The following is a 54,212-nucleotide window of genomic DNA, read 5'->3' on the forward strand; positions in this document are numbered from 1 at the left end:
CCGTGAAGGCGGCCGCACCGTGGGTGCTGGCGTCGTCGCCAAGATCATCGAGTAAGCGTAGCGGCTACGACGAAAAGCCCGGCCCAGTGCCGGGCTTTTTCGTTACTGGCGTTGCAGGTTTTTCTCGGATATCTGGCTGTTCAGCGTGAGAAAGTCATACAGGACACCGAGGCCCAGCAGGCCCAGGGTCAACAGGTAGATGAGTCCCGTAACAATCTTTCCCATATAGAAGCGGTGCACGCCGAACACGCCGAGGAAGGTGAGCAGAATCCACGCCAGACTGTAGTCCGTAGGGCCCTCCACATAACGGCGATCCGCGTCACGGGCCATCCCCGGGATCAGGAACAGGTCGATAATCCAGCCGATAAACAGCAGCCCTAGAGTGAAGAACCAGATCACCCCGGTGATCTGTCGCCCATAGTAAAAGCGATGGGCGCCGATAAAGCCAAAAATCCAAAGCAGGTATCCGATAAGGACCGAATGGGTTTCGTTGTCATTGCGCATGGCTGCTTTGCTCCGTGACGAATGTCCATGCATCGTCACTGCTCGCCGGCCCGGCGTCAAGCTCTGGTCGTAGATGACGGGGCGCGACCCGGGGCCCGCTTGTCATGATCTGGATCATGGCGCCGCACAGGGTGTCTGTTCTAGGCTGGTACGCTGCCGGCAGCTGCCGCTACCCGGTGGTTTCACCTCAAATAAGCAAGGAGTTCCCATGTCAGTAGAACACCACGACCTCGTCCACGAATTCCCGGAGTTTCGTGAGCGCATCCACAAGCTGAAAATGAACGATGCCCACTTTCGCAAGCTGTTCGATGAGTACCACGAACTGACGCGGGAAGTGGAAAACATGGAGAATGAAGTGACGCCGGTTGCGACCCACACGGAAGAGCAGGCCAAGGTGCGCCGGCTGCATCTCAAGGATGCGCTGTACTGCATGCTCAACGCGGCGGTTTGACATGACTTCAGACAGCACGGCCGAAGTACGCGCACAGCTCAACGCAACCCTGGCCGAGCTGGAGCGACGCCTGGCCAGCATCAAGCGCGACGTGACGCGCAGCCACTCCGGCGACTGGGCGGAGCAGGCCCAGGAGCGGGAGAATGACGAGGTGGAGGATGCCATCGGCGTGGAAACCAGGCAGTCGATTGCCGATACCCGCGCCGCCCTCGCCCGTCTGGACGCCGGTACCTACGGTAGCTGTGAGCGTTGCGGGGAGCCCATCAGCGCGGCGCGCCTGCAGGTATTGCCGACGGCGGCGCATTGTGTGAATTGTGCAGACTGAAGTCGGCCCTTCCCGGGCAAAATAATCCTGTACGCTGCTTGACAGCCTGTAGGGCGCTCTTTAGAATTCGCGTTCCTTTTTCGGGGGGCTCCATTGCGGACCCCTGGTTTTTTATTGATTGGAGTTAGGTCTGGTGCAGAACCAACGCATTCGCATTCGCCTCAAGGCTTTCGACCACCGCCTGATAGATACGTCTACCCAGGAAATCGTGGAAACGGCGCGCCGCACAGGCGCCCAGGTGCGGGGGCCGATCCCGCTCCCGACCCGCAAAGAGAAGTATACCGTGCTGGTTTCCCCGCACGTGAATAAGGACGCTCGTGACCAGTACGAAATTCGTACCCACAAGCGTTTGTTGGACATCGTGGAGCCTACCGAAAAAACAGTAGACGCCCTGATGAAACTGGACCTGGCAGCAGGTGTAGAAGTACAGATCAGTCTTGGTTAACGACAATTCGTAGCAAGACCTGCCCGTAGGCCCGGTGGCCTGCGGGTGTGTAACGCCCGGTTCTTTAAAGCAAGGCGGGGCGGCCATAGAGGGTAAGCCCCGTACACTGAGAGGTTAGCAAGATGACTATTGGCTTAGTCGGCCGTAAGTCCGGTATGACTCGTGTTTTTACCGAGGACGGCGCATCCATACCAGTAACCGTAGTGGAGGTCACTCCAAACCGCGTTACTCAGATCAAAGAACTCGATAGCGATGGCTATCGTGCGATCCAGGTCACAGCGGGCAGCCGCAAGGCCTCGAAAGTGAGTAAATCAGCAGCGGGCCACTTCGCGAAGGCGGGTGTGGAAGCCGGTACCGGTCTCTGGGAATTCCGTCTGGCGGATGGCGTTGAGGCCCCCGCAGTGGGTTCCGAGCTGACGGTGGCGCATTTTGCCGCCGGCCAGAAGGTCGACGTGGCCGGCAAGTCCAAGGGTAAGGGCTTCCAGGGCGTGATCAAGCGCTGGAACTTCTCCATGCAGGACGCGACACACGGCAACTCGCTGTCGCATCGCGCCCCGGGCTCCATTGGCCAGTGCCAGACGCCGGGTCGTGTGTTCAAGGGCAAGAAAATGTCCGGGCACATGGGCGCGGAAACGGTGACCACCCAGGGTCTGGAGATCGTGCGTGTTGATGCGGAGCGCAACCTGCTTCTCATCAAGGGCGCTGTCCCCGGTGCACCCGGCGGAGACGTTATCGTGCGTCCCGCGGTCAAGGCTTAAGGTTAGGGGGTCTCTAACGTGGAATTGAGTGTAGTCAAGCCAGGTAACGCCGCAGCGGGCACGGTTTCAGTGTCTGATGTCGCCTTTGCCCGCGAATACAACGAAGATCTGGTGCACCAGGTGGTGACGGCCTATCTGGCCGGTGCGCGCCAGGGTACACGTGCGCAGAAGACGCGCTCCGATGTCAGCGGTGGTGGCAAGAAGCCCTGGCGTCAGAAGGGTACCGGTCGCGCTCGCGCGGGCACCATTCGCTCGCCGATCTGGCGCACCGGTGGTGTGACCTTTGCGGCGCGCCCGCAGGATCACTCCCAGAAAGTGAACCGCAAGATGTACCGTGCGGCCATGCGCTCCATTATGTCCGAACTGGCCCGTCAGGATCGCCTGCTTGTGGTCGAGAGCATGGATCTCGAGGCGCCCAAAACCAAGCTGCTAGTCAAGCAGCTGGGTGAATACGGTCTGGACAACGTGCTGATCGTCACGGCAGAGCTGGGTGAAAACCTGTATCTGGCAGCGCGCAATCTGCACAAGGTTGATGTGCGTGATGTGGACGGTGTGGATCCGGTCAGCCTGATCGCCTACGACAAGGTGATGGTCACTGTGGATGCAGTGAAGAAGATTGAGGAGATGCTCGCATGAACCAGGAGCGGATTTTCCAGGTGCTGGTAGCGCCGCACGTGTCGGAGAAAGCGGCGGTGCTGGCGGATGCCAACAACCAGTATGTATTCAAGGTCGCCGTGAATGCTACCAAGGCCGAAATCAAGAAGTCGGTTGAGCAGCTTTTCAAGGTAAAGGTGGATGCGGTCCAGACCCTCAAGGTCAAGGGCAAGGTCAAGCGTAACAAGTATGGCCTCAGCGCGCGTCCAACCTGGAAGAAGGCATATGTTCGTCTGGAGCAGGGTCAGGACATCGACTTTGCCGTGGCTGAATAAGGAGTAGGTGCGAGATGGCAGTTTTAACAAGTAAACCGACATCGCCCGGACGCCGTCACGTCGTTCGCGTGGTGAGCGAGGATCTGCACAAGGGTGCACCCTACGCTCCGCTGCTGGAAAAGCAGAGCCGCCGCGGTGGCCGTAACAACAATGGCCGCATCACCGTGCGCCACGTTGGCGGTGGTCACAAGCAGCACTACCGGATCATCGACTTCAAGCGCTCCAAGGACGGTATTCCGGCCAAGGTCGAGCGCCTGGAGTATGACCCCAACCGTACGGCAAGCATCGCCCTGTTGCTGTTCGCCGATGGCGAGCGTCGCTACATCATCGCTCCGAAGGGTGTGAAGGCTGGCGATACCCTGCAGTCCGGCTCGGCGGCCCCGATCAAGACCGGCAACTGCCTGCCCCTGCGCAATATTCCGGTGGGTTCGGTGATCCACGCAGTGGAGCTGAAGCCCGGCAAGGGTGCCCAGGTCGCGCGCTCGGCTGGCGCTTCGGTGCAGCTGGTGGCCCGCGAGGGTCAGTACGCAACCCTGCGTCTGCGCTCAGGCGAGATGCGCAAGGTGTTGTCCGACTGCCGCGCCACGATCGGCGAGGTCTCAAACTCTGAGCACAGCCTGCGCAAGCTGGGTAAAGCCGGTGCCTCGCGCTGGCGTGGTGTGCGCCCGACCGTTCGCGGTGTGGCCATGAACCCGGTCGATCACCCGCATGGTGGTGGCGAAGGCCGCACCTCAGGTGGCCGTCACCCGGTGAGCCCGTGGGGCACGCCGACCAAGGGCTACAAGACGCGTTCGAACAAGCGCACTGACGGCCTGATTGTACGCCGTCGTGGCAAGAAATAAGTTCGGTCGATAGAGCCGAGAGATTAGAGGAAGACACTGTGCCGCGTTCACTGAAAAAAGGTCCCTTTATCGACCTTCACTTGATGAAGAAAGTTGAAGCAGCGATTGAAAGCAACGACCGTCGCCCGATCAAGACCTGGTCGCGCCGTTCCATGATATCGCCGGATATGGTCGGTCTGACAATCGCCATCCACAATGGCCGTCAGCATGTGCCGGTCCTGATCAATGAAGACATGGTTGGTCACAAGCTTGGAGAGTTTGCGGTAACGCGTACGTTCAAAGGGCACATTGTGGACAAGAAGGCGAAGCGCTAAGCGCTGGTCTATAGCGAGGTTTAGGAAAATGGAAGTTGCAGCAAGACTGAAAGGTGCGCGGATCTCGGCCCAGAAGGCCCGCCTGGTTGCAGACCAGGTGCGCGGTAAGCCTGTCGAGGAGGCGCTGAGCCTGCTCGAATTCAGCACCAAAAAGGCAGCTCACATCGTCAAGAAGATTCTTGATTCTGCGATTGCCAATGCTGAGAACAATGAAGGCGCGGATGTGGATGAGCTCAAGGTGTCCAGCATCTTTGTCGACGAAGGTATGACCATGAAGCGTCTGCGGCCTCGCGCCAAGGGTCGCGCGGATCGCATTTTCAAGCGCTCCTGTCATATCACAGTGAAAGTTGCAGACGGCCAAGGCTAAGTTCAGGAGAAGACCACATGGGTCAGAAAGTACATCCGGTCGGCATACGTTTAGGTATCGTCAAGGATCACAACTCGATCTGGTATGCGGATAGCAAAAACTATGCGAAAACGCTGATTACCGATCTTGAGGTGCGCAAGTACATCGAGAAGACGCTGGAGCACGCTTCCGTGAGCCGCGTCGTTATTGAGCGCCCGGCGCAAACCGCACGCATCACCATTCACACAGCCCGTCCCGGTATCGTGATTGGTAAGAAGGGTGAGGATGTTGACGGCCTGCGCAAGACACTTGCAGACAAGATGGGTGTGCCGGTGCACATCAACATCGAAGAGATCCGTAAGCCCGACCTGGATGCGAAGCTGGTTGCCCAGAACGTGGCGCAGCAGCTCGAGCGCCGTGTGATGTTCCGTCGCGCCATGAAGCGCGTGGTGCAGAACGCGATGCGCCAGGGTGCCGAGGGTATCAAGATCCAGGTCGGTGGTCGTCTGGGCGGTGCAGAAATTGCGCGTACCGAATGGTACCGCGAAGGTCGTGTGCCGCTGCACACCCTGCGCGCAGACATCGACTACGCGACCTACGAGGCATCTACCACGTACGGCATCATCGGCGTCAAGGTGTGGATCTTCAAGGGTGAAGTGATTGGCACGGAGAACCATTCCGACAGCGCCAAGAAGACAGCAACTAATTAAGGGTTACGCAGATGCTTCAACCTAAGCGTACAAAATTCCGCAAGATGATGAAGGGCCGCAACCGCGGCCTCGCAGAGCGCGGCAGCAAGGTCAGCTTTGGCGAGTTCGGCCTCAAGGCCACTGGCCGCGGCCGTATTACTGCGCGCCAGATCGAGGCAGCTCGTCGTGCGATGACCCGCCACATCAAGCGTGGCGGAAAAATCTGGATCCGGGTCTTCCCCGACAAGCCGATCACCGGCAAGCCGTTGGAAGTACGTCAGGGTAAGGGTAAGGGTAACGTTGAATACTGGGTGGCCCAGGTTCAGCCGGGCAAGGTTCTGTACGAAGTGCAGGGTGTGTCCGAGGAGCTTGCGCGCGAGGCGTTTGCCCTGGCAGCCGCGAAGATTCCGGTAGCCACTACATTTGTTAAACGGTCGGTGATGTGATGAAAGCTAGCGAATTGCGTGACAAGTCCCCCGAGGACCTCAACAAGCAGCTGCTCACCCTGCGTGAAGAGCAGTTCAAGCTGCGCATGCAGAAGTCCACTGGTCAGCTGGGGCAGACACACCTGCTGCAGCAGAACCAGCGCGACATCGCACGCGTCAAGACTGTGCTGAACGAAAAGGCGGGTAACTGAACATGTCTGGTGCAGAAAAGCGTATACGGACGGCAACCGGCAAGGTTGTCAGCAACAAAATGGACAAGACCATCACGGTCCTGATCGAGCGGCGGGTCAAGCACCCGGTGTACGGCAAGTACATCACCCGTTCGTCGAAGATCCACGCGCACGACGAGAACAACGTCTGCAGTATTGGTGACACCGTGAAGGTGACCGAGTCCCGGCCCATTTCCAAGAGCAAGACCTGGAAGTTGCTCGAAGTAGTGGAAAACGCCCAGCAGGTTTAAGCGCTGTAATTTGCGGCCTCGCCGCAGTTTGGAGTAAGAGATGATTCAGACAGAGTCGTATTTGGAAGTCGCTGACAACAGCGGTGCCCGTCGGGTGATGTGCATCAAGGTGCTGGGTGGCTCCAAGCGTCGCTATGCGCGCGTCGGTGACCTCATCAAGGTGACGGTGAAGGAAGCAATCCCGCGCGGCAAGGTCAAGAAAGGCCAGGTCATGACGGCGGTTGTGGTGCGTACGCGCAAGGGCGTACGTCGTCCCGATGGCTCGCTGATCAAGTTCGACGATAACGCCGCCGTACTGCTGAACAACCAGCAGGCGCCGATCGGCACCCGTATTTTTGGCCCCGTAACTCGTGAGCTGCGCGGCGAGAAGTTTATGAAGATTATTTCTCTGGCTCCCGAAGTAATCTGATTCGGCCAGGAGGAGAGGAAACTGTAATGTCCAAGATCAAGCGCGATGACGAAGTGATTATCCTGGCCGGCAAGGACAAGGGTAAGCGCGGCAAGGTTCGCAAGGTGCTCGCTGACAATCGCGTGGTTGTCTCCGGCATTAACATGGTGAAGAAGCACACCCGGCCGAACCCGCAGATGGGCGTCGCCGGTGGCATCGTCGAGCGCGAAGCGCCGATCCAGGTGTCCAATGTGGCAATTTACAACCCGTCGACCAGCAAGGCCGACCGGGTGGGTTACAAAGTTGATGGGGATACCAAAGTGCGTATCTTCAAATCCAGTGGCGAGGCGATTGACGCCTGATTCGGGGGTCAAGGGTAAAAGACATGGCAACGTTGAAAGAAAGGTACAAGAGCGAAATCGCTCCTCGGCTGCGGGAAGAGCTGGGTTTGAGCAATGTGATGGAGATACCCCGCATCACCAAGATCACCCTGAACATGGGTGTTGGTGAGGCCGTGGGCGACAAGAAGGTGTTGGAGAACGCTGTCGCCGACATGGAGAAGATCTCCGGCCAGAAGCCCGTGATCACCCTGGCCCGGCGCTCCATTGCTGGCTTCAAGATCCGTGACGGCTGGCCGATTGGCTGCAAGGTCACACTGCGTTCCGACCGCATGTACGAGTTCCTGGAGCGCCTGATCACCATCGCGATCCCGCGGATCCGCGACTTCCGCGGTATCAGTCCGAAGTCGTTTGACGGCCGCGGTAACTTTGCCATGGGTGTCAGCGAGCAGATCATTTTCCCGGAAATCGAGTACGACCAGGTGGACACGCTGCGCGGTATGGATATCACCATCACCACCACGGCTCGTACGGATGATGAAGGTCGCGCCCTGATGCGTGCTTTCAACTTCCCCCTGAAAGGTTAAGAGGCAAGTAATGGCTAAGAAATCGATGATCGCACGTGAGAAAAAGCGCGCGCAGATGGTGGTCAAGTATGCCGGCAAGCGCGCCGCGTTGAAGGCCATCCTGAACGATCAGAACGCATCCGATGACGCCAAGTGGGACGCGCAGATCGCTCTGCAGAAGCTTCCACGCGACGCCAGCCCGGTACGCAAGCAGCGTCGTTGCCAGCTCACCGGTCGTCCTCACGGCGTCTATCGTAAATTTGGCCTGTGCCGCAACAAGCTGCGTGAAGCAGCGATGCGCGGTGATGTACCGGGTCTGGTTAAAGCCAGCTGGTAACGGAGAGATTCGATCATGAGTATGCAAGATCCGCTGTCAGATATGCTGACCCGCATCCGGAACGCACAAATGGCCGGCAAGGCCCGGGTAGAAATGCCGGGTTCCAAGCTCAAGGCTGCTGTTGCCGAGGTGCTCAAGCAGGAAGGTTACATCAGTGACTTCGCGGCCTCCGCCGAGTCGGGCAAGCCGCGCCTCAGCATCGAGCTGAAGTATTACGAAGGCAAGCCCGTCATCGCCGAGATTGACCGTGTGAGCCGCCCTGGTCTGCGTAGCTACGCGGCCAAGGACGAATTGCCGACGATTCGCAACGGACTCGGAGTGGCCATCGTGTCCACGTCCAAGGGCGTTATGACCGACCGGGCAGCCCGCGCTGCCGGTGTTGGTGGCGAAGTGCTCTGCACCGTTTTCTAGAATTACTGAAGAAGGGCATTCAACATGTCTAGAGTCGCAAAAAATCCGGTTCAGCTGCCGAAAGGGGTGACCGTAACCCAGAGCGGTCGCGACGTGACCGTCAAGGGTGGCAAAGGCACGCTGGCGCTCGAGTTGGGCGTGGGTATCGCCATCAACGAAGAAGATGGTGCTCTCAATATCGCCTATGACGGCGACAAGAGCAAAGCGCTTGCCGGTACCACGCGCGCGCTGCTGAACAACATGGTGATCGGCGTCAGCGAAGGCTGGGAAAAGAAGCTGGTACTCAACGGCGTTGGCTACCGCGCCAAGGCAGACGGCAAGTCGGTGAACCTCACCGTTGGCCTGTCGCACCCGGTTGACTATCAACTCCCGGAAGGCGTAAGCGCTGAAACGCCGACCCAGACCGAAGTCGTGGTCAAGGGTATCGACAAGCAGGCTGTAGGCCAGGCGGCTGCAGAGATTCGCAGCTTCCGTCCGCCAGAGCCTTACAAGGGCAAGGGTATTCGCTACGCCACTGAGAACGTGCGGCGTAAAGAAGCCAAGAAGAAGTAGGTAGGTTGAGATGAGTGCAAAGAATGATTCAAGGCTGCGTCGCGCACGTCGCGCTCGCAACCGTATGCGTGAGCAGGGCGTCAATCGTCTCAGCGTGCACCGTACGCCACGGCATATCTACGCCCAGATCATCGCGCCCGCAGGGGATCGTGTTCTGGCCAGCGCCTCGACGCTGGACAGCAGCCTGCGTGCTGGCAGCACCGGCAACCAGGAAGCTGCGGCAGCCGTAGGCAAGCTGGTGGCGGAACGCGCCAAGGCCGCCGGAATCGAGAAGGTTGCGTTTGATCGCGCAGGCTACAAGTACCACGGACGTGTCAAGGCGCTTGCCGATGCTGCCCGTGAAAGTGGACTGGAATTCTAGGGTAAGGTTATGGCGTTTAACGATCAGAAGAAGCAGCAGCAGGACGGTGATCTCCAGGAGAAGCTGGTACAGGTCAACCGTGTTGCCAAAGTGGTCAAGGGTGGCCGGATCTTCAGCTTTACCGCGCTGACTGTTGTTGGCGATGGCAATGGCAAGGTCGGCTTCGGCCGCGGCAAGGCGCGTGAAGTGCCTGTTGCGATCCAGAAGGCGATGGAAGCCGCACGTCGCAACATGATCCAAGTGGAGCTGAGCCACGGCACCATCCAGTATCCGGTCAAGGCCAGCCACGGCGCCTCCAAGGTGTACATGCAGCCTGCGTCTGAAGGTACGGGCGTCATCGCCGGCGGCGCGATGCGTGCGGTGCTTGAAATCGCCGGGGTCCACAACGTACTGGCCAAGTGCTACGGCTCTACCAACCCGGTAAACGTGGTGCGTGCAACCTTCAACGGTCTGCGCGACATGTCTTCACCGGACGACGTGGCGGCAAAGCGCGGCAAAACTGTCGAAGAAATTCTGAACTAATTACTGGGTTGGCGAGTCATGGCTAAAGCTACTATCAAAGTGACGCAGACCAAGAGCGTCCACGGTCGGTTGAAGAACCACCGCGCCTGTATCGCGGGCCTGGGTCTGCGCCGAATTGGTCATACCGTAGAGGTGGAAGATACCCCCTCTGTGCGCGGCATGATCAATAAAGTGAACTATATGGTTCGGATCGAGGAGTAAATCATGTCAGACGTAATGCGACTGAATACCCTGGGGCCGAACCCGGGTTCGCGCAAGGAAGGCAAGCGCGTTGGCCGTGGTATCGGCAGTGGCCTGGGCAAGACAGCGGGTCGCGGGCACAAGGGGCAGAAGTCACGCTCCGGCGGCACCGTGCGTCCCGGTTTTGAAGGCGGCCAGATGCCCTTGCAGAAGCGCCTGCCCAAGTACGGCTTCACGTCACGTGTGTCCCGTACGACTGCGCAGGTTCGCCTGGGCGAACTGAATGCCGTCGACGGTGATGTCGTGGATATCGATGCGCTGAAGGCAGCTGACGTGATTCGTCAGGACGTGCTTCGCGTGCGGGTGTTCCTGTCAGGCGAGCTGAGCAAGCCTGTGACCGTCAAGGGCCTGGTTGTGACCAAGGGCGCCCGTGCTGCCATTGAGCAGGCCGGCGGGAAGGTCGAGGAATAAATGGCGACGGGTCAGCTGCCAGGGTCTAACAAGGCAGGACTGGGCGAGCTTTTTGCTCGCCTTCGTTTTGTTTTGCTGGCCATTATCGTTTACCGGATTGGTACCCATATACCTGTCCCGGGGATAGATCCTGCCCAGCTGGCGGCGCTGTTCAACCAGAATCAGGGCACGATACTGGGGCTGGCGAATATGTTCTCCGGCGGCGCATTGGAGCGCATGAGTATTCTTGCGCTGGGGATCATGCCTTACATCTCTGCATCCATCATCATGCAGTTGATGTCGGCAGTGACGCCGCAGCTGGAAGCGCTGAAGAAAGAAGGCGAGTCTGGCCGTCGCAAGATCAGCCAGTATACGCGCTACCTGACGGTTGTCCTCGCCATCATCCAGGCGACCGGCATGACGGTGGGTATGGCCAACCAGGGGATGTCCTACGACACCTCGGTGGTCTTCTACGTTATCGCGATTACCTCACTGGTAACCGGCGCGGTATTCATGATGTGGCTGGGTGAGCAGATCACCGAGAAAGGCGTGGGTAACGGGATATCCCTGTTGATCTTCGCCGGTATTGTTGCCGGCCTTCCCGCGGCGATTGGACAGTCGCTGGAGCAGGCGCGCCAGGGCGAACTGAACATCCTGGTGCTGCTGTTTATCCTGACGCTGGCCGTAGCCGTCATCTACATGATTGTGTTCATCGAGCGCGGTCAGCGCCGGATAACGGTCAACTACGCCAAGCGCCAGCAAGGTCGGAAGATGATGCAGGCGCAGAGCTCGCACCTGCCGCTGAAGGTGAACATGGCAGGGGTGATTCCGGCAATTTTCGCCAGCAGCATCCTGCTGTTCCCGGCGTCCATCGCGCAGTGGTTCGGTTCAGGCGGTTCTGCGGACTGGCTGCAGGACCTGGCGCTGGCCATTGGCCCGGGGCAGCCGCTGAACATTCTGTTGTTCACGGCGTTTGTGGTGTTCTTCTGCTTCTTTTATACGGCGTTGATGTTCAATCCGCAGGAAGTGGCCGACAACCTGAAGCGTTCCGGTGCCTTTGTACCCGGTATCCGCCCCGGTCAGCAGACAGCGAACTACATTGACGGCGTGTTGACCCGGTTGACGGTTTTCGGCTCTGCCTACATCGCGCTGGTGTGTCTGATGCCCCAGTTCCTGGTGGTGATGTGGAATGTACCGTTCTACCTGGGTGGTACGTCGCTGCTGATCGTGGTGGTCGTGGTCATGGACTTTATGGCCCAGGTGCAGAGCCACTTGATGTCTCACCAGTACGACTCGGTGATGAAGAAAGCGAAGCTGAACAACTATGGTGCTTCCGGTCGCTAAAAAGTGCTGGCCGGTCATTGGAGAGAAGTGAAATGAAAGTACGTGCATCAGTAAAGAAGGTCTGCAGGAACTGCAAGGTGGTCCGTCGCAAGGGCGTCGTGCGTGTTATCTGCAATACCGATCCGCGTCACAAGCAGCGCCAGGGCTGATCGGCCCGGGAAACTGACTGTTGATTTTTAGTAAACATATCGCTAGAATGCTGCGCCTTTCGCGCCACACACCCTCGACCTTGCAGGTTGAGCGGTCAGGTGTTTCTGCCCAGTGCAAAGCGACGATTTGAGTATTTGGAGAAAGTTGGATGGCTCGTATTGCCGGCGTCAACATACCTGATAACAAGCACACCGTTATCGCTCTGACCTACATTTTTGGCGTGGGTCGTACACAGGCGCGCCGCCTGTGCGTCGAGGCCGGTGTCGCCGAGGACGTGAAGATTGGCGATCTCGACGAGGCGCAGATGGACGCGCTGCGGACCAAGGTGGGCGAAATGACGGTCGAGGGCGACCTGCGTCGTGAAGTGTCCATGAACATCAAGCGCCTGATGGACCTGGGTTGCAACCGTGGCCTGCGTCACCGTCGCAGCCTGCCGCTCCGCGGTCAGCGCACCAAGACCAATGCTCGTACCCGCAAGGGGCCGCGCAAGCCGATTCGCAAGTAAGGGACTCGTACCCGCGAATCCTTTTTAGTGTAGCTGCACCGGGTGCAGTGTTGATATTAAAGCAGGAAAAACAGTATGGCCAAGCCAGGTGGCAAGACCACTCGCAAGAAGATTACCAAGACCGTGGTGGACGGCATTGCGCACGTTCACGCGTCTTTCAACAACACGATCATCACTATCACTGACCGCCAGGGCAACACCCTGAGCTGGGCAACTTCTGGTGGTTCCGGTTTCCGTGGCTCACGTAAGAGCACGCCGTTTGCGGCCCAGGTCGCTGCAGAGCGCGCCGGTGAAGCAGCCAAGGAATATGGGCTGAAGAACCTCGATGTTCAGGTGAAAGGCCCTGGCCCCGGCCGTGAGTCCGCAGTGCGCGCGCTCAATGCCTGTGGCTACAAGATCACCAACATCACCGACGTGACGCCGATTCCGCACAATGGCTGCCGTCCGCCCAAGAAACGTCGCGTCTAATATCAAGACAAGCGCTTAGCAGGAACAACTGACATGGCTCGATACATTGGACCCAAGTGCAAGCTGGCCCGCCGCGAAGGAACAGACCTGTTCCTCAAGAGCGGTGTGCGCGCACTCGAAAGTAAGTGCAAACCCGAATCCGCCCCCGGTCAGCACGGCGCACGCCGCGGCCGTCTGTCTGATTACGGTGTACAGCTGCGTGAAAAGCAGAAAGTGCGCCGTATCTACGGCATACTGGAGAAGCAGTTCCGCAACTACTACAAGGAAGCCGCTCGCCTGAAAGGCGCTACCGGTGAAAACCTTCTGCAGTTGTTGGAAAGCCGCCTCGACAACGTCGTTTACCGCATGGGCTTCGGCTCCACGCGTGCCGAAGCGCGTCAGCTGGTGTCCCACAAGGGTATTCTGGTCAACGGTGCGGTGGTCAACGTCGCATCCTACCAGGTGAAGGCAGGCGATGTGGTGTCCCTGCGGGAAAAGGCAAAGAAGCAACTGCGCGTGCAGTCTGCCCTGGCACTGGCCGCTCAGCGCGGTGATGCCGAGTGGATTGATTTCAATAGCGATAAGCTGGAAGGAGTGTTCAAGTCAGCCCCTGAGCGCCAGGATCTGTCTTCCGAGATCAACGAAAACCTGATCGTGGAACTGTACTCCAAGTAATCCGGACTTAGGACTAACCTACTCATACAGGTGCCAGAATGCAGACAGCAGTAAACGAATTTTTGACTCCGCGGGTTATCAACGTCGAAGAAAAGACGAGCACTCGTGCGCAGGTCACCCTGGAGCCGCTGGAGCGGGGCTTTGGCCATACGCTCGGCAACGCCCTGCGTCGCATACTGCTGTCTTCCATGCCCGGCTGCGCCATTACGGAAGTCGAAATTGACGGCGTGGAGCATGAGTACAGCGCTATCGAGGGTGTGCAGGAAGACGTTATCGAGATCCTGCTGAACCTCAAGGGTGTTGCCCTGGTCATGAACGGCAAGGATGAAGCTGAGCTGACCCTGAGCCGCAAGGGCCCCGGTGTAGTCACTGCGGGTGATATCCAGGTTGACCATGACATCGAGATCCGCAATCCCGATCACGTGATTTGCCACCTCAATGGCAACTCGGACATCAGCATGAAGCTGACCGTGGCTCGCGGCCGCGGCTACTCACCGGCTGATTCCAGGGAGAACCCTGAAGAGGAGACGCGGGCGATAGGCCGGCTGCACCTCGACGCCACGTTCTCACCCATCAACCGGGTGGCCTATGTGGTGGAAGCGGCGCGTGTCGAGCAGCGGACTGACCTCGACAAGCTGGTGCTCGACCTCGAAACCAACGGCACCATCGATCCCGAAGAGGCTATCCGTCGTGCAGCGACCATCCTGCAGCAGCAGTTGGCCGTGTTTGTCGACCTCGAAAGTGAGAGCCAGAGCGAGTCTGTGGTTGAGGAAGACGAAGTCGACCCCATCCTGCTGCGCCCGGTCGATGACCTTGAGCTGACAGTGCGTTCCGCCAACTGTCTGAAAGCAGAGAATATTTACTACATCGGTGACCTCGTTCAGCGCACTGAAGTTGAACTGCTGAAAACCCCGAACCTGGGCAAGAAGTCACTGACTGAAATCAAGGATGTACTGGCGTCCCGCGGCTTGTCGCTGGGTATGCGCCTGGACAACTGGCCGCCGGCCAGCCTCCGAAACGACGACCGGGTGTTGAGCATCTAAACACACGAGTTACCAGTTGGCAGTGCTGAGATAGCACAGAGAGTATAGGAAAGGAAAAATGCGTCACCGTCATAGCGGACGTCAGTTGAATCGGAATGCCTCCCACCGCAAGGCCATGTTCCGTAACATGACCGTGTCTCTGGTAGAGCACGAGTTGATCAAAACCACTTTGCCCAAGGCGAAAGAGCTGCGCAGCTACGCTGAGCCGCTGATCACCCTGGCCAAGAGCGACAGCGTGGCGAATCGTCGCCTCGCCTTTGATCGCATGCGCGACAAGGCTGCAGTGGGCAAGTTGTTTGCCGAACTCGGGCCGCGCTACCAGGCGCGTCCGGGCGGTTACATTCGCATCATGAAGTGCGGCTATCGCGCGGGCGACAAGGCTCCCATGGCCTACGTCGAACTGGTCGATCGCCCAGCGTCGGATGACGTGGCAAGCGAGGAGGCGTAAAGCCTTCCATTAAAAAGCCGGGCACCGCCCGGCTTTTTTGTGCCCGCAATTCGCCGCGAAGACAACACGCGCTCGCGGTGTTAATCACGACAAGCTCACCAGCGTTACCCCGCCACAGCGAACCACCCCAGTACGACAAGCCCACCAGCGTTCCCCCGCCACAGCGAACCACCCCAGCACGACAAGCCCAGCAGCGTTACCCCGGCCGCAGCGGACCGTCGGCGGCCAGGACGGCCGCCGCCGAGCCCCCATGGACGGGTTCACGGCGTGTCCGCAGTGGCCGGGGTAACGCTGCTGGGCGCCGGCACCACCACAGCCTGCGCAGCCTACGCAGCCGCCTTCTTCTTCCGCTTCCGCACAGCCCCGGCCTTGCTGGGCCCGCCGGCAGCGCGCGTCAACAGCGGCTTGAGGAACATCCCGGTATATGAACCGGGCGCTTCCGCAACCTCCTCCGGCGTACCTGTCGCGATAATCTGGCCGCCGCCCGAGCCGCCTTCCGGCCCCAGGTCTACCAGCCAGTCCGCCGTTTTGATCACATCCAGGTTGTGCTCAATGATCACCACGGTATTGCCGTGATCCCGCAGGCGGTGCAGCACCTCCAGCAGTTGGCGAATGTCCTCAAAGTGCAGGCCCGTGGTGGGCTCATCGAGGATGTACAGAGTCTTGCCGGTATCGCGCTTGGACAGTTCCCGCGATAGCTTGACTCGCTGTGCCTCCCCACCTGACAAGGTAGTTGCTGCCTGTCCGAGGCGTATGTAGGACAGGCCGACATCCATCAGTGTTTGCAGCTTGCGCGCGATGGCCGGCACCGGCTCGAAGAAGGCCAGCGCATCTTCCACCGTCATCTCCAGCACCTCGTGGATATTCTTGCCCTTGTAGCGGACTTCCAGCGTCTCGCGGTTATAGCGCTTGCCCTTGCAGACATCGCAGGGGACATAGATGTCGGGCAGGAAGTGCATCTCTACCTTGGTGACGCCATCGCCCTGGCAGGCTTCACAGCGACCCCCCTTGACGTTGAAGCTGAAACGGCCGGGTTTGTAGCCACGCGAGCGCGCCTCCTGGGTGCCGGAGAACAATTCCCGCACCGGGGTAAAGATGCCGGTATAGGTCGCCGGGTTGGAGCGGGGCGTGCGGCCAATCGGGCTCTGGTCGATGTCGATGCATTTATCGATGTGCTGCATGCCAGTGATCGCCGAGTAGGGCGCCGGTGTCAGGGTGGTGGCACCATTGAGCTCGGTAGCGGCGAGGGGGTACAGCGTGTTGTTGACCAGGGTGGACTTGCCGGAGCCGGATACGCCCGTGACGCAGGTCAGTAGCCCCAGTGGCAGCTCCAGGGTGACGTTTTGCAGGTTGTTGCCCGTGGCGCCAGAGAGCGTGAGCATTTTCTTGCGGTCCACAGGGGTGCGCTTTGCGGGTACGGCGATAGAGCGCTTGCCGGACAGGTAGGCGCCAGTCAGGGAGTCCGCGTTACCCACGATATCCGCCAGGCTGCCCTGGGCCACAATACGCCCACCGTGCACCCCCGCCCCCGGGCCTATGTCAATAATGTGGTCAGCGCTGCGAATGGCGTCCTCATCGTGCTCTACTACCAGAACCGTATTCCCCAGGTCGCGCAGATGCGTCAGCGTGCCGAGCAGGCGTTCATTGTCCCGTTGATGCAGGCCGATAGACGGCTCGTCGAGTATGTACATCACGCCGACCAGACCGGCGCCAATCTGCGAAGCCAGGCGTATGCGCTGTGCCTCGCCACCGGAGAGGGTTTCCGCGCTGCGGCTCAGCGTCAGGTAATTCAGCCCCACATCGACCAGAAAGCGGTACCGCGCACGCAGCTCCTTGAGGATCTTGCCGGCGATTTCACCCTTGCGGCCCGGCAGGGTCAGGTTGCCGAAGTAGATCTCCGCCTCGCCCACCGGCATCTCCGCAATGCTGGGCAGGTCGCGATCGTCCACGAATACGTGGCGTGCATCCCGGCACAGGCGGGTGCCGCCGCAGTCAGGGCAGGGTTGCGTCGACATGAACTTGAACAGCTCTTCACGCACCGACTGGGACTCCGTGTCCCGATAGCGCCTTTCCATATTGGGCAGTATCCCCTCAAAGGGATGCTTGCGCTTGTAGACGTCGCCGCGATCATTCATGTAGGCGAAGCTGATCTCCTCATTTCCACTGCCCTGGAGAATGGCCTGCTGGTGGGCTTTCTTCAGCTGTGCAAAGGGGGTGTCGATGGAGAAACCGTAGTGGTCGGCGAGGCTGGTCAGCATGTGGAAGTAGTACACGTTGCGCCGGTCCCAGCCGCGTATGGCGCCTTCGGCGAGGCTGGACTCCGGGTGCAGGACGACACGCGCCGGGTCGAAATACTGCTTGACGCCCAGGCCGTCACAGCTGGAGCAGGCACCGGCGGGGTTATTGAAGGAAAACAGCCGCGGCTCCAGTTCGTCGATGCTGTGGCCGCAGACGGGGCAAGCGAAACGGGCGGAGAACATGATGTCCCCGCCGTCGCCCTCCATGGGGCTGATCGTGGCGAGGCCATCGGTGAGGCCCAGCGCCGTTTCGAAGGATTCCGCCAGTCGCAGGCTGAGATCGGCGCGCACCTTGAAGCGGTCTACCACCACCTCGATGTCATGTTTGCGCTTTTTGTCGAGGTCGGGAAGGTCATCAAGCTCGGTGATAATGCCATCGACCCTGGCACGTACAAAGCCGGCGGCGCGCAGCTCCTCAAAGACATGCAGGTGCTCACCCTTGCGCGCCCGCACCACGGGCGCCAGCAACATCAGTTTGCTGCCCTCGGGCATGGCCAGCACGGAATCGACCATCTGGCTCACCGTCTGGGCCTGCAGGCTCTCACCGTGTTCCGGGCAGCGCGGTTCCCCGACACGTGCGTACAGCAGGCGCAGGTAGTCGTATATCTCGGTAATGGTACCCACGGTGGAGCGCGGATTGTGGGATGTGGACTTCTGTTCGATGGAAATAGCGGGCGACAGACCCTCGATATGGTCCATGTCGGGCTTTTCCATCATCGACAGGAACTGCCTGGCATAGGTGGACAGCGACTCCACATAGCGCCGCTGCCCTTCGGCATACAGCGTGTCGAAGGCCAGTGAAGACTTCCCCGACCCCGAGAGCCCGGTGATGACAACCAGTTTGTCCCGGGGGATGTCGAGGTCGATGTTCTTCAGGTTGTGGGTGCGTGCACCGCGGACGTGAATGGTGTCCATGTGTCTCCGGTCGGGGGGTATCGGTCGAACCCGACAGTATAGGTCGTGTTGTCGTGTCGAGGCAAAAGGTTACCGGGTGGTACGCAGGCGTCTGCCGAGTGGATGCCACAGCGAAAGCGAAGCTGTTACCATAGCGGCTTTTGCAAAGTGCCTGTCCTGCTGTGATTACCAAACATCCCATGTCGTCCGTTGAGCGGCGCTCAGTGGCCTCACTGGCTTTGCTGTACAACGTGCGCATGCTGGGCCTGTTCATGGTGCTGCCGCTACTGGCCCTGTACGCCGTGGACTTTGCCGGCGCGACGCCCACCCTGATCGGGGTGGCGCTGGGCGTGTACGGGCTCACCCAGGCGTCACTGCAAATCCCCCTGGGCTGGCTCTCCGATCGCATCGGCCGCAAGCCGGTGATTATTGGCGGTCTGCTGGTATTTGCGGCGGGCAGTGTGGTGGCAGCACTGGCCGAGAGCATCCAGGGCATCATTCTTGGTCGCGCCCTGCAGGGTGCCGGGGCGATTGCCAGCAGTGTGATGGCTCTGGTGGCTGATCTCACGTCCCGGGAGCAGCGCACCAAGGCGATGGCGGTGGTGGGTGCGAGTATTGGCCTGGCCTTCGCCCTGGCCCTCGTGCTGGGGCCGCTGATAGCGGGAATGGGCGGGCTGGAGGCCGTGTTCGGCGTCACTGCGGCATTGGCGTTGTTGGGTATCGTGGTGGTGCTCTGGCAGGTGCCGGACCCGCCTCGCAGCGGGGTGACCTACACCGAAGTTGGCACGCGGCCCCGCTTGTTCCGCGCCAGCCTGCGCAACGGCACGCTGCTGCGGCTGGATATCGGCATTTTTGTCCTCCATTTTGTGCTCATGGCCAGCTTCCAGATTGTACCCGGGGCGCTGGAGTCGGTGGTTGGGCTGGCTCGCGAGCACCATTGGCAGATTTACCTGCCCGCGGTTGTGCTGTCGGTGCTGGGCATTCTGCCCATGATGCGGCTGGCGGAGCGCGGCGGCCGCCACCATCTCGTGTTTCTTGTCGCTATCGCCGTATTGATGGTGGCTCTGGCGCTGCTCGGTCTGGCAGCCACGCCGTGGCTGTTTTGCGTGGCACTGTGGCTATTCTTCGTCGGGTTCAACTACATGGAGGCGGTACTGCCCTCCCTGGTCAGCAAGGCGGTGGCACCCGAGGCCAAGGGCACGGCGCTGGGCATATTCTCCACCGCGCAGTTTCTCGGTATTTTCGCCGGCGGTGCCGCGGGTGGCTGGGTACTCCAGCACTACGGCGTCGTTGGCATTACCGAGTTGTGCCTGCTGGTTATCGCGGTGTGGATGCTGGTGGCACTGCCGGCACCTGTTCACGGCGAGTCCGGACTGGGCGAAGCCGCGCCCTGAGTGCCGGGCGCCAGCCGGGGCCGGAACCGATGGGTTTTGGCGTGATGTGGTGTCGCAATTGCACAGGTGGATTGTTATAGTCCTCGCAGTTATTTCCAATCGCCAACCGTCCACGAAAGAGGAGTTACCATGGCTTCACGGGGCGTCAACAAAGTCATACTCGTCGGTAATCTGGGCGCGGATCCGGAAGTGCGCTACATGCCGTCAGGCGGTGCGGTGACCAACGTCAATCTGGCCACCTCCGAGAGCTGGAAGGACAAGCAGACCGGCCAGCCCCAGGAGCGCACGGAGTGGCACCGCGTGGTGTTCTTCAATCGGCTGGCGGAGATTGCCGGTGAATACCTGAAAAAGGGCTCCAAGGTGTATGTTGAAGGCTCTCTGCGCACGCGCAAGTGGCAGGCACAGGACGGCCAGGACCGGTACACCACGGAAATCGTGGCCAACGAGATGCAGATGCTGGACAGTCGCCCCGGCGGCGGCCAGATGGGCGGCGACAACTATGGGCGCGATGAGTACAACCAGAGCGCGGCGCCGCAGCAGCAAGCTCCCGCCGCATCGGGCGGCGCACGTGCGCCGGCGAGCAATACACCTCCCGGTGACTTTGACGACTTTGACGACGACATTCCTTTCTGAGGCGGTTGTTTCGCCCGCAGCGTGCGGCAGTGATCCGGGGGGGCTGGTGTGCGCGTCCTCTTGATCGGTTCGGACAGCTCTCTGGGACTGGCCCTGGCGGATCACCTGAAGCGCTGGGGTCGGCACGAGCTTGAAAGTGTTTCCAGCTCGGTGTCGCGCTGGAAAAGCGAGCGCCATGCCAAGAAGGTTGTGCGCCGCGCGCGTGCGGACATCGTGGTTGATGTGCGTCTGCAGGGCGCAATCGACAGCGGCGAGTTGATCAACGAACTGGATGTTGAGCGCAGTCACTGGTTGGCCAAGGCCTGCCAGCGCAGTGATGCCAGCTATTTCCTGGTGTCCAGCGCGCGCGTGTTCGCAGGCGATGCGGAGCGCGGTTATCGCGAACAGGACCCCCCTGACAATCCTGAAACGGTGGGTCGCTTGCTGGCGGCGGCGGAAACCCGCGCCAGCGAGACCTGCGAACGGCACGTGGTGCTGCGTCTCGGCCCGGTATTTTCAGCAGCCGGCGTCAACGTGTTGTCGCATATGCTGGAACAGCTGATCGCCGGCGGGACCCTGTCACTGGACAACCAGCTCAGGGGCTGCCCCGTTGAGTCCCTGGACGCCGCCCGGGTTGTGGCAGGCATGCTCGACCAGTTGGGTGCCGGCGCCGAGTCCTGGGGTATCTACCATTACTGCAGCACGGATACGACCAACTGTTATGAGTTTGCAGAAGCGTTGCTGGCTTCCGCCTCGCAGTTCTCACGGTTCTCGCCCGACGCCGTGCAGTTGCAGTTGCTGGGTGGCCCGGGCCGGGCGCTGAACCGTTCACTGCAGTGCAACCGCATCCGCAGCACCTTTGCCATCAAACAGGTTTCCTGGCGCAGTTTCGTCGCCGATACCGTGCGCCAGTATTTCTATCAACGTCAACAACAACAGGCAAGCAAGGAGGCCTCAGGCTGATGTCTGCATCGTCCGCAAGCGGCCCGGGGATCGGTCTCTCGATTGCCGTGCTGACGGTATCCGACACCCGTACGCCCGACACCGACACCTCGGGCCAGTATCTGGTGCAGGCGCTTGAAGCCGCGGGTCACAGCTGCTTCGCGCACAACATCGTGCCCGATGACATCTACCAGATTCGCGCGCTGCTGTCGGTCTGGATAGCCGAGCCCGCCGTGCAGGTGGTGCTGGTGACCGGCGGCACCGGGTTTTCCGGGCGCGATTCCACGCCTGAAGCGGTGGCGCCGCTGTTCGATAAATCCATTGAGGGTTTTGGTGAAGTGTTCCGCGCCTTGTCGTTTGCAGAAATCGGATCGTCGACGGTGCAGTCGCGTGCCCTGGGCGGCCTCGCCAACAACACGCTCATCTTCTGCATGCCGGGTTCCACCGGTGCCTGTCGCACCGCCTGGACTGGCATTATTCGTGAACAGCTGGACAGCGATCACCGGCCCTGTAACTTCGTTGGGGTGCTGCGGGCCCGCGCTACGCTGTCGTGAAGCCGCTACTGCCGGTTGATGAAGCGCTGGCGACCCTGTTGGCCAGCGCCCCCCCACCGCCTGCCAGCGAGCTGCGCTGTCTGCAGACGGCGTGTGGCATGGTGCTGGCCGACGATGTGATCGCCTCCGTCGCGGTGCCACCGGAGGACAACAGCGCCATGGATGGCTACGCGCTGCGCGCCCGCGACGCCACCGCCCCGTTGCCCGTCAGCCAGCGTATTGCCGCCGGACAGGCTCCCGAACCCCTGATGCCGGGGACGGCGGCACGGATCTTTACCGGTGCTCCGGTGCCTGCAGGCGCTGATGCCATCGCTATCCAGGAGCAGTGTGCCGAGGTCAACGGCACCGTGGTGGTCCAGGGAGCGGTGCACCCGGGCGACAATATCCGACCGTGTGGACAGGATATCCCTGCAGGTGCCCGTGTGCTGGCTTGCGGCAGGCGTCTGCGCGCGGAAGACATCGGGCTGCTGGCCTCGGTGGGGCTTGCGCAGGTGTCTGTTCGCCGCCCGCTGCGGGTCGCATTGCTGGCCACCGGTGATGAGCTGGTCGAACCCGGCGTCGCCCTGCGAGCGGGGCAGATCTACAACAGTAACCGCTATATGCTCGCGGCACTGGTGCGCGGCCTGGGCATGCAGGTAGTCGACTGTGGCAGCGTGGCGGACACGCCGGAGGCCACTGCCGCAGCGCTGGAGCAGGCGGCGGGCAGCGCCGACTGCGTGATCAGCTCGGGTGGTGTGTCCGTGGGCGACGAGGACCATGTGCGCCGTCAGGTGGAGCGGCTGGGTTCGCTGTCACTGTGGCGTCCTGCCATCAAGCCGGGCAAGCCGCTGGCGTTTGGGGAGGTCGCCGGTGTGCCGTTTCTCGGCTTGCCCGGCAACCCGACCTCCAGTTTTGTCACCTTCTGCCTGCTGGCCAGGCCCTTCCTGTTGCGCTTCCAGGGTGCCAGTGACGTAGAACCCCTCTGGCTGCGTGCCCGTGCCGGATTCAGCCGTCCCAGGCCGGACAGCCGGCAGGAATATCTGCGGGTGAGTGTGAGTGCCGGGCCCGATGGCCCGCGTGCGGTGCCCTTCGCCAACCAGAGTTCGGGGGTGCTGAGTTCGGTGTGCTACAGCAACGCCCTGGCCTGCGTGCCCCCCGCGACCTGCGTTGTGGAAGGGGACTGGCTGGACGTGGCGCTACTGGATTCCCTGGGCTGAGTCTGGTGCCCGCTCAGCCGGTGAACTTCTGGAACACCAGTGAAGCGTTGGTGCCTCCGAAACCGAAGCTGTTGGACATGACGCGCTGCAGGTCCACGTTGTCGTGTCGCTGGGTGGCGATGGGCAGGCCTTCCGCCTCCGGGTCCAGGGTCTCGATATTGGCCGAGGCGGCGATAAAGCCCGCTTGCTGCATCAGCAGAGAGTAGATCGCCTCCTGCACACCGGCTGCACCCAGAGAGTGCCCCGAGAGTGATTTCGTCGACCCTACAACGGGAATGTGATCGCGATCGCGATAGGCTTCACGCACCGCCTTCAGTTCCTGAATGTCGCCCGCCGGGGTGCTGGTGCCGTGGGCGTTGATATAGTCGATCGGGCCGCTGACCGTCGCCAGCGCCTGCTGCATGCAGCGCACGGCGCCTTCACCAGAGGGTGCTACCATGTCGTAGCCGTCGGAGGTGGCACCGTAACCCACAAGCTCCGCGTAGATCCGCGCACCCCTGGCGAGGGCATGTTCCAGCTCTTCGAGCACCAGCATGCCGCCGCCGCCGGCGATGACGAATCCGTCCCGGTTTGCGTCGTAGGCGCGAGAGGCGCGCTCCGGGGTGTCGTTGTACTTGGTGGACAGGGCACCCATGGCGTCGAACAGGCTGCTCAGTGTCCAGTGCAGCTCCTCACCACCGCCCGCGAACACGATGTCCTGCTTGTTGAGCTGAATCTGCTCCATGGCGTTGCCAATGCAGTGCGCGCTGGTGGAACAGGCAGATGAAATCGAGTAATTCACACCCTTGATACGTAAAGGCGTGGCGAGGCAGGCTGACACCGTGCTCCCCATGGTCTGGGTGACCCGATAGGGGCCCACGCGGCGCAGGCCTTTTTCCCGCAGGATGTCCGCTGCCTCGGTCTGGCTCGCCGAGGAGGCGCCACCGGACCCGGCAATGATACCCGTGCGCACATTGGATACGTCCTTTTCGGCGAGGCCGGAGTCCGCTATCGCCTGCTGCATGGCGATATAGGCATAGGCGGCAGCATCGCCCATGAAGCGCAGCTGTTTGCGGTCGATATGATCTGCGACAACAATATCCGGTGCGCCGGCGACGTGCGAGCGCATCCCCATATCAATCTGTTCCTGGCGAATCTTGATACCGGAGCGCCCGGCCCGCAGCGCCTCAGTGACTGTTTCGGCATCGTTACCCAGGCAGGACACGATACCGAGCCCTGTAATGACTACCCGTCTGCTCATGGGATTAGAAAGACTCCGTTGAGGTGAACAGCCCGACACGCAGGTCGTTCGCTGTGTAGATGTCGCGACCATCCACCGATACCACGCCATCGGCTATGCCCATGATGAGCTTGCGCTCGATAACCCGCTTCATGTGGATGTGGTAGCTGACTTTCTTCGCGCTGGGTACAACCTGCCCGGTGAACTTCACGTCGCCGGAACCCAGTGCCCGACCCCGTCCCGGGTTGCCACGCCAGCCGAGAAAGAAGCCGACAAGCTGCCACATGGCATCCAGTCCCAGGCAGCCGGGCATCACCGGGTCACCCGGGAAGTGGCATTGGAAAAACCATAGATCCGGGTGGATATCGAGCTCGGCGACGATTTCTCCCTTGCCGTAGCGGCCACCCTCGGAACTCACGTGGGTAATGCGATCCAGCATCAGCATGTTGTCGGTCGGCAACTGCGCGTTGCCGGGGCCGAAGAGGTGGCCGTGGCCGCAGGCGACCAGTTCTTCTTTCGTGAATGCGCTTTGTGCGGTCATAGTGTGTCCAGTCGGGCCCCAAAGTCCGTGCAGGGCGTCAGGCCCCGGTGTCAGCCGCGCTGTGATCGGTCAGGGCGTATGTGTCAGGGCGTCATTCTAAACCCTGCGGGGCACAAGTCCAGCGCTGGCGTGCGCAGGCGGCTGGCGGTGCATGAGTATGCAGACTGCCGTGACCGGAGCCGATGCCGGGGCGCGCTGGCCTCGCGCTTTGTCCATCAAGTAAGATAGCGGGTTCCAGCGAGCATGGGCTGCTTGCAGCTCATGTCGCCCAACGCAACAGGATCTGCCATGTTGACACCCGTACTTCTTTCCGGCGGCGTCGGAAGTCGCCTGTGGCCCGTATCGCGGGAGCTTCACCCCAAGCAGTTTCTGCCCCTGGCCGGGGAGTTGACCATGCTGCAGCAAACCCTGGCGCGCACGGGCTCCCTGCAGGCGCGGGCCCCGGTGGTGGTCTGCAATGAAGAACACCGTTTCATGGTTGCCGAGCAGCTGCGCCAGGTCGGCATCAAGGCCGGCGCACTGATTCTCGAGCCTGAGGGGCGCAACACGGCACCGGCGGTGGCCCTGGCGGCGCTGCACGAAATGGCACAGGACCCGGAGGCGGTGTTGCTGGTGCTGCCCGCGGATCACCTGATCCAGCAGGTGGAGGCCTTTGCCGAGGCGGTTGCCCGGGCTTTGCCACTGGCCCGCGCTGGCCGCCTGATGACCTTTGGCGTAGTGCCACACACACCTGAAACCGGCTACGGCTATATCCGCTGTGGCGCGGCGCTGGGGGATGATCTCTACACCCTCGACGCGTTCGTCGAGAAGCCCGACAGCGCCACCGCCCAGGCCTACCTTGAGAGCGGCAGCTACCTCTGGAACAGCGGCATGTTTCTGCTGCGGGCCGAAACCTACCTGGCGCAGTTGGCCGAATTCCAGCCGGCGATGCTGGCCAGCTGTCGGCGCGCAATGCAGGAGTCGACGCAGGATATGGATTTCATTCGCCCCGAGGCAGATGCCTTCGCCGCCTGTCCCGCTGACAGCATCGACTACGCGGTGATGGAGCACACCCGGGAAGGCGGCGTGATCGCGCTGGACTGCGGCTGGAGCGATGTCGGCGCCTGGTCGGCGCTGTGGGAAGTGGCAGCGCGCGACCCGCAGGGCAACGTCAGCCAGGGCGATGTGATGCTGGACAACTGCCGTGACAGCTATTTCCGCAGTGAGTCCCGCCTGCTGGCGGCCACGGGGGTCGCGAATCTTGTGGTTGTGGAGACTGCTGACGCCGTGCTGGTGGCCGACCGCGACCAGGTGCAGGACGTCAAGCGGATTGTCAGCCGCCTGAAGGCCGAATCGCGGCCAGAGGCATCACTGCATTCGCGTGTTTATCGCCCCTGGGGTTCCTATGAAACGCTGGTCAGCGCCGATCGTTTCCAGGTCAAGCGCATTATTGTCAATCCGGGGCAGACACTGTCATTGCAAATGCATCATCACCGCGCCGAGCACTGGATCGTGGTGCACGGCACTGCAGAGGTGACCTGCGAAGAGAAGGTCTTCATGCTGGGAGAGGATGAATCCACGTATATCCCCCTCGGCCGCAAGCACCGCCTCGCCAACCCCGGACGCATTCCTCTCGAACTGATTGAGGTGCAGTCGGGGACGTACCTCGGCGAGGATGATATCGTGCGTTTTGAGGATGTTTATGGCCGCGAGAAGGCCGCCCAGGCACGCAAGGAGAGCCACTGATGATCAAGAAATGCCTGTTTCCGGTTGCTGGTTATGGCACCCGCTTCCTGCCCGCGACCAAGAGCATGCCCAAGGAGATGCTGCCCATCGTCAACAAGCCGCTGGTGCAGTACGGCGTGGAAGAGGCCATCGCGGCGGGCATGACGACCTGTGCCATGGTGACCGGGCGCGGCAAGCGCAGCATCGCTGATCACTTCGATATCAGCTTTGAACTGGAGCACCAGATTTCCGGTACCGGCAAGGAAGTGTACCTGGAAAGCATTCGCAACGTTCTGGACAAGGGCGTGTTCACCATGGTGCGCCAGCGCGAGATGAAAGGCCTGGGCCACGCGATACTGACCGGCGAGGCCCTGATCGGCAGCGAACCCTTTGGCGTGGTGCTGTCGGATGACCTCTGCATCAACGATGGGCCGGGCGTGCTCAGCCAGATGGCGGAACTGTATCGCCAGTTTCGCTGCTCGATTGTCGCCATTCAGGAAGTGCCCATGGAGGAAGTGCACAAATACGGCGTGATTGCCGGTGAGAGCCTGAAGGATGGTATTTACCGCGTCGACAAGATGGTGGAAAAACCGGATGCTGCCTCTGCACCCTCCAATCTGGCGATCATCGGCCGCTACATCCTCACGCCGGATATCTTCGACATCCTGCGCGAGACGCCGCCCGGCGCCAACGGCGAGGTACAGCTCACCGATGCATTGCAGACCCAGGCACGGCAGGGTTGCGTCATGGCCTACAAATTCTCGGGCCGTCGGTTCGACTGCGGCAGTGTGCCGGGCTTTGTCGAGGCCACCAACTTCGTCTACGAAAACTACTATTCACAGCCGTAGGCGGAGCGCAAACTCATGGAAAAACTGGACTGTTTCAAAGCCTACGATGTGCGTGGGCGCGTCCCCGACCAACTCAATGAGGAGATTGCGCGGCGCATCGGCCGGGCCTATGCCGAGGTGGTCAAGCCGCGCAAGGTCGTGGTGGGCCACGACATTCGCCTCACCAGTGAAGCCATCAAGGCAGCCCTGGCGGACGGCCTGCGTGAGCAGGGGGTGGATGTCTACGATATCGGGCTGTGTGGCACCGAGGAAATCTACTTCGCCACCAGCCACGCGCAAATGGATGGCGGTATCGTGGTGACGGCGAGCCACAACCCCAAGGATTTCAACGGCATGAAGTTCGTGCGCGAGGAATCCAGGCCGATATCCGGCGACAGCGGCCTCGCCGATATCCGCGCGCTGGCCGAGGCCAACCACTTTACACGGGCCGCCACCCACGGCCGCTACCTGCCGCTGGATACCTCCTCTGCCTACATCGAGCACCTGCTGTCCTATGTCGATGTCGATGCACTGCCCCCGCTGCGCATCGTGGTGGACGCGGGAAACGGCGGCGCGGGGCGCGTCGTCGACCTGCTGGCGCCGCATCTGCCTTTCGAGTTCGTCCGCTTGCACCATGAGCCCGACGGCCACTTCCCCAATGGCGTGCCCAACCCGCTGCTGCAGGAAAATCGTGCCGTGACCAGCGCCGCAGTCCTCTCTGAGGGTGCCGACCTGGGGCTGGCCTGGGATGGCGACTTTGACCGCTGTTTCTTCTTCGATGAGCGCGGCGAGTTTGTCGAGGGCTATTACCTCGTGGGCCTGCTGGCGGAAATGGCCCTGGAACAGCACCCGGGAGCGGCGATCATTCACGATCCGCGGCTGGTGTGGAACACTATCGATCGCGTGCAGAAGCTCGGTGGGCGCGCGGTGGAAAGCAAGACCGGCCACGCGTTTATCAAGGAGAGGATGCGGGCGGAGAACGCGGCCTACGGCGGTGAAATGAGCGCCCATCACTATTTCCGCGACTTTGCCTTTTGCGACAGCGGCATGATTCCCTGGCTGCTGGTTGCAGCCCAGCTCGGTCGCCGCGGCATGCCGCTCTCATCGCTGGTTGCGGAATGCATGGCGGCGTTTCCCTGCAGCGGCGAGATCAATCGCAGTGTCGATGACCCGGCCGCGGTGCTGGCGAAGGTCGCGGCGCGCTATCGCCCGCAGGCACTGGAGGAGTCCTCGGTGGACGGGCTATCCATGGCGTTTGCGGATTGGCGCTTCAATCTTCGCCTGTCGAACACGGAACCTGTGGTGCGTTTGAACGTGGAAAGCCGCGGTGATGTCGACCTGATGAGGACGCAAACCAGTGCCCTGCTGGCGCTGATCGACGCCTAGCCTGTTGTTGTTCGCGCCGCCGCCTGCGCCCTGAACCACTCGGCTATCAGCCGTTCACTGGCCGGGTCCAGAGTCTTGTCGGCCTCTGGGTGGTCCAGACGCCGCAAGATGCTCTGGCCGATATCCTTGCCGAGCTCCACGCCCCACTGATCGAAGGCGTTCACGCCCCACAACTGGCTGCTGCAGAAGGTGCGGTGTTCATACAGGGCCAACAGTGCGCCCAGGGTATGGGGGGTCAGGGCATCCAGCGTGATAACGCTGTGTGGCCTGCTGCCGGGAATCACCAGGTGCGGTGCCAGTTGCCTTGCGGCGCTTTCCTCCATGCCGCGTTCCTGCAGGCTGGCGAGCGCCTCGTCCTGGCTGCGCCCAATCATCAGGGCGCGGCTCTGGGCCAGCCCGTTGGCGACCAGCAGGCGGTGCTGCGCCGCTTCTCCCGTGGTGGTCGTCAGCGGCAGAATCAGGTCCGCGGGGCACAGCCGTGTGCCCTGGTGCAGGAGCTGGTAGAACGAGTGTTGACCCATGGTGCCGGCGGCGCCCCAGAGCACCGGGGCGGTGTCGTAGCCGAGGGTCTCACCGTCGCGGCTTACGCGTTTGCCGTTGCTCTCCATGGTCAGTTGTTGCAGGTAGTCGGGGAGCCGTTCCAGACCCTGGTCGTAGGGCAGCACGACATGGTTCGCGGCCTGGAAGAAATTGCAGTACCAGACCTCCAGCAGGCTCATGAGGATCGGCAGATTCTGCGCACTGTCGGCTTCCAGGAAGTGGCGGTCCATCGCCTCGGCGCCGGCAAGCAGTGCATTGAATCCATCCCAGCCAATAGCGATGGCGATACTCAGTCCGACCGCCGACCACAGGGAGAAGCGGCCACCGACCCAGTCCCACAGCGGCAGGCAATTGTCGGCGGGAATGCCAAAGGCTGCTGCCGCGTCGAGATCACTGGTAATCGCCAGGAAATGGCGTGACCAGTCTTCATCCCCGGCGCCTGCGGTGCGCAGCCAGTGCTGCGCGGCCTCGCCGTTGGCGAGGGTCTCCTGGGTGCGGAAGGACTTCGAGCAGAGGATGAACAGCGTGGTTTCAGGCTGCACCTGCTGCAAGGTGTTCTGCAGGTCTGCAGGGTCCACGTTGGCCACATAGTGGCAGCGTATGGGACCCTGCCAGGCCGGCAGCGCCGCGGTAACCAGCCGGGGGCCGAGATCGGAACCGCCAATGCCGATATTCACCACGTCGCGAATAGCCTGCCCGGAAAACCCCCTGAGCTCACCCGAGGTGATGCGCTCGCACCAGAGGCGCATGCGGTGCCGGGTATCTTCCACACGACTGAATTCGGTCTCCAGTCCGGCGGGTGCAGTGCGCGCACGCAGAAGGGTGTGCAGCGCCGGGCGCGCTTCGGTGTTGTTCAGTGCAACGCCGCTGAACAGCTGGCGGGCGCAGCGGGGAAGCTGCGCCTGTTCGGCGAGTCGCAACAGGGCGGCACGGCTGTCCCGACAGAGCAGCTGGCGGGAATAATCCAGGGTAAGCCCGGCAGCACTGGCCGTGAAATCGCCGGCACGCTGTACTTCGCGGTTGAACAGGGCGCTGACTGAGGTGCCGCGCATCCCCTCGGCCAGCGTCTGTAGCTCATGCCACGAGGGAAGGTCCGGGAGTTGCAGTGTGTGTGCCATGGTGCGCGCCGCTGTGTCAGGCGGCCAGTATAGGCAGGGCTAACCCGGCCTGCAATTCAGGTGTGCGCTCAGTGATCGCGATCGATGGAGAGCCGGGTCAGGTGCTGCAGGGCCTCCAGTGCCGGGCCCGCGGACAGTCCGGCGAGGGCGGCCACCGCCAGGTCGTGATGCTCGCGCGCGCGCTCCCGCGTGTAGTCAATAGCGGCGCAGCGGCGCACGGCGGCGCTGATCGCGTCCATTTCTGCGGCGGAGCGCTCAGTGATGGCCCGTTTCACCAGAGCCTGCTCGTCGGCCGTCCCGGTGCGCAGGATATGAATCAGCGGCAGCGTGACCTTGCCCTCGCGCAAGTCATCGCCCACGTTCTTGCCCATGGTGTCGGCATCGCCCGCATAGTCGAGCATGTCGTCAATCATCTGGAAGGCCAGCCCCAGGTGCAGGCCGAACCGGCGCAGGCTTTCCGCCTGTGTCGAGTCAGCCCCGCTCAGCACGGCGGCGCCGTAGCAGGCCGCCGCGAACAGTACCGCGGTTTTGCGGGTGATGATGTCGATATAGTCCTGCTCGGTGGTGTCGGCATTGCCCGCCCGGGTCAGCTGTAGCACTTCGCCTTCGGCGATGGTGTTCGTGGTGTCCGCCATGTGCCGCAGTATCTCGATGTTGTCGAGCTGCACCATGAGCTGGAAGGCTCGGGTGTAGAGAAAGTCGCCGACCAGCACACTGGAAGCATTGCCAAACTCGGAGTTGGCCGTGGGCCTGCCCCGGCGCAGCTGCGAGACGTCGACCACGTCGTCGTGCAGCAGCGTAGCGGTGTGGATGAATTCGATGACGGCGGCAAAGGTCACGTGCCCGGCTGAGCAGGTGCCCAGTGCTCGGGCAGTCAGCAGTGTCAGCAGGGGGCGCATGCGTTTGCCGCCAGCGTCCACGATATAGTGGCCGACGTTTTCGACCAGGGGCACGTTGGACTGGAGTTGCTGGATGATCAGCTGGTTGACCTGATCGAACTCCCCGGCAACGCTGGCGCGGATTTGCTGCATAGTATGAGGGCGTTGAAAATGCCCGCGCATGCTAGGTGGGTCGGGAGGGGGTGTCAAGCTTGGCGCCTTTGGCGGCGGCCCCCGGCACGCCGGCAGAGGGGGCAAATAATCCTTGCCCGAGGGGGTTGAGTTGAGTAAAATCGCCGCCCTCCGCGACAGTTGCGCCCTGTGCGTATGCCGCGGAACCATGAGCACTGTTAGTGCCTGGCTCTGCCCCCTCGATAATCCAGGGTTATTTTTTGTCGCGAGCAGGCTAACTGAACGGAGAACACAATGTACGCAGTTATTGAGAGCGGTGGCAAGCAGCATCGCGTGGTGGAGGGGGAGACCCTGAAGCTGGAGAAAATCGAAGTGGCCACCGGTGGCACGGTCGAATTCGACCGGGTATTGATGGTCGGCGGCGAGCAGGTCAAGATTGGTACTCCGCTGGTAGCGGGTGGCAAGGTGACGGCCGAAGTGGTCAGCCACGGTCGCCACAAGAAGGTTAAAATCGTCAAATTCAACCGCCGGAAGCACTATCGGAAAGAAACTGGCCACCGTCAGTGGTTCACCGAAGTGAAAATCACTGCTATCACGGCGTAACGGAGGCTAGCGACTATGGCACACAAGAAAGCAGGCGGCAGTACTCGTAACGGTCGCGATTCCGAAAGCAAACGCCTTGGCGTCAAGCGCTTTGGTGGTCAGCTGGTGCAGGCAGGCAATATCCTGATTCGCCAGCGTGGCACCCGTTTCCACCCCGGCGCCAATGTGCGCTGTGGCCGCGACCACACGCTGTTCGCGACCGCGGAAGGGCGGGTGGAGTTTGTGACCCGAGGCCCGAAGAACCGGAAATACGTGCAGGTGGTGAGCGCCTGATCAGGCGGACCAGCTGGCCGGATAGACAGAAGCCTCGTCAACTGACGGGGCTTTTTTTTTAGAGTAACTGACGTTCGCAGAGGCGAACGCGCTCCGGCACGGGGCGCAACGGCCAAACCATGAAATTTGTAGACGAAGCAAGCATCAAAGTGTTTGCGGGCAATGGCGGTAACGGCTGCCTGAGCTTCCGCAGGGAAAAGTTTGTGCCGCGCGGCGGCCCTGATGGGGGCGACGGTGGCGATGGCGGCAGTGTCATCATGGAGGCGGACGCAAACCTGAACACCATGGTTGACTACCGTTTTGTGCGCAGCTACCGGGCCGAGAACGGCGAATCCGGCCGCAGTCGCAACTGCACCGGCAAGAGCGGGGAAGACCTCATTCTCCGGGTCCCGGTTGGCACGACCATCATTGATGAAGACAGCGCCGAGGTGCTCGGCGACCTGGCGGCGCACGGTGAGCGCCTGGTCGTGGCCCAAGGCGGCTGGCACGGACTCGGCAATGCGCGCTACAAATCCAGCACCAACCGTGCGCCGCGGCAAACCAGCCCCGGCACCGAAGGTGAGCAGCGCTCCCTGAAGCTGGAACTCAAGGTCCTTGCCGATGTGGGGCTGCTGGGTTTGCCGAACGCCGGCAAATCCACGCTGATCAGGGCGATCTCCGCGGCGCGTCCGAAAGTGGCCGACTACCCGTTCACCACACTGGTGCCGAATCTGGGTGTGGTCAAGGTGGACGCCCACCGCAGTTTTGTCGTCGCGGACATCCCCGGCCTGATCGAGGGTGCCTCCGATGGCGCGGGGCTGGGTATCCGCTTTCTCAAGCACCTGACGCGGAACCGGATTCTCCTGCACCTGGTGGATATGGCACCGGTAGACGACAGTGAGCCTGCGGATGCGGCCCTCGCAATCGTGCGGGAGCTGGAGCGGTTCAGTCCCACGCTCGCCGCCCGCCAACGCTGGCTGGTGCTGAACAAGGTGGATCTGGTCCCCGAGGATGAGCTCGCTGCCCGTCGCGCGGCCTTGCTCGAGGCGCTGGATTGGCAGGGGCCGGTCTACGAGACGGCAGCCATCAGCGGCGCAGGCACCAAGCGCCTGTGTCAGGATCTGATGGTGGCGCTGGAGGAACAGAAGGCGCTGGAGCTCGCCGACCCGGAGGTGGCCGAAGCAGAGGCGGAGCAGCAGTCGCGGATGCAGCAGGAAGCGCGCGAACGCATTGAAGCCCTGCGTGCCCGTCACCGCCGGCAGCCGGAGGATGACGCCAGCGACGACGACAGCAACGATGTTGAAGTGGAATATGTGCACTGATGGCTGAACCGGATCGCGACACAATTGCCGCCAGCCGGCGCTGGGTCATCAAGGTGGGTAGCGCGCTGCTGACCAACGATGGCCGCGGTCTGGATGCGGCGATGATTGGCAGCCTGGTTGCCCAGATTGCGGCGCTGCGGGAGCGCGGCGCAGAGGTGGTGCTGGTTTCCAGCGGCGCGGTCGCAGCCGGCCTGGTACGGTTGGGCTGGCCGAGGCGTCCCACCCGCCTGCACGAGCTGCAGGCGGCCGCGGCCGTGGGCCAGTCCTCGCTGATCCAGAGCTATGAAACCGCGTTTCGCGGTTACGATATTGTTTCGGCACAGGTGCTGTTGGGGCACGACGACATTACCGCGCGCGATCGCTACCTGAACGCCCGCAGTACGCTGACCACCTTGTTGCGCCTCGGTGTGGTGCCCGTCATCAACGAAAACGATACCGTGGTCACCGATGAAATCCGCTTTGGCGACAACGACACGCTGGCCGCCCTGGTGGCCAACCTGATCGATGCCGATGCCCTGCTGCTGCTCACAGACCAGCAGGGCCTGTACGAGGAAGACCCCCGCCTCAACCCCTTCGCGGTGCTGGTGGATACGCGCGATGTGCACGATGAAGCGCTGGACCGGATGGCGGGGGAAGGTGGGGCACTGGGCCGCGGTGGTATGATCACCAAGCTGCGCGCGGCGCGCCTTGCAGCGCGTTCGGGGACCGAAACGGTCATTGCCAGCGGCCGCCACCCCGACGTTGTCGCTCAGGTAGCGGCGGGCAGCGCGCTGGGCACCTGGCTGCGCTCCGGCAGGCAATCGGAAAACGCCCGCAAGCAATGGTTGGCGGGCATGGTGCGCATCCCCGGCAGCCTGGAACTGGATGCCGGTGCGGTGCGTGTGCTCAAGGAGTCCGGTCGTAGCCTGCTGCCCGTAGGGGTGTGCGCCGTGACGGGCCAGTTTGAACGCGGTGATATGGTGCTATGCGTTGACCAGCAGGGGCGTGAAGTGGCGCGCGGCCTGGTGAACTACAGCGCGGACGAAGCGCGGCGCATTATGGGCAGACCGTCTGCCGAAATAGCGCCGTTACTGGGTTATCAAGGTGATGAAGAGCTGATTCACCGCGACAACCTGGTGCTGTGCTAGCGCCGCTGGAGGCCGCGAAAACCCATGAGCCTGACACCCGAACTGCTGTTGGTTGCGTACTGTATCGCCATCGCGCTGCTGTCACTGGCCGGTGGTCTGCTGCCAAACTGGGTGAGGATGACCCACACCCGGACGCAGCTGGTGATGAGTTTTGTCTCGGGGTTGATGCTGGGTGTCGCGTTCTATCACCTGCTGCCCCACAGTATCGCCCTGCAGCCGCGCGAGTATGGCGCGGATGCATCGGTCTGGTGGTTGATGATCGGCCTCATCACCATGCTCCTTTTGCTGCGCATGTTTCATTTTCATCAGCACGACTTCAGTGAGGAAGAACATGAGCACCATGATCATGACCACAGCCACGCGCACGGCCACGAGCACCACGGCGGGGCAGCTACCGTGCCCACAGCGCTGGTGCCCGCGCAGGCGGTTCCCGCTGCACACCGCCTGAGCTGGATTGGGCTCGCGCTTGGTCTGGGCGTGCACACGCTGATCGATGGCGTTGCCCTGGGAGCGGTGATGCAGGGCGAGGTCGGGCGCAGTGCGGGGCTGCTCGGCGTCGGTGTGTTTCTGGCTATCCTTCTGCACAAACCGCTGGATGCCATGTCCATCACCACCATTATGGAGGCGGGCGGTTGGAGCCGGCGCTCCCGTTCGCTGGCCAATCTCGGGTTTGCGCTGCTCTGCCCCCTGGGCGCGCTGCTGTTTTTCTTCGGGGTGGACCTGCTCGGGGATGCCCGTCATCACGCCGTGGCGGGTGCGCTGGCGTTTTCTGCCGGCGCCTTCATCTGCATTGCCCTGAGCGATCTGCTACCCGAGGTGCATTTTCACAGCCACGATCGCGGTAAATTGACTCTGGCCTTCCTTGCCGGGATTATACTGGCCTACGCGATAGGCGGGCTGGAGCCCGCCGGCGTGCACATGCACGGCGCCTGATCAGAGGAAAGGAGAGGACCATGGTCAAACGCATTATCTATCCGCCCATGTGGATGGTGTTCGGGGTTTGCGCCATTTTTGCCTTCAATGAATTCTACCCGGGTCCCCGCTTCACCAGTCAGGCCAGCCAGTTGCTGGGCGGGGCTATCCTGCTCGCTGGCCTCGCCATGCTTGTGGTGGCAGGGGGCCTGTTCAAACGCGCCGGCACTGACCTGATTCCCTTCCGCAATGTGTCGGCGCTGGTCACCACCGGCGTCTACCGTTTCACACGCAACCCCATGTATCTGGGCATGGCGGCCATTCTGCTTGGGGTCGCGGTGACGGTGGGATCCAGCTTGGCGTTGCTGGTTCCGCCATTGTTCATGGCGATTGTCGAGTGGCGCTACATACGGCCCGAAGAGGCATTGCTACAGGACCTCTTTCCCGAGGACTACCCCGCCTATCGCGCCCGGGTGCGGCGCTGGCTGTAGTCAACGCGGCCTGTCACGCGCCCAGCGCCCTGGCGCGGGCCTGGGTAGCCTCTGCGTCGAAGGGTTTTGCTGACCAGCCCTGCATCTGCTCCTCTACCAGTGTGGTGAGCGCCTCGATGTGTACCGGTTCGCTGTTCAGGCAGGGAATATACTCGTAGCGTTCACCGCCGGCTTCCATAAAGTAGCCGCGGTTTTCCACACCGATTTCCTCGATGGTTTCCAGGCAGTCTGCCGAGAACCCCGGGCAGATGACCTGCACGGACGTCACACCCTGTGCAGGCAAGCCTCGCAGGGTGTCGTCCGTGTAGGGCTTGAGCCAGGGTTCGCGGCCGAAGCGCGATTGAAAGCAGGTCAGGTAGTCATCGGCGTCCAGCCCCAGCGCCTCCGCCAGCAGGCGGCTGGTCTTGTGGCAGTGGCAGTGATAGGGGTCCCCGTTGTGCAGGTAGCGCTCAGGTTCGCCGTGGTAGGACATGATCAGGCGGTCGGCGCGACCGTGCGCCTGCCAGTGTGCGCGCACGCTGGCGGCCAGTGCGCTGATATAGGCGGGGTGGTCGTGGTACTGGGCGACGAAGCGTAGTTCAGGCAGCCAGCGGCGCTGACGGAAGTCGGCCGCCAGGGCGTCAAAGGTGGAGCCGGTAGTCGGGCCGCTGTATTGCGGGTAGAGCGGCAGCACCACGAGCCTCTGTACGCCGCGATCAAAGAGCGATTGCAGCTGCTCCGACAGGGGGTGAGAGCCATAGCGCATGGCGAACTCCACCTGCACAGAGTCGCCGTAGGTTTTCTGCAGCGCCTTGCGCAATGCACTGGCCTGCTCACGGGTGTGCAGCAGCAGCGGCGAGCCTTGCTCGGTCCATACCGTGCGGTAGGCCTTTGCGGAGCGCGCGGGTCGAATGTTCAGGATGATACCGTGCAGGATGCATAGCCAGAGCAGGCGCGGTACCTCCACCACCCTCGGGTCGGACAAGAACTCCTTCAGGTAGCGGCGAAGTGCTCCCTTTTCAGGGGCATCGGGTGTTCCAAGGTTGGTGACCAGTACGCCGATTCGGGGCGGCTGGCGGTGGTCGTAGTCCTGTTGTCCGCGGTATCGCATGGGGTGGCATTATCCTGTGGCTACGCTCGAAAGCCAAGCGGCGGTGCGTGTGAAGAGTCGATTACGCAAGCCATTCGTCGCTGGATTGATGCATTTCATCGCTGGCCCCCTGCAACTCATCGAAAGCCCCTGTCGGCAGGCGCACGGGGCCTCTAATCTGTGTTCCATGGACAGCGCGGGACACCACCTAGCGGGTCCTCAAACCAACAACAACGCCACATTTGGCCAGGAGAACGACCATGCAACCATCAATCAAAAAGTACATCGCCACACTCGCTTTCGGTGCATGCAGCACAGTAGCCCTTGCAGCCACTGCTGCCACCGCGCACGAAGACACGCTGGTACTGGCCAAGGGAATGGAAGCCGCCAGTGTGCGGGTTGAGCTCAGCGACCTCAATCTGGATACCGCGCAGGGTCAGCAAGTGCTGCATCAGCGGATCAGCGCGGCTGCTCGCGAAGTCTGCGGTTCTGCCGATTACCGTGCCGCTGGTGGCCTGCGCCAGGCCGCCAACAACCGCGCCTGTCACGCCTCAGCGTTTGCCGAGGCTGTGAGCCAGGTTGGCGCCGAGCGCGTCGCCGCTACCCTGCGCTAGCGAGGTCAACTCCCGCTACCCCTGGTGGGAGTCCCGGGGAGTCACCGTCAGGTGGCTCCCTTTTTTTATAGCAGCGTATCGAGAAGCACGCCGGCGAGGAACAACGGCGTGAACTGACGCGTGTGACGGAAACAGGCTGCGGAGAACCAGAGTGGCCAGAGCGTCGCAGAATAGGCTGGCGGCCGGCTCTCGGGCTTGCTTGTACGCAGCGCCCGCAACGTTTTCTGCAGGGCGGGGACGCTGGCAAAAACCAGCAATAGCGGCCAGCCAAATGTCTGCGTCAGGACCAGCGCCAGCGTCAGCGCGTATTGCGCCAGCAGCAGGGCAGCGGTAGTTCCTCGCGCGCGCTTTTCGCCCAATAATACCGGCAGGGTGTGAACGCCCTTGGCACGGTCGGCGCCGAGCTTGTCGATGTGTTTGCCGAACAGCACGGTAGTGGGCCCCAGGGCGAATACCAGGCTGAGCCATGCCACCTCGTTGCTCCATGCGCCGGAAACCACGAAGTAGGTGCCCCCTACCATCAGTGGCCCCCACACCAGAAGCACGGCGGGTTCTCCGAGGCCGATAGTTTTCAACGGCCAGGTGTAGAACAGCACAAAGAAGGCGCCGGCCAGCAATAACGCCAGTGTCGGCCCGCTGCGTTCGCTCACCAGCCAGAGGCCCAGCGCCAGCGCCACACCGGCGGTGAACGCGAAATAGCGCCAGAATTGTGCCTCGCTCATCAGGCCGTCTTCCAGCACGTGCACACCGTACTGATTGCGGTAGTAATTGCCGCGGTCAATGCCCCTGCGGGAATCGGTGTAGTCGTTGAGCAGGTTGTTGCTGGCATGTGCGAATAACAGGCCGGTTGCGCAGGCGAGCCAGAAGAGCGGGTCGAAACGGCCGGCACGCCAGGCCAGTAACCCGCCGAGCATGGCCGCGGTCAGTGTCATGAACAGCACGGATGCCCTGCAGGCCAGCAGCCACCGCGCCACGGGGTCCAGCTGCGCCCATTGCTCAGTGGTCACACCGGGCATTCCATTCAGGGCTGCCGCCCACAATCTGAGGTTTACCACATCCACAAACCTTGCTCAGGACCCTTCAGCCTGCAAGCATATCAGGCATTGTGTCGCCTGCGATGGTAAGGTGGCGAAATCCCCGCTTCAGCTCACGGAGGCAGATACCATGCACAGATTCACCGCGATTGCGGCGCTCACCACAGTCCTGATGGCCAGTGCAGCACAGGGCGGCAACGAGGAGAGTATGCTCCTCAGGCTCGATCGCGAGCAGCCGCACTACGCCGAGCTGGCACTGTCCCTCTGGGACAAGGCCGAGCTTGGCTACCTGGAGAACGAGAGTAGCGCCCTGCTGCAGGACACGCTGGCCCGCGCGGGGTTCAGCATTGAGACCGGCGTGGCCGGACTGCCCACGGCCTTTGTTGCCAGCTACGGCAGCGGCGCCCCGGTCATCGGTCTCCTGGCTGAATTCGATGCGTTGCCCGGTATTTCCCAGACCGCAGCACCGGTAAGGGAGCCCGCAACGGAGAAACACAGCGGTCACGCCTGCGGCCACCACCTGTTCGGTGCTGGCTCGGTAGCCGCGGCGGTCGCCGTGCGTCACTGGATGGAGGAAAACGGCGTAAGTGGCACCCTTCGGCTGTACGGCACGCCGGCGGAAGAGGGCGGCTCCGGCAAGGTATACATGGTACGAGCCGGCCTGTTTGAGGACGTGGATTCAGTGCTGGTGTGGCACCCGTCTGACCGCAATCAATCCAATCCCGCGACGACGCTGGCCAACAAGTCTGCCAAGTTCCGTTTTCGCGGCGTGTCCTCGCATGCCGCCGTGGCCCCGGAGCGCGGGCGCTCTGCGCTGGATGGCGTGGAGGCGATGAATGTCATGGCCAACATGTTGCGTGAACACATGCCGCAGGAAGTGCGCATGCACTACGTGATCACCAGTGGTGGCTCGGCGCCGAACGTGGTGCCGGACTTTGCCGAGTCTTTCTACTACCTGCGTCATCCCGAGGCGGCAACCCTGGAAGCGCTCTGGGAACGGCTGGTCGCAACGGCTGAAGGCGCCGCGCTGGGTACCGGCACCGAGGTGAGCTACGAGGTGATTCACGGCAACCACAGCGTGCTGCCCAACGAAACCCTGGCGAGGACCATGCACGAGCGCCTGTCGCAGGTCGGGGGTGTTCAGTACAGTGCGCGCGATCTGGCGTTCGCCAACACGCTGGCGGAGTCGCTGGCCCAGAGCGAGGCAGATCTGGCTGCCGCCGCGGCACGCATAGAGCCCTTCGCACCCTCGCGCAGTATGGGCTCGACGGATGTGGGAGACGTGAGCTGGGTGGTGCCGACAAGTGAGATGCGTGCGGCGACCTGGGTGCCGGGTACTGCGCCCCACACCTGGCAGGCGATTGCCGCGGGCGGCACTGATATCGGCGTCAAGGGTATGATGGTGGCGGCCAAAACCCTCGCGCTCACTGCTGCGGACCTGTTCCAGCAACCGCAGCTTGTGCGTGCGGCACGCAGCGAATTCGAGCAGCGTCGGGGCGAGGATTTCAGCTATCGTCCGCTGTTGGGTGATCGCGAACCGCCGCTGGACTATCGCAAGTAGCAGGCGGGTGGTCGTGGGGAATTTGGTTGCATTGGAAACCACTTTCCCCGGGCGTATACTCAGGGCCTGTCTCTGCCTGCAGGTGCCCTATGCCGAATTCTCTTTCCCTCGCGCGATTCCTGCCTTACCGCTGCAACAGCCTGGCGCGCAAAATCAGTGTTTCCCTGTCGCGTATCTACAGTGACCGCTTTGGCCTGAGCATTCCCCAGTGGCGAGTGCTGGTCACACTCGCCGAATACGGTGAGTTGCAGGCACGGCAGGTCACGGAACTCACGACGCTGGACAAGGTGCAGGTCTCGCGGGCGGTCGCCGGCCTCGCCGAGCGCAGTCTGCTACGGCGTCGCAGTTGTGACCGCGACAGCCGGGCATCACTGCTGCGCCTCAGTGAGTCTGGCCTGGCGATGTTTCGTCGTATCGAACCGGAGGCGCTGGCCTGGGAAGAGGCGTTGCTGGCTCCCCTGCAAGCCAGGGAGCGGGACACACTGTTCAACCTGCTCGACCGACTGGATCTGCAATTGCAGGCGATGGCTCCGACCCCGGACGGCACAGAACGCCCGGAGAGTGCTGCATGACACAGGAGGAGGTGGTCGCCAGCCTGCCGACACACCTGCGGCCCTTTGTGGAGGTCCAGAATTACCAGCAGCAGTACACGGCGCAGGACCAGGCGCTCTGGCGATTTATCATGCGGCACCTGGTGCGGCAGCTGCGCGACACTGCGCATCCGGTGTATCTGGAGGGTCTCGCCCGCACCGGCATCGCACTGGATCATATTCCCTCAATCGACGAGATGAACGCCTGCCTCGCGCAGTTGGGCTGGCGCGCCGTTGTGGTCGACGGCTTTATTCCGCCGGCCATCTTCATGGAGTTCCAGGCGCTGCGGGTACTGGTGATCGCACTGGATATGCGCAGTGTTGAACACGTTGTCTATACCCCGGCGCCGGATATCGTGCATGAGGCGGCCGGGCACGCACCCTTTATCGTGGATGTCGACTACGCTGAATTCCTGCAGCGTTTTGGCGAAATCGGCATGCGGGCCATCGCCTCCCGGCGCGATCACGCACAGTACGAAGCGATTCGTGAGCTCTCGATACTCAAGGAAACACCGGGCGTGGAGCCGCAACGCATCGCCGCCGCGGAGCAAACGCTGAACGCGCTGCAGGCGGTCGAAGAAGCGCCCTCCGAGGCAGCCCTGCTGGCACGCCTGCACTGGTGGACGGTGGAGTATGGCCTGGTCGGTGATGTCGCGGATTACCGCCTGTTCGGGGCCGGACTGCTGTCCTCCCTGGGCGAGAGCCGCCATTGCCTGGACGACCTGCGGGTGCGCAAACTGCCGCTTACGGTGGACGCGGTGTCGCAACCCTATGACATCACCCGGGAGCAGCCACGGCTGTACGTCACCCGCAGCTGTCGGCATCTGAGCCAGGTGCTGGAAGAGTTCGCCGCGACCATGGCGTATCGCGTAGGCGGCGCAGCGGCGCTGCGTCAGGCGATTGCCGCCGGCACCGTGTGTACGGCGGAATATGACACGGGTGTTCAGGTGAGTGGCTGCTTCACGTCGGTGTTCTGTGATGCGGTTGGCAAGGCGGTGTATATGCAGTGTGTGGGGCCGACCCAGATCGCTTTCCGGGGCGCGGAGATCTATGGACACGGCACGACAACGCACGCCGAAGGCTTTGGCTCGCCGATTGGCAAGCTGAAGGACTTTACCCGTTGTCTGTCCGAGTACTCGGTGGATGAGCTGAAGGCGCACAACATACGCATTGGGGAGCCGGTTTGCCTGGAGTTTCTGTCGGGCATCACCGTGCGCGGATACCTGCAGGATGTGCTGCGGCAGGAACACCGCAATCTGCTGCTCAGCTTCAGCGACTGCACGGTGACCGACCTGCAGGGTGAAGTGCTGTTCGAGCCGGCATGGGGGCGCTACGACATGGCGGTGGGCGGAGCAATCTGCTCGGTGTTTGGTGGCAGCGCGGACCGCGCCAAGTACCCGCTCTACCAGCCCGTCAGCAGTGCGCGTTCCCCGTGCGCAACGCCCGATGCCGAACTGGAGGCGGCCTACCACGCGGTGGCGACGCTGGCGCTGGGTGCTGATCAGGCCCCGGTGGTCAGGGCACTCGATGCCCGGCCTGAGGACTGGCTGCTGCGGGCAGAGGTGTTGGCCCTGGGTGACCGCGCCCCTGCGACCCTGGCGCAGCGTGCGCGTCGTGAACTGCGCGAGATCGGCGCTGCGCATCCGGAGCTCCAGGAGGTCCTCGCACTGGTCTCCTAGCGGAACGGCGATGGTGCCTGCCCGGGGGCGGTGCCGCCTGCAGGGCATGCATCCCGGCGAGGCTTACCGTACTATACCGGCTCGCCTGAAATCACCGCCCGGAGAGGACCGATGTCCCTGGATTTTGACAGTGCACGATTACCCAACCCCTGGTGCACCGAGGAGCACGAAGCCTGGCGTACGCAGCTGCGCCGTTTTATCGACACCGAAATCATGCCGTTTGCCGATGATTGGGACGAGGCGGGCGAGATTCCGGCAGCGCTCTGGCCCAAGGCCGCGGCTGTGGGGTTACTGGGGCTGGGCTATCCGGAAGCCTATGGGGGCACCAGTGAGGGCATCGACAGCTGGCACGCGTGGATCACCCAGGAGGAACTGGCGCGTATCGGGGCCGGCGGTATCCCCGCCAGTCTCATGGTGCACGGTATCGGCCTGCCGCCGGTGATCCACTGGGGCTCCGAAGACATGAAACAGCGGGTGGCTCCGCCGGTGTTGGCCGGCGAGAAGCATATCGCCCTGGGGATTACTGAGCCCGGAGGCGGCTCCGATGTGGCCAGCCTCACCACAACCGCGGTGCGCGACGGCGACGTCTACGTGGTCAACGGCTCCAAAACCTATATTACCGGGGGCATGCGCGCCGACTGGGTGTCCACCGCGGTGCGCACGGGCGGCGAGGGCGGCAAGGGCGTCTCCATGCTGCTGATTCCCACAAACGCAGAGGGCTTCAGTCGCACCCCGCTGAGCCGCAAGCAGGGCTGGTGGGCATCGGACACGGCAACCCTGTATTTTGACAATGTGCGGGTGCCCGCAGACCAGCTGATCGGGCCGGAAAACCAGGGTTTCTGGGTGATCATGACCAATTTCAACGGCGAACGCATGGCGATGGCCGCCGGCATGGAAGCGATGGCGCGTGTTTGCCTGGAAGAGGCAGTGGCCTGGGCCCGCGAACGCCGTACCTTCGGCAAGCGCCTGGCGGATCACCAGGTCATTCGCCACAAGATCGCGCAGATGAAGCAGAAGATCAACGCCACCCAGGCGTACATACGCTTGTGCTTTGAGACGATTGAAGCGGGCACCGCGAACCCGGGCGATATTGCCCTGCTCAAGGTGCAGGCCAGTGAGACGGTGGAGTTCTGTGCCCGCGAGGCGATGCAGATACTCGGTGGCATTGGCTACATGCGCGGCAGTCGCGTCGAGCGGATTTACCGCGAGGTTCGGGTCAACGCGATAGGCGGCGGCTCGGAAGAGATCATGCGTGACCTGGCGGCGCGCCAGTACGGAGTCTGATATGAAGTTATGGCACTGCGGTGGCGCCCGCTCATTGCGTCCCCTGTGGACGCTGGAAGAGCTGGGCCTGGACTATGAGCTGGAGGTGCTGCCGTTCCCTCCGCGGGTGATGCAGCCGGATTACCTCAAAGTGAACAGCCTGGGCACGGTGCCCTATTTTGTCGATGGTGATACCGTGATGACGGAGTCGGTGGGGATTTGCCAGTATCTGGTAGACCGCTACGAAGATCGGGGCCTGGGCCTGCGCCCGGAACACCCCGACTACGGCGCCTACCTGAACTGGCTGCACCACAGCGATGCCACGCTCACGTTTCCCCAGACCATTGCCCTGCGCTACTACTTTTTCGAACCGGATCCGGCCAAGCGCGCGGTAGCGGATGACTACGCGAAGTGGTTTCGGGCCCGCCTGCGGCGCCTGGATGAGTGCCTCGAACGCCAGGCGTACCTGGTGGCGGAGCGCTTTACCGTGGCGGATATCGCCATCGGCTATGCACTGTATCTGGGCCAGATGCTGCACCTGGACAAGTATTACAAACCCGCCACGGCAGACTATCTGCAGCGGCTGATGGCGCGCCCGGGCTTCCAGCGTGCGAATGCCCAGGCTGAGCCCCTGGTGCTGCCCGATGTGGTTTGAGTGCCTACTGTTGACGAGGAGTACGCTGTGAGTCAGGTGAGTGATCGGGAAAAGGCAGAGTTTCGGCAACAGGTGGGGGCGTGGATGCAGGCCAACCGCCCGGCGGATCCCGGGTTCCTGCTGCCGCAATCCTTTATGGAGGTCGGCAGCGAGCAGCAGCTGGACTTCCTCCGTGAGTGGCAGCACAAGGTGTGGTCGGCGGGGTATCTGGGCATGGCCTGGCCGCGGCAATACGGCGGGCAGGGCGTGGATCCCGTCTACCAGTCCATCGCCGATCAGGAGATGCGTCGCCATGGCGTTCCCATCTGCTTCAACGTGATCGGCCTGGGCTGGGCCGGGCCGCTGATCAACGACATCGGTACGGAAGCCGAGAAAGCGCGCTACCTGAAAGGCATTCTCTCGGGCGAGGACATCTGGTGCCAGGGGTTTTCCGAGCCGGACCACGGTTCCGACCTCGGCAGTGCGCAATTGCGGGCCCGGCGCGAAGGTGATGAATACGTGCTCAATGGCACCAAAATCTGGACCACCATGGGCAACTTCGCGAAATACATGATCCTGCTCGCGCGTACCAATCCGCAGGCGGAGCGCAAGTACGATGGCCTGTCGTTCTTCCTGGCGCCGATGCAGGTGCCGGGAATCGACCCGCGGCCGATACGCAAGCTCACCGGGGAATACGGGTTTACCGAAACCTTTTTCACCGATGCGCGCATCCCCGCCAGCTGTCTGATGGGGGAGGAGGGGCAGGGCTGGAAAATCGCCATGCGCACGCTGCAATACGAGCGCGGCGCGGAAGCCGGTGCGGCGGGTGGCCTGGCCTTTGTGCGCATCGCGATCGACGACATGATTGCCGAACTGGCGGACGTCGAGCGCGACGGCGAACCCGCACTGCAGGACCCTGCGGTGCGCGACCAGCTTGTACAAATGATCATGGAGGAAAAAGCGGTGGTACTGTGTGACCGGCGTGCCGCTATACCGGCCCTGACCACGGACTACCCCTTCTCGCTGCCACTCTCGAACAAGCTGCGTTTCACCGAGAGCACCCGGCGCATGCGCCAGATGGCCATCAACCTGCAGGGCGCGGACGGTGGCCTGTATGTGGGCGACGCGGCGGCGCGCCAGGGCGGCTTCTGGCAGCGGGCCTATCTGAACAGTTTTTCCGCCACCATCGGCGGCGGCACCAGCCAGGTGCAGGCCAATATCATTGCAGAGCACATCCTGGGTTTGCCCAAGTAAGGAGAGAACGGTGTCGGTGATTGGGAATACAGCGCTGGATTTCACTGATGACCAGGCGATGATCCTGGATGTGGCCCGGGGTTTCTGTGCCGACAGGTCACCGCTGGAACGCGTGCGGGACTTGCTGGAATCAGACCTCGGCTACGATCCTGCGGTCTGGGGCGAGATGGTCGACATGGGCTGGCCGGGGATGGCTCTGCCAGAAGCTGTAGGCGGTTCAGGGCTGGGCGTGTCGGTGGCGGTTCCCGTGTGCGAGGCGCTGGGGCGGTCCCTGCTGGGCGGCCCCCTGCTGGCTACGCTGCTGGCGGGCCAGCTCTTGTTGCGCGCCAGCGCGGGACGTGACTGCAGCGCTGTGCTGGCGGCGATTGCCGCCGGAGCGCCTGCCACCATCGCCTTGCTGGATAACGCCGACTGGGGCACTGAGCAGATCCGCTGTGAACTGGGCAGCGATGGCGTGCTGCGTGGGGTCAAGCAGCAGGTGATGGAAGCCGCCGCCGCGGCGTGGTTGGTGGTCGTGGCACAGGAGCAGGGAGAGCCCGTGTTGGCGGTGGTGCCGGCAGCGGCCGTTGCGCCGGAAGCGCGGCGCAACCACGTATTGATCGATGCCACGCGTCGCGCCCAGACCATCGACTTCAGTGGCGTACAGGTTGCAGGGGATGCGGTGCTGCGCGGCCCCGACGTTGCCCGCGCGCTGCGGGACGTGCGTCTTCTGGGGGGGTTGTTGTTGGCTGCAGAAGCCGGCGGCAGCGCCGCCAGCTGTCTGGACACAACGGTGGAGTACCTCAAGACCCGTACACAGTTCGGCAAGCTGATAGGCTCCTATCAGGCGCTCAAGCACCCCTGTGTCGAGATTCTCATGGCATTGGATGCCACCCGATCGTTCGTCTACCACGCGGCCACCCTGGTCGGTGATGGACCGCTGGATGAGGAGGCGGAAATCGCCTGTCGCATGGCGAAGGCGCAGGCAACAGAAACACTCAAATATGCCGGCGATCGAGCGGTGCAGTTCCACGGCGGCATGGGCTTTACCTGGGAGTGCGACGCGCAGCTCTATGTGCGCCGCGCGCAGTGGGTGCAACAGGCCTTCGGCGATGCCCAGCATCACCGGAAAAGGCTCGCGCGGCTGCTGCTTGATCGCTGAATCCGGCCTGTCTGGCTTCTGCCCGGCCTCACGTCAGTCCGGGGGCGACATCGTTGCGTATCAGGCCCATGGGTAAACGCAAGCCAATGTCATCTCTGCGCAGCGGCGGCCTGGGTCGCGGTCTGTCCATGTCGCTGGCCGGCTTGCGCGCCGGCGGTGCGTTCGCCCTGGATGGCGCGCTTACCCGGCTGCGTGCCGGTGGGGAGCAGCAGCCGGATGCGGGAGACTCGGAGTTCCTGCGCCGCGAGGCCCGTCGCTTCGTCGCCGAGTTGGGTCGCCTGAAGGGCACTTACGTGAAAATCGGGCAGATGTTCGCACTGCTCGGCGAGCACTTTCTGCCGCGTGCCCTGACCGAAGCCCTGCAGGAACTCAATGCCGCCACCCAGCCGCTACCCTGGTCCGAGATTGGCCCCGCACTGCACACGAGCCTCGGTGCCCGCCTTGACGAGCTCGATGTGGAACAGGAAGCCCTCGCCGCCGCCTCGCTGGCGCAGGTGCACCGGGCCACGGTACGGGCGACGGGCGAGCGTATTTGCCTCAAGGTGCAGTATCCGGGCCTGCGCGATGTGATCGACAGCGATTTCGATACGGTCGTGCGCATGCTGGTGCTGGCGCGCTGGCTGCCTGCCGGGCGTCAACTGGACGATTGGCTGGAGGCAATGCGGCTGCACCTGCACCATGAAATCGACTACGATCGCGAGGCGCGCCTCGGCGATGCGATGGCCCAGCACGTGCAGGGTGCGCCTGCGGCTGCGAACGCCTGCCGCTACCATGTGCCGCGTCGCCACCCGCGCTACTGCGCAGCAGACGTACTGGCGCTGGAATATATCGAAGGGCACCTGGTCACGGATACTGCGATCGGTGAACTGTCGCAGCGCCGACGCAATGCGCTGGGGCGCGCCATGCTGGATCTGTTTTTTCGCGAACTCTACGCCTGGGGCCTGCTGCAGACGGATCCGAACTTCGGCAACTACCTGATCCGCAGCGGGCCGCGCAGCGACCAGCTGGTGTTGCTGGATTTTGGCTCGACACTCGAATGCGAGGCCGCGTTTCTGCAACACCTCGGGGGGGCCATTGCCGCGGGCCTGGAGCAGGACCGCACTGCGCTGCTCGCAAGCCTGGTGGGCCTGGGGTGCCTGAATGCGGGCAGCAGCGCCTATGCCCGCGATACGTTCACCGATTTCTGTTTTGCCTTGCTCGAGCCCCTGCGGCCCCCTGCACAGCTGCCCGCGGAGTACCTCAACGCGGACGGTGATTATTGCTGGGGCCGCTCCCAGTTGCTGCGCCGCGCGGGAAAACGCGCCGCCAGTTCTGCCGCCTCGCTGGATTTTGCCACGCCCTCCCGTGATTTCGCCCTCATTGCCCGCAAGCTCACAGGCGTATTCACGTTCATCGCGGTGCTCGATGCGCAGTTCAACGGGCACGACCTGGCCGCCGGGCACATTGCGCGCTGGCGGGCTGCAGGCTGATGGCGGAGCGCGACAAGGAACGCCCGGTTCCGGCAGGTCGCCTGCGGCGTCTGGCGGGCATGGCGCGGCTTGCCGGCGGTGTGGCCGGTGGCATGCTGGCGGAGGGTGAGCGGCAGCTGCGCGCCGGCAAGCGGCCCAAAATGCGCGACATGCTGCTGACCCCGGGCAACGCGCGTCGCGTGACCCGCGAGCTGTCGCGCATGCGCGGCGCCGCCATGAAGCTGGGGCAGATCCTGTCCATGGATACCGGGGACTTTCTGCCCCGGGAGCTCGCCGAGATTCTTGCACGCCTGCGCGCGGACGCCGATGCCATGCCACGCTCACAGCTGGAGGCGGCCTTGCACGGTGCCTACGGCAAGCGCTGGGATCCTGCTCTGTACGATTTCCAGTGGCAACCGCTGGCGGCTGCCTCCATCGGTCAGGTACACCGTATCCGGGCGCCAGATGGCCGCCCGGCAGTGCTGAAGATCCAGTATCCCGGTGTGGCGGACAGTATCGAGAGTGATGTCGACAACATCGCCAGCCTGCTGCGGGTGTCGGGCCTGCTGCCGCGGCATCTGGACGTTGAGCCGCTGTTGGCCGACGTGCGTGTGCAGTTGCGGGAAGAGGCGGATTACCTCCGCGAGGCGAAATTCCTGCAGCGGTTTCGCGACGCGCTGGCTGAGGACACCAGGTTTGTGCTGCCTGAAGTGCTGCCCGACCTGACGCGGCGCACGGTTCTGGCCATGACCTATGTAGCGGGCGAGCCCATCGAGACCCTGGCGCTACAGCCCGCAGCGGAACGCGACCGGGTGATGACGGCGCTGCTCGAGCTGCTGCTGACGGAACTTTTTTCCCTGCGTCTGGTGCAGACGGACCCGAATTTTGCCAATTACCGGTACCGCGACAGCGACGGCGCGATCGTGCTGCTCGACTTCGGCGCTACGCGGCGCTTTCGCGCCGGTTTCGTGCGGGATTACGGCAAGCTGGCAGCGGCGGCCATGGCGGAGGACCGGGAAGGGCTGGCGCGTGCGGCACAGCGCGTCGGCTACGCCATGGGTGACCCCGGTTCGCAGTACCGCGAGCTGGTGCTGGACATGCTCTTGCTGGCGTTGGAGCCGCTGCGGCACCCCGGTGCCTATGATTTTGGCGCGTCGGACATGCCGGCACGGCTGATGGAACTGGGCCAGTCTGTCACCGGGTTTCGAGATTTCTGGCAGGCGCCGCCGACGGACGCCATTTACTTCCACCGCAAGCTGGGCGGTTTGTTCATGCTGGCACATCGGCTGGGTGCACGTGTCGATGTGGGCGCGCTGATGGCTCGGCACACTGGCACAGCCTAGGGGCTGGGGGCGTGATCCTGGCGCACGCCACCGAGCCAGGTGGCGCTCACCGCAAGCGTATCGTCCAGAAGGGCGATGTCCGCCCGGGCGCCCGCGGTGAGGTGACCCCGCGAGGCATCGCCCAGCAGTTGCGCCGGGTAGCATGACGCCATGCGCAGGCACTCATCCAGTGTCAGCCCGACAACCTGGTGACAGTAGCGTACCGCGTCCACAAGGCCGATGGCGCTGCCGGCAAGGGCGCCTTCCGCGTTGACCAGTCTGCCTTCATGCTCCTCGATGCGCTCCCCATACAGCGTGAACCAGCGCTGTTCGCTACCCACGGTCGCCATGGCATCGCTGACCAGGAACAGGCGACCGGGCCCGGCGCAGCGCTGTGCGAGGCGGATGCTGGCCGGGTGCACGTGATGACCATCGGCAATGATGCCCAGCCAGTCCGTGAGGCTTTCCAGCGCCGCTCCGGTGACGCCGGGTTCCCGTGCCAGCAGTGGACTCATGGCATTGAACAGGTGGGTGAAACCGCTGAGTCCTTCGCGCCGTGCTGCCTGCACCACCTCGTAACCGGCATCGCTGTGGCCGGCGAACACGGTTACACCGGCCTCGCACAATGTGCGGATTTGCCCCGGGGCCATGATTTCGGGTGCGACGGTGAGCAGGCAGCGCAGGTCTGACAGGCTGCACAGCCAGTCGATATCCGCCTGCATGCAGCGCCGCAGGCGATCGCCGCGATGCGTACCGCGCCGCGTTGCGGCGAAAAAGGGCCCCTCGATGTGCAGCCCGAGTACGCTCGCTGCAGCGGGGTTGTCGCCCGCCTGAACGGTGCGCACCGCGTCGGCGCCTGCGCGCAGAACGTCGGGCGCGTCACTGAGCAGGGTGGGCAGCACGGCGGTGGTGCCGTAGCGGCGATGGCTCGTGGCTATCTGCAGCAGGCTGTCCACGGTGGGCGCGTTGTTGAACTGCACGCCGCCACCGCCGTTGACCTGAAGGTCGACAAAGCCGGGCACCAGCATGCCATCGGGTACGGTCTCGCGGGGCAGCTCGGGGGGCAGGCTGGCAATCGGCACACGGTTGACGATGCGCTCTCCCGCGAGCAGCAGGGCACTGTCTTCATGCCAGCGCTCGCCGTCAAACAGGCGGGATACGCAGATCGCGCGATCGGTGCTGAAAGTGTTCATGCGGTGCGCTCCTGTCCCTGTTACGCCCCGAAATTTGAGCGTCGGTGTGCGCGAAACTAGCGTACATTAGTGTTATGCTCACAGCCACCCGGCGACGCCGTTAGCGCGTAATCTCAACCCATAATAAGAGGTTTTGCATGCCCTCACGTACTGTTCTCGCGGCGTCCCTGTGCATTGTGCTGGCTGCCTGTTCCGACTCCAGCGACCAGATTGCGCCACCGCCTCCGCCACCTGAACCGGAACTCACCTATTCTGCTGAAATCCGCCGCACTGAGTATGGCATACCGCACATCCGTGCAGAGGATTGGGGCAGCCTGGGCTACGGCTTCGGTTACGCCTACGCGCAGGATAACTACTGCGTAGCGATGCGTGAAATTGTCTTTGCCGCCGGCCGCTCAGCAGAGCTCATGGGGGAAGAGATGGGCAATGTCGAATCGGACTTCCTGTTTCGCTTTCTCAACGGTGACAAGGACGCTTTCGCCGAGGAGTTTGTCTCGGCCCTGCCACAGTTTGCCCGTGATCTCGCCGAGGGCTACAGCCGGGGCATGAATCGCTACCTGGAAGAAACCGGTCTCGATAACCTGCCCGAAGGCGATTATGGCTGTCGCAACGCCGACTGGGTATACCCCATCGACAGTGTGGACCTGTTCCTGTTCCTGCGCCGAGAGGCGCTGCGTGGCAGCTCGGAGCAGGGTTTGTTCCGGCGCGCGATTCTGGCCACCACAGGCCCTGATGAAGGTGCCGCACCCGCCCCTGATGCGCTGGACGATGCCGTGCGCGCGCTGCAGGATGCCGCCGTAGCGCTGCGCGATATTGACCGCGGCAGCAACGGTTTGGCCCTGGGTCGCGATGCCACCCGCAGTGGCAAGGGCATGTTGTTGGGAAATCCGCACCAACCCTGGTTCGGCAGCGGTGCCTGGTATCAGGCTCATCTGACGCTGCCGGGGGTGTACGATGTCGCCGGTGCTGCACTGCACGGCTTCCCCTTTATCGGTATTGGTTTCAACCGGGACGTGGCATGGACGCATACGGTGTCACTGGCCAACCGCTTCAGTCTCTACGAACTGAAGCTCAACCCCGACAACCCGCTGCAGTATGACTACGACGGTGAATGGCGAGACATCGTACCGCAGACCGTGACCATCCAGGTGCGCCAGCCTGATGGCAGCCTGCAGGATCGTGAGCAGGTCTTCTATGTGTCGCACTATGGCCCGGTGGTTAACCTGAAGGGGGTGGCGTCGCTGTTGGACGGCTGGCCGATGTTCAACGGCTCTGTACTAGCGTTTCGCGATGCCAATATCCTCACCGGGATTCGCGGTATAGAACAGTGGATCACCAAGGGGCAGGCGGGCTCAATCGAAGAGTACGTTGATGCCCTCCAGAGCATCGGTAATCCGGTGTTCCATGAACTGGCGGCTGACCGGGCGGGCCAGGCGTTCTACGGCGAGCTGTCAGCGGTGCCCTTTGTCACCCAGGCCCAGCTCGATCGCTGTATCAACGGTGTGGTCGGGCCCCTGCTGGCGGCTGCGACCACCAACGTCATCCTGTCGCTGGACGGCTCCGATCCGGCCTGCGAGTGGGGTACGGACCCCGAAGCCCCACCGGGCAGCAACCTGTACGGTGGCTCCAGCCTGCCGCAGCTGCTGACCACAGACTACGTAGGCAACAGCAACAACAGTTACTGGCTGTCCGATGCCAACAATCCCCTGGAGGGCTTCCCGGTCATCATGGGGCCAGTCGGGTATGAGCGGCAGCAACAGTTCCTGCGCACCCGCATTGGCCACATCATGGTGGAGGAGCGCAAGCAGGCCACCGATGGTCTGGATTCGGAGCCGCTGTTCAACCTGGAGACCCTCAAGGGCCTGATGTACGCAAACCGCGTTTATGGTGCGGAGGTCGTGCTGGATGACGTGCTGGCCATTTGCGCCACTGAGGCTGCCGCGCCGGTCCTGCAGGCCTGCAACGTCCTTGCCGGCTGGGATCGCCGGGTCAACGTGGACAGCCGGGGTGCACAGATTTTCACCGAGTTCTGGAAAGAGATCAGCGATGAACTCGGCAACAGGTTCCAGAACATTGTACAGAGTGACGAGTTCTGGGCAGTGGATTTCAATCCGGAGGATCCGCTTAACACGCCATCCGGCATTGACCTGGGCGTACCGGCCAACAGCGCGCGGGTGGTCAATGCACTGGCCGTGGCGGGCGAGAGGCTGGCAGCGGCCGGTGTGCCGCTGGACGCGCCCTGGGGCGAGGTGCAGGTACTGGAACGCAACGGTGTGCGTGTGCCTATCCACGGTGGCTCGGGCACCATGGGCGTGTATGGGGCCATCAGTGCGGCCTTGCGCGACACCGGCTATGTCAATCCGGGCAGCGGCAATTCCTATATCCAGGCGGTAACCTGGGACGATTCGGAGTGCCCCATTGCCGATGTGATCCTGGTTCCCTCGCAGTCCACCAATCCCGAATCGCCGCACTTTGCCGACCAGACCGAGCTCTATGCGAACAAACAGTGGGTGCGCTTCCCCTACTGCGAAGCGGATATCGCCGCCCAGCAGATTGGGGAGACATTGATTCTGCAGGAATAGCCCCGGAGCGCATCCGGGCGTGGTCCGTGCGCCACCCGGGTGCGTATTGTGTGCATGCCTGCATCGCGCCTTGTTCTCGTGCTGGGAGACCAGCTGTCCCTCGCCAACCCCGCTATCGCCAGCGCTGATCCCGGGGAGGATCTGTTGTTGCTGGCGGAAGTCGCTGAGGAAGCGAGTTACGTGCCACACAACCGGCACAAGATCGCGCTGATTTTCTCTGCGATGCGGCATTTTGCCGAGGAGCTGCGGGCGCGCGGTTTTCAGGTGCACTACATTCGCCTCGCGGACGGCGTGCCCTCCCTGCAGGTGGCGCTGGCGCAGGTGATGGAGCGCCACCCCTGCGCAACTGTGCGGGTCTGCGAGCCCGGTGAGTACCGGCTGCGCTTGGCCATGGCCGGGTGGCCGCAGGCGCTGGGTATCGAGCTGGAAATGCTGGAAGACAGCCGGTTTCTGGCCAGTCATGGCGAGTTTCGTGCATGGGCGCAGGGCCGCAAGCAGCTGCGGATGGAATACTTCTACCGTGACATGCGGCGCCGCTACGGCGTATTGCTGGAAACGGATGGGCAACCCGCGGGTGGTCGCTGGAACTACGATCAGGAAAACCGCGTTGGCTGGCGCCAGCAGCGCGAGATCCCGCAACGCCGCAGGCTTCAACAGTCTG

65 protein-coding genes (1 of these 65 running past the window's edge) are annotated in these 54,212 nt (G+C 62.6%); 56 read left to right on the forward strand and 9 right to left on the reverse strand.

Annotated elements, in window-relative coordinates; translation table 11 throughout:
• Positions 1-102: 102 nt before the first annotated feature.
• A complete protein-coding gene (locus AACZ17_RS06360; RefSeq protein ID WP_290742582.1) occupies positions 103-504 on the reverse strand; it encodes an NINE protein in 402 nt (133 codons plus the stop codon).
• Positions 505-712: 208 nt separating this feature from the next.
• Between AACZ17_RS06360 and AACZ17_RS06365 the strand changes: the two genes are divergently transcribed.
• From AACZ17_RS06365 to rplQ, 30 genes are all read left to right on the forward strand, one after another.
• Positions 713-955: a DUF465 domain-containing protein gene (locus AACZ17_RS06365; protein WP_290742584.1), complete on the forward strand. Its 243-nt coding sequence runs from the start codon at positions 713-715 to the stop codon at positions 953-955.
• Between the two features lies 1 nt (position 956).
• The gene (locus tag AACZ17_RS06370; RefSeq protein WP_290742587.1) at positions 957-1,280 is read left to right on the forward strand and encodes a TraR/DksA family transcriptional regulator; all 324 of its coding nucleotides are present in this window, start codon (positions 957-959) and stop codon (positions 1,278-1,280) included.
• Positions 1,281-1,413: 133 nt separating this feature from the next.
• Positions 1,414-1,725, forward strand: coding sequence for a 30S ribosomal protein S10 (rpsJ, locus tag AACZ17_RS06375; RefSeq protein WP_206558412.1), 312 nt, complete (start codon positions 1,414-1,416; stop codon positions 1,723-1,725).
• Positions 1,726-1,847: 122 nt separating this feature from the next.
• Positions 1,848-2,483, forward strand: a complete 636-nt coding sequence (rplC, locus tag AACZ17_RS06380; protein ID WP_290742595.1) for a 50S ribosomal protein L3 — start codon at positions 1,848-1,850, stop codon at positions 2,481-2,483.
• An 18-nt stretch (positions 2,484-2,501) separates the two neighbouring features.
• Entirely contained in the window at positions 2,502-3,119 is a 618-nt protein-coding gene (gene rplD / locus AACZ17_RS06385; protein ID WP_290742598.1) for a 50S ribosomal protein L4, read from the forward strand.
• Positions 3,116-3,412, forward strand: coding sequence for a 50S ribosomal protein L23 (gene rplW / locus AACZ17_RS06390; RefSeq protein ID WP_027950940.1), 297 nt, complete (start codon positions 3,116-3,118; stop codon positions 3,410-3,412). The genes rplD and rplW overlap by 4 nt, the downstream gene beginning before the upstream one ends.
• Positions 3,413-3,426: 14 nt before the next feature.
• Positions 3,427-4,254: a 50S ribosomal protein L2 gene (gene rplB, locus AACZ17_RS06395; protein WP_290742602.1), complete on the forward strand. Its 828-nt coding sequence runs from the start codon at positions 3,427-3,429 to the stop codon at positions 4,252-4,254.
• A 38-nt stretch (positions 4,255-4,292) separates the two neighbouring features.
• Complete coding sequence (rpsS, locus tag AACZ17_RS06400) at positions 4,293-4,568, forward strand: 30S ribosomal protein S19 (RefSeq protein ID WP_027950938.1); 276 nt, start codon at positions 4,293-4,295, stop codon at positions 4,566-4,568.
• A 28-nt stretch (positions 4,569-4,596) separates the two neighbouring features.
• Positions 4,597-4,935 (forward strand): 50S ribosomal protein L22, encoded by a 339-nt coding sequence (gene rplV, locus AACZ17_RS06405; protein ID WP_290742607.1) that lies wholly within the window; start codon positions 4,597-4,599, stop codon positions 4,933-4,935.
• 17 nt (positions 4,936-4,952) lie between these two features.
• On the forward strand, positions 4,953-5,624 hold the full coding sequence (rpsC, locus tag AACZ17_RS06410) for a 30S ribosomal protein S3 (protein WP_290742610.1): 672 nt from the start codon (positions 4,953-4,955) through the stop codon (positions 5,622-5,624).
• 11 nt (positions 5,625-5,635) lie between these two features.
• On the forward strand, positions 5,636-6,049 hold the full coding sequence (gene rplP / locus AACZ17_RS06415; protein WP_290742613.1) for a 50S ribosomal protein L16: 414 nt from the start codon (positions 5,636-5,638) through the stop codon (positions 6,047-6,049).
• Positions 6,049-6,240, forward strand: a complete 192-nt coding sequence (gene rpmC, locus AACZ17_RS06420; RefSeq protein ID WP_290742617.1) for a 50S ribosomal protein L29 — start codon at positions 6,049-6,051, stop codon at positions 6,238-6,240. The genes rplP and rpmC overlap by 1 nt, the downstream gene beginning before the upstream one ends.
• Before the next feature lie 2 nt (positions 6,241-6,242).
• Positions 6,243-6,509 carry a 30S ribosomal protein S17 gene (rpsQ, locus tag AACZ17_RS06425; RefSeq protein WP_290742620.1) on the forward strand — a complete coding sequence of 89 codons (267 nt, stop codon included), beginning with the start codon at positions 6,243-6,245 and terminating at the stop codon, positions 6,507-6,509.
• 40 nt (positions 6,510-6,549) lie between these two features.
• Entirely contained in the window at positions 6,550-6,918 is a 369-nt protein-coding gene (rplN, locus tag AACZ17_RS06430; protein WP_027950932.1) for a 50S ribosomal protein L14, read from the forward strand.
• A gap of 26 nt (positions 6,919-6,944) precedes the next feature.
• The gene (rplX, locus tag AACZ17_RS06435; RefSeq protein ID WP_290742625.1) at positions 6,945-7,259 is read left to right on the forward strand and encodes a 50S ribosomal protein L24; all 315 of its coding nucleotides are present in this window, start codon (positions 6,945-6,947) and stop codon (positions 7,257-7,259) included.
• A 23-nt stretch (positions 7,260-7,282) separates the two neighbouring features.
• Positions 7,283-7,822 (forward strand): 50S ribosomal protein L5, encoded by a 540-nt coding sequence (rplE, locus tag AACZ17_RS06440; protein WP_339637960.1) that lies wholly within the window; start codon positions 7,283-7,285, stop codon positions 7,820-7,822.
• Between the two features lie 10 nt (positions 7,823-7,832).
• Positions 7,833-8,138 (forward strand): 30S ribosomal protein S14, encoded by a 306-nt coding sequence (gene rpsN / locus AACZ17_RS06445; protein ID WP_339637961.1) that lies wholly within the window; start codon positions 7,833-7,835, stop codon positions 8,136-8,138.
• 15 nt (positions 8,139-8,153) lie between these two features.
• Positions 8,154-8,549 carry a 30S ribosomal protein S8 gene (gene rpsH, locus AACZ17_RS06450; protein WP_339637963.1) on the forward strand — a complete coding sequence of 132 codons (396 nt, stop codon included), beginning with the start codon at positions 8,154-8,156 and terminating at the stop codon, positions 8,547-8,549.
• Positions 8,550-8,573: 24 nt separating this feature from the next.
• Entirely contained in the window at positions 8,574-9,101 is a 528-nt protein-coding gene (gene rplF / locus AACZ17_RS06455) for a 50S ribosomal protein L6 (RefSeq protein WP_339637965.1), read from the forward strand.
• 10 nt (positions 9,102-9,111) lie between these two features.
• A complete protein-coding gene (gene rplR / locus AACZ17_RS06460; protein ID WP_339637967.1) occupies positions 9,112-9,462 on the forward strand; it encodes a 50S ribosomal protein L18 in 351 nt (116 codons plus the stop codon).
• 9 nt (positions 9,463-9,471) lie between these two features.
• On the forward strand, positions 9,472-9,984 hold the full coding sequence (gene rpsE, locus AACZ17_RS06465; RefSeq protein ID WP_290742641.1) for a 30S ribosomal protein S5: 513 nt from the start codon (positions 9,472-9,474) through the stop codon (positions 9,982-9,984).
• Between the two features lie 18 nt (positions 9,985-10,002).
• Complete coding sequence (rpmD, locus tag AACZ17_RS06470; RefSeq protein WP_027950924.1) at positions 10,003-10,185, forward strand: 50S ribosomal protein L30; 183 nt, start codon at positions 10,003-10,005, stop codon at positions 10,183-10,185.
• Between the two features lie 15 nt (positions 10,186-10,200).
• Positions 10,201-10,635 (forward strand): 50S ribosomal protein L15, encoded by a 435-nt coding sequence (gene rplO / locus AACZ17_RS06475; RefSeq protein ID WP_290743300.1) that lies wholly within the window; start codon positions 10,201-10,203, stop codon positions 10,633-10,635.
• Positions 10,636-11,958: a preprotein translocase subunit SecY gene (gene secY, locus AACZ17_RS06480; RefSeq protein WP_339637968.1), complete on the forward strand. Its 1,323-nt coding sequence runs from the start codon at positions 10,636-10,638 to the stop codon at positions 11,956-11,958.
• Positions 11,959-11,990: 32 nt separating this feature from the next.
• A complete protein-coding gene (rpmJ, locus tag AACZ17_RS06485) occupies positions 11,991-12,107 on the forward strand; it encodes a 50S ribosomal protein L36 (RefSeq protein WP_084639065.1) in 117 nt (38 codons plus the stop codon).
• Positions 12,108-12,256: 149 nt separating this feature from the next.
• Positions 12,257-12,613 carry a 30S ribosomal protein S13 gene (gene rpsM, locus AACZ17_RS06490; RefSeq protein WP_290742653.1) on the forward strand — a complete coding sequence of 119 codons (357 nt, stop codon included), beginning with the start codon at positions 12,257-12,259 and terminating at the stop codon, positions 12,611-12,613.
• A gap of 75 nt (positions 12,614-12,688) precedes the next feature.
• Complete coding sequence (gene rpsK / locus AACZ17_RS06495) at positions 12,689-13,081, forward strand: 30S ribosomal protein S11 (protein WP_027950920.1); 393 nt, start codon at positions 12,689-12,691, stop codon at positions 13,079-13,081.
• 33 nt (positions 13,082-13,114) lie between these two features.
• Complete coding sequence (gene rpsD, locus AACZ17_RS06500) at positions 13,115-13,735, forward strand: 30S ribosomal protein S4 (RefSeq protein ID WP_290742657.1); 621 nt, start codon at positions 13,115-13,117, stop codon at positions 13,733-13,735.
• Between the two features lie 38 nt (positions 13,736-13,773).
• On the forward strand, positions 13,774-14,778 hold the full coding sequence (gene rpoA, locus AACZ17_RS06505; RefSeq protein ID WP_290742660.1) for a DNA-directed RNA polymerase subunit alpha: 1,005 nt from the start codon (positions 13,774-13,776) through the stop codon (positions 14,776-14,778).
• A gap of 58 nt (positions 14,779-14,836) precedes the next feature.
• The gene (gene rplQ, locus AACZ17_RS06510) at positions 14,837-15,226 is read left to right on the forward strand and encodes a 50S ribosomal protein L17 (protein WP_027950917.1); all 390 of its coding nucleotides are present in this window, start codon (positions 14,837-14,839) and stop codon (positions 15,224-15,226) included.
• 326 nt (positions 15,227-15,552) lie between these two features.
• Here rplQ and uvrA read toward each other — a convergent pair whose 3' ends face one another.
• Positions 15,553-18,438: an excinuclease ABC subunit UvrA gene (gene uvrA / locus AACZ17_RS06515; protein WP_290742664.1), complete on the reverse strand. Its 2,886-nt coding sequence runs from the start codon at positions 18,436-18,438 to the stop codon at positions 15,553-15,555.
• 203 nt (positions 18,439-18,641) lie between these two features.
• Here uvrA and AACZ17_RS06520 point away from each other — a divergent pair, with 203 nt between their 5' ends.
• The 5 genes from AACZ17_RS06520 (at position 18,642) to glp (ending at position 23,115) form a co-directional block, all read left to right on the forward strand.
• The gene (locus tag AACZ17_RS06520) at positions 18,642-19,811 is read left to right on the forward strand and encodes an MFS transporter (RefSeq protein ID WP_290742667.1); all 1,170 of its coding nucleotides are present in this window, start codon (positions 18,642-18,644) and stop codon (positions 19,809-19,811) included.
• A gap of 129 nt (positions 19,812-19,940) precedes the next feature.
• Complete coding sequence (gene ssb / locus AACZ17_RS06525) at positions 19,941-20,444, forward strand: single-stranded DNA-binding protein (RefSeq protein ID WP_290742670.1); 504 nt, start codon at positions 19,941-19,943, stop codon at positions 20,442-20,444.
• A gap of 48 nt (positions 20,445-20,492) precedes the next feature.
• Entirely contained in the window at positions 20,493-21,386 is an 894-nt protein-coding gene (locus tag AACZ17_RS06530) for a sugar nucleotide-binding protein (RefSeq protein WP_290742673.1), read from the forward strand.
• Positions 21,386-21,919: a molybdenum cofactor biosynthesis protein B gene (gene moaB, locus AACZ17_RS06535; protein WP_290742675.1), complete on the forward strand. Its 534-nt coding sequence runs from the start codon at positions 21,386-21,388 to the stop codon at positions 21,917-21,919. The genes AACZ17_RS06530 and moaB overlap by 1 nt, the downstream gene beginning before the upstream one ends.
• Positions 21,916-23,115: a gephyrin-like molybdotransferase Glp gene (gene glp / locus AACZ17_RS06540; RefSeq protein WP_290742678.1), complete on the forward strand. Its 1,200-nt coding sequence runs from the start codon at positions 21,916-21,918 to the stop codon at positions 23,113-23,115. The genes moaB and glp overlap by 4 nt, the downstream gene beginning before the upstream one ends.
• Before the next feature lie 13 nt (positions 23,116-23,128).
• Here glp and fabB read toward each other — a convergent pair whose 3' ends face one another.
• Positions 23,129-24,355: a beta-ketoacyl-ACP synthase I gene (fabB, locus tag AACZ17_RS06545; protein WP_290742681.1), complete on the reverse strand. Its 1,227-nt coding sequence runs from the start codon at positions 24,353-24,355 to the stop codon at positions 23,129-23,131.
• A 4-nt stretch (positions 24,356-24,359) separates the two neighbouring features.
• On the reverse strand, positions 24,360-24,875 hold the full coding sequence (fabA, locus tag AACZ17_RS06550) for a 3-hydroxyacyl-[acyl-carrier-protein] dehydratase FabA (RefSeq protein WP_290742684.1): 516 nt from the start codon (positions 24,873-24,875) through the stop codon (positions 24,360-24,362).
• A 288-nt stretch (positions 24,876-25,163) separates the two neighbouring features.
• Here fabA and AACZ17_RS06555 point away from each other — a divergent pair, with 288 nt between their 5' ends.
• The 3 genes from AACZ17_RS06555 to AACZ17_RS06565 are packed head-to-tail and all read left to right on the forward strand — an operon-like array spanning position 25,164 to position 28,792.
• Complete coding sequence (locus AACZ17_RS06555) at positions 25,164-26,600, forward strand: mannose-1-phosphate guanylyltransferase/mannose-6-phosphate isomerase (RefSeq protein WP_290742687.1); 1,437 nt, start codon at positions 25,164-25,166, stop codon at positions 26,598-26,600.
• Positions 26,600-27,427: a UTP--glucose-1-phosphate uridylyltransferase GalU gene (gene galU / locus AACZ17_RS06560; RefSeq protein ID WP_290742690.1), complete on the forward strand. Its 828-nt coding sequence runs from the start codon at positions 26,600-26,602 to the stop codon at positions 27,425-27,427. Before AACZ17_RS06555 ends, galU begins: the two co-directional genes overlap by 1 nt.
• A 15-nt stretch (positions 27,428-27,442) precedes the next feature.
• Complete coding sequence (locus AACZ17_RS06565; protein ID WP_290742693.1) at positions 27,443-28,792, forward strand: phosphomannomutase; 1,350 nt, start codon at positions 27,443-27,445, stop codon at positions 28,790-28,792.
• On the opposite strand, the gene pgi is transcribed toward AACZ17_RS06565, so the two are convergent.
• Positions 28,789-30,450 carry a glucose-6-phosphate isomerase gene (gene pgi, locus AACZ17_RS06570; protein ID WP_290742696.1) on the reverse strand — a complete coding sequence of 554 codons (1,662 nt, stop codon included), beginning with the start codon at positions 30,448-30,450 and terminating at the stop codon, positions 28,789-28,791. The genes AACZ17_RS06565 and pgi overlap by 4 nt on opposite strands.
• A gap of 68 nt (positions 30,451-30,518) precedes the next feature.
• The gene (locus AACZ17_RS06575; protein WP_290742699.1) at positions 30,519-31,481 is read right to left on the reverse strand and encodes a polyprenyl synthetase family protein; all 963 of its coding nucleotides are present in this window, start codon (positions 31,479-31,481) and stop codon (positions 30,519-30,521) included.
• 273 nt (positions 31,482-31,754) lie between these two features.
• Here AACZ17_RS06575 and rplU point away from each other — a divergent pair, with 273 nt between their 5' ends.
• From rplU to AACZ17_RS06605, 6 genes are all read left to right on the forward strand, one after another.
• On the forward strand, positions 31,755-32,063 hold the full coding sequence (gene rplU / locus AACZ17_RS06580; protein WP_290742702.1) for a 50S ribosomal protein L21: 309 nt from the start codon (positions 31,755-31,757) through the stop codon (positions 32,061-32,063).
• A gap of 15 nt (positions 32,064-32,078) precedes the next feature.
• Positions 32,079-32,336 (forward strand): 50S ribosomal protein L27, encoded by a 258-nt coding sequence (gene rpmA / locus AACZ17_RS06585; RefSeq protein ID WP_290742705.1) that lies wholly within the window; start codon positions 32,079-32,081, stop codon positions 32,334-32,336.
• A gap of 119 nt (positions 32,337-32,455) precedes the next feature.
• Complete coding sequence (gene cgtA / locus AACZ17_RS06590; protein WP_290742708.1) at positions 32,456-33,637, forward strand: Obg family GTPase CgtA; 1,182 nt, start codon at positions 32,456-32,458, stop codon at positions 33,635-33,637.
• Positions 33,637-34,764 carry a glutamate 5-kinase gene (proB, locus tag AACZ17_RS06595; RefSeq protein ID WP_290742711.1) on the forward strand — a complete coding sequence of 376 codons (1,128 nt, stop codon included), beginning with the start codon at positions 33,637-33,639 and terminating at the stop codon, positions 34,762-34,764. Before cgtA ends, proB begins: the two co-directional genes overlap by 1 nt.
• A 24-nt stretch (positions 34,765-34,788) precedes the next feature.
• Positions 34,789-35,697, forward strand: a complete 909-nt coding sequence (locus tag AACZ17_RS06600) for a ZIP family metal transporter (protein ID WP_290742714.1) — start codon at positions 34,789-34,791, stop codon at positions 35,695-35,697.
• Between the two features lie 20 nt (positions 35,698-35,717).
• Positions 35,718-36,167, forward strand: a complete 450-nt coding sequence (locus AACZ17_RS06605; RefSeq protein WP_290742716.1) for an isoprenylcysteine carboxylmethyltransferase family protein — start codon at positions 35,718-35,720, stop codon at positions 36,165-36,167.
• 13 nt (positions 36,168-36,180) lie between these two features.
• Here the strand turns inward: AACZ17_RS06605 and hemH are convergent, their stop codons facing one another.
• Positions 36,181-37,257, reverse strand: coding sequence for a ferrochelatase (hemH, locus tag AACZ17_RS06610; RefSeq protein ID WP_290742719.1), 1,077 nt, complete (start codon positions 37,255-37,257; stop codon positions 36,181-36,183).
• 239 nt (positions 37,258-37,496) lie between these two features.
• Between hemH and AACZ17_RS06615 the strand changes: the two genes are divergently transcribed.
• A complete protein-coding gene (locus AACZ17_RS06615; protein WP_290742722.1) occupies positions 37,497-37,850 on the forward strand; it encodes a UrcA family protein in 354 nt (117 codons plus the stop codon).
• 65 nt (positions 37,851-37,915) lie between these two features.
• On the opposite strand, the gene AACZ17_RS06620 is transcribed toward AACZ17_RS06615, so the two are convergent.
• On the reverse strand, positions 37,916-38,857 hold the full coding sequence (locus tag AACZ17_RS06620; protein WP_290742724.1) for a prenyltransferase: 942 nt from the start codon (positions 38,855-38,857) through the stop codon (positions 37,916-37,918).
• Positions 38,858-39,014: 157 nt separating this feature from the next.
• Between AACZ17_RS06620 and AACZ17_RS06625 the strand changes: the two genes are divergently transcribed.
• From AACZ17_RS06625 to AACZ17_RS06665, 9 genes are all read left to right on the forward strand, one after another.
• Positions 39,015-40,445: an amidohydrolase gene (locus AACZ17_RS06625; RefSeq protein ID WP_290742727.1), complete on the forward strand. Its 1,431-nt coding sequence runs from the start codon at positions 39,015-39,017 to the stop codon at positions 40,443-40,445.
• Positions 40,446-40,534: 89 nt separating this feature from the next.
• A complete protein-coding gene (locus AACZ17_RS06630) occupies positions 40,535-41,017 on the forward strand; it encodes a MarR family winged helix-turn-helix transcriptional regulator (protein WP_290742730.1) in 483 nt (160 codons plus the stop codon).
• Positions 41,014-42,714: an aromatic amino acid hydroxylase gene (locus AACZ17_RS06635; RefSeq protein ID WP_290742733.1), complete on the forward strand. Its 1,701-nt coding sequence runs from the start codon at positions 41,014-41,016 to the stop codon at positions 42,712-42,714. The genes AACZ17_RS06630 and AACZ17_RS06635 overlap by 4 nt, the downstream gene beginning before the upstream one ends.
• A gap of 111 nt (positions 42,715-42,825) precedes the next feature.
• Positions 42,826-43,998: an acyl-CoA dehydrogenase family protein gene (locus tag AACZ17_RS06640; protein ID WP_290742736.1), complete on the forward strand. Its 1,173-nt coding sequence runs from the start codon at positions 42,826-42,828 to the stop codon at positions 43,996-43,998.
• 1 nt (position 43,999) lies between these two features.
• Positions 44,000-44,632 (forward strand): glutathione S-transferase family protein, encoded by a 633-nt coding sequence (locus tag AACZ17_RS06645; protein ID WP_290742739.1) that lies wholly within the window; start codon positions 44,000-44,002, stop codon positions 44,630-44,632.
• A gap of 84 nt (positions 44,633-44,716) precedes the next feature.
• Positions 44,717-45,865, forward strand: coding sequence for an acyl-CoA dehydrogenase family protein (locus tag AACZ17_RS06650; protein WP_339638035.1), 1,149 nt, complete (start codon positions 44,717-44,719; stop codon positions 45,863-45,865).
• A 16-nt stretch (positions 45,866-45,881) separates the two neighbouring features.
• Positions 45,882-47,006, forward strand: coding sequence for an acyl-CoA dehydrogenase family protein (locus AACZ17_RS06655; protein ID WP_290742747.1), 1,125 nt, complete (start codon positions 45,882-45,884; stop codon positions 47,004-47,006).
• Positions 47,007-47,092: 86 nt separating this feature from the next.
• Positions 47,093-48,475: an AarF/ABC1/UbiB kinase family protein gene (locus AACZ17_RS06660; protein ID WP_290742750.1), complete on the forward strand. Its 1,383-nt coding sequence runs from the start codon at positions 47,093-47,095 to the stop codon at positions 48,473-48,475.
• Positions 48,475-49,797 (forward strand): AarF/ABC1/UbiB kinase family protein, encoded by a 1,323-nt coding sequence (locus AACZ17_RS06665; protein WP_290742753.1) that lies wholly within the window; start codon positions 48,475-48,477, stop codon positions 49,795-49,797. The genes AACZ17_RS06660 and AACZ17_RS06665 overlap by 1 nt, the downstream gene beginning before the upstream one ends.
• Here the strand turns inward: AACZ17_RS06665 and nagA are convergent.
• Entirely contained in the window at positions 49,794-50,969 is a 1,176-nt protein-coding gene (gene nagA / locus AACZ17_RS06670; RefSeq protein WP_290742756.1) for an N-acetylglucosamine-6-phosphate deacetylase, read from the reverse strand. The two genes, AACZ17_RS06665 and nagA, sit on opposite strands and share 4 nt — an antisense overlap.
• 137 nt (positions 50,970-51,106) lie before the next feature.
• Here nagA and AACZ17_RS06675 point away from each other — a divergent pair, with 137 nt between their 5' ends.
• Positions 51,107-53,551 carry a penicillin acylase family protein gene (locus AACZ17_RS06675; RefSeq protein WP_290742759.1) on the forward strand — a complete coding sequence of 815 codons (2,445 nt, stop codon included), beginning with the start codon at positions 51,107-51,109 and terminating at the stop codon, positions 53,549-53,551.
• A gap of 54 nt (positions 53,552-53,605) precedes the next feature.
• Positions 53,606-54,212, forward strand: partial view of a cryptochrome/photolyase family protein gene (locus AACZ17_RS06680; protein ID WP_290742762.1) — the 5' portion only. It continues 932 nt past the right edge of the window; only the first 607 of its 1,539 coding nucleotides appear in the window; its start codon is at positions 53,606-53,608; its stop codon lies beyond the right edge, outside the window.

Source organism: uncultured Haliea sp., assembly GCF_963973825.1.
GTDB lineage: Bacteria > Pseudomonadota > Gammaproteobacteria > Pseudomonadales > Halieaceae > Haliea.

Excerpts from the sequence above, each read along its gene's own strand:
- AACZ17_RS06360 (WP_290742582.1), bottom strand. The coding sequence starts at position 504 with ATGCGCAATGACAACGAAACCCATTCGGTCCTTATCGGATACCTGCTT.
- AACZ17_RS06365 (WP_290742584.1), top strand. The coding sequence starts at position 713 with ATGTCAGTAGAACACCACGACCTCGTCCACGAATTCCCGGAGTTTCGT.
- AACZ17_RS06370 (WP_290742587.1), top strand. The coding sequence starts at position 957 with ATGACTTCAGACAGCACGGCCGAAGTACGCGCACAGCTCAACGCAACC.
- rplC (WP_290742595.1), top strand. The coding sequence starts at position 1,848 with ATGACTATTGGCTTAGTCGGCCGTAAGTCCGGTATGACTCGTGTTTTT.
- rplW (WP_027950940.1), top strand. The coding sequence starts at position 3,116 with ATGAACCAGGAGCGGATTTTCCAGGTGCTGGTAGCGCCGCACGTGTCG.
- rplB (WP_290742602.1), top strand. The coding sequence starts at position 3,427 with ATGGCAGTTTTAACAAGTAAACCGACATCGCCCGGACGCCGTCACGTC.
- rplV (WP_290742607.1), top strand. The coding sequence starts at position 4,597 with ATGGAAGTTGCAGCAAGACTGAAAGGTGCGCGGATCTCGGCCCAGAAG.
- rpsC (WP_290742610.1), top strand. The coding sequence starts at position 4,953 with ATGGGTCAGAAAGTACATCCGGTCGGCATACGTTTAGGTATCGTCAAG.
- rplP (WP_290742613.1), top strand. The coding sequence starts at position 5,636 with ATGCTTCAACCTAAGCGTACAAAATTCCGCAAGATGATGAAGGGCCGC.
- rpmC (WP_290742617.1), top strand. The coding sequence starts at position 6,049 with ATGAAAGCTAGCGAATTGCGTGACAAGTCCCCCGAGGACCTCAACAAG.
- rpsQ (WP_290742620.1), top strand. The coding sequence starts at position 6,243 with ATGTCTGGTGCAGAAAAGCGTATACGGACGGCAACCGGCAAGGTTGTC.
- rplN (WP_027950932.1), top strand. The coding sequence starts at position 6,550 with ATGATTCAGACAGAGTCGTATTTGGAAGTCGCTGACAACAGCGGTGCC.
- rplX (WP_290742625.1), top strand. The coding sequence starts at position 6,945 with ATGTCCAAGATCAAGCGCGATGACGAAGTGATTATCCTGGCCGGCAAG.
- rplE (WP_339637960.1), top strand. The coding sequence starts at position 7,283 with ATGGCAACGTTGAAAGAAAGGTACAAGAGCGAAATCGCTCCTCGGCTG.
- rpsN (WP_339637961.1), top strand. The coding sequence starts at position 7,833 with ATGGCTAAGAAATCGATGATCGCACGTGAGAAAAAGCGCGCGCAGATG.
- rpsH (WP_339637963.1), top strand. The coding sequence starts at position 8,154 with ATGAGTATGCAAGATCCGCTGTCAGATATGCTGACCCGCATCCGGAAC.
- rplF (WP_339637965.1), top strand. The coding sequence starts at position 8,574 with ATGTCTAGAGTCGCAAAAAATCCGGTTCAGCTGCCGAAAGGGGTGACC.
- rplR (WP_339637967.1), top strand. The coding sequence starts at position 9,112 with ATGAGTGCAAAGAATGATTCAAGGCTGCGTCGCGCACGTCGCGCTCGC.
- rpsE (WP_290742641.1), top strand. The coding sequence starts at position 9,472 with ATGGCGTTTAACGATCAGAAGAAGCAGCAGCAGGACGGTGATCTCCAG.
- rpmD (WP_027950924.1), top strand. The coding sequence starts at position 10,003 with ATGGCTAAAGCTACTATCAAAGTGACGCAGACCAAGAGCGTCCACGGT.
- rplO (WP_290743300.1), top strand. The coding sequence starts at position 10,201 with ATGCGACTGAATACCCTGGGGCCGAACCCGGGTTCGCGCAAGGAAGGC.
- secY (WP_339637968.1), top strand. The coding sequence starts at position 10,636 with ATGGCGACGGGTCAGCTGCCAGGGTCTAACAAGGCAGGACTGGGCGAG.
- rpmJ (WP_084639065.1), top strand. The coding sequence starts at position 11,991 with ATGAAAGTACGTGCATCAGTAAAGAAGGTCTGCAGGAACTGCAAGGTG.
- rpsM (WP_290742653.1), top strand. The coding sequence starts at position 12,257 with ATGGCTCGTATTGCCGGCGTCAACATACCTGATAACAAGCACACCGTT.
- rpsK (WP_027950920.1), top strand. The coding sequence starts at position 12,689 with ATGGCCAAGCCAGGTGGCAAGACCACTCGCAAGAAGATTACCAAGACC.
- rpsD (WP_290742657.1), top strand. The coding sequence starts at position 13,115 with ATGGCTCGATACATTGGACCCAAGTGCAAGCTGGCCCGCCGCGAAGGA.
- rpoA (WP_290742660.1), top strand. The coding sequence starts at position 13,774 with ATGCAGACAGCAGTAAACGAATTTTTGACTCCGCGGGTTATCAACGTC.
- rplQ (WP_027950917.1), top strand. The coding sequence starts at position 14,837 with ATGCGTCACCGTCATAGCGGACGTCAGTTGAATCGGAATGCCTCCCAC.
- uvrA (WP_290742664.1), bottom strand. The coding sequence starts at position 18,438 with ATGGACACCATTCACGTCCGCGGTGCACGCACCCACAACCTGAAGAAC.
- ssb (WP_290742670.1), top strand. The coding sequence starts at position 19,941 with ATGGCTTCACGGGGCGTCAACAAAGTCATACTCGTCGGTAATCTGGGC.
- moaB (WP_290742675.1), top strand. The coding sequence starts at position 21,386 with ATGTCTGCATCGTCCGCAAGCGGCCCGGGGATCGGTCTCTCGATTGCC.
- fabB (WP_290742681.1), bottom strand. The coding sequence starts at position 24,355 with ATGAGCAGACGGGTAGTCATTACAGGGCTCGGTATCGTGTCCTGCCTG.
- fabA (WP_290742684.1), bottom strand. The coding sequence starts at position 24,875 with ATGACCGCACAAAGCGCATTCACGAAAGAAGAACTGGTCGCCTGCGGC.
- AACZ17_RS06555 (WP_290742687.1), top strand. The coding sequence starts at position 25,164 with ATGTTGACACCCGTACTTCTTTCCGGCGGCGTCGGAAGTCGCCTGTGG.
- galU (WP_290742690.1), top strand. The coding sequence starts at position 26,600 with ATGATCAAGAAATGCCTGTTTCCGGTTGCTGGTTATGGCACCCGCTTC.
- AACZ17_RS06565 (WP_290742693.1), top strand. The coding sequence starts at position 27,443 with ATGGAAAAACTGGACTGTTTCAAAGCCTACGATGTGCGTGGGCGCGTC.
- pgi (WP_290742696.1), bottom strand. The coding sequence starts at position 30,450 with ATGGCACACACACTGCAACTCCCGGACCTTCCCTCGTGGCATGAGCTA.
- AACZ17_RS06575 (WP_290742699.1), bottom strand. The coding sequence starts at position 31,481 with ATGCAGCAAATCCGCGCCAGCGTTGCCGGGGAGTTCGATCAGGTCAAC.
- rplU (WP_290742702.1), top strand. The coding sequence starts at position 31,755 with ATGTACGCAGTTATTGAGAGCGGTGGCAAGCAGCATCGCGTGGTGGAG.
- rpmA (WP_290742705.1), top strand. The coding sequence starts at position 32,079 with ATGGCACACAAGAAAGCAGGCGGCAGTACTCGTAACGGTCGCGATTCC.
- cgtA (WP_290742708.1), top strand. The coding sequence starts at position 32,456 with ATGAAATTTGTAGACGAAGCAAGCATCAAAGTGTTTGCGGGCAATGGC.
- proB (WP_290742711.1), top strand. The coding sequence starts at position 33,637 with ATGGCTGAACCGGATCGCGACACAATTGCCGCCAGCCGGCGCTGGGTC.
- AACZ17_RS06600 (WP_290742714.1), top strand. The coding sequence starts at position 34,789 with ATGAGCCTGACACCCGAACTGCTGTTGGTTGCGTACTGTATCGCCATC.
- AACZ17_RS06605 (WP_290742716.1), top strand. The coding sequence starts at position 35,718 with ATGGTCAAACGCATTATCTATCCGCCCATGTGGATGGTGTTCGGGGTT.
- hemH (WP_290742719.1), bottom strand. The coding sequence starts at position 37,257 with ATGCGATACCGCGGACAACAGGACTACGACCACCGCCAGCCGCCCCGA.
- AACZ17_RS06615 (WP_290742722.1), top strand. The coding sequence starts at position 37,497 with ATGCAACCATCAATCAAAAAGTACATCGCCACACTCGCTTTCGGTGCA.
- AACZ17_RS06625 (WP_290742727.1), top strand. The coding sequence starts at position 39,015 with ATGCACAGATTCACCGCGATTGCGGCGCTCACCACAGTCCTGATGGCC.
- AACZ17_RS06630 (WP_290742730.1), top strand. The coding sequence starts at position 40,535 with ATGCCGAATTCTCTTTCCCTCGCGCGATTCCTGCCTTACCGCTGCAAC.
- AACZ17_RS06635 (WP_290742733.1), top strand. The coding sequence starts at position 41,014 with ATGACACAGGAGGAGGTGGTCGCCAGCCTGCCGACACACCTGCGGCCC.
- AACZ17_RS06640 (WP_290742736.1), top strand. The coding sequence starts at position 42,826 with ATGTCCCTGGATTTTGACAGTGCACGATTACCCAACCCCTGGTGCACC.
- AACZ17_RS06645 (WP_290742739.1), top strand. The coding sequence starts at position 44,000 with ATGAAGTTATGGCACTGCGGTGGCGCCCGCTCATTGCGTCCCCTGTGG.
- AACZ17_RS06650 (WP_339638035.1), top strand. The coding sequence starts at position 44,717 with ATGCAGGCCAACCGCCCGGCGGATCCCGGGTTCCTGCTGCCGCAATCC.
- AACZ17_RS06660 (WP_290742750.1), top strand. The coding sequence starts at position 47,093 with ATGTCATCTCTGCGCAGCGGCGGCCTGGGTCGCGGTCTGTCCATGTCG.
- AACZ17_RS06665 (WP_290742753.1), top strand. The coding sequence starts at position 48,475 with ATGGCGGAGCGCGACAAGGAACGCCCGGTTCCGGCAGGTCGCCTGCGG.
- nagA (WP_290742756.1), bottom strand. The coding sequence starts at position 50,969 with ATGAACACTTTCAGCACCGATCGCGCGATCTGCGTATCCCGCCTGTTT.
- AACZ17_RS06675 (WP_290742759.1), top strand. The coding sequence starts at position 51,107 with ATGCCCTCACGTACTGTTCTCGCGGCGTCCCTGTGCATTGTGCTGGCT.